This is a genomic window from Ensifer sp. GW823-FHT05D09, assembly GCF_058795755.1.
Genome location: NZ_JBXAIA010000015.1, coordinates 1 through 57,671 on the forward strand (window position 1 = coordinate 1; position 57,671 = coordinate 57,671).

Consider the following 57,671-nt stretch of genomic DNA (forward strand, 5'->3'; position numbering starts at 1 on the left):
TTGTTCCTTACGCCTTTTCGAACCGGGGAATGTCGATGTAGCCATCCGCCAGCAGGAAAGGCTTGATGCCCTGTCGCGCCACGGCGGCGAAAGTCTCATGGGTCAGGAAAACGAAGCCGCCCGACTGCTCCATCAGGTCCTGCATCTTTTGATACATCGTGTTGCGTTTGGCCTGGTCCGGCTCGGCCATTGCTTGCAGATAGAGGTTTTCGAAGTCCGGACTGTCAAACTGCGACCAGTTGAGCTGGCCGATCTGCGAGGGACGGAACCAGGCGAGGTTTTCCGCCGGATCGACACCACCTGCGAAATTCATCAGCACCATCTCAAGTGCGTTGCTGCCGTCCGGTGCCTTGTCGCCCAGCGTCCAGAAAACGGCGTCGTCGACGGCATTGATCTCCACATTCACCCCGATGACGCTGAGCAGTGCCTGCACGATCTGGCAGGTCAAGAGGCTCGTCTTGTCATTCAGCGCCGAAAGCGTGATGCTGAGATCGGAAACCCCAGCCTCCTCCAGAAGCGCCTGCGCCTTTTCCATATCCGGTGCGTAAAGGATCGCTTCGCGATGGCCGATCATGCCGGGCGGGACGACGCCGGTCGCCGGTTGGGCCAGATCGGAATAGGATCCGGCCATGATCTGGCTGACGTCGATTGCATGCTGGATCGCGCGGCGCACCCGCTCGTCGGCGAATTTCGGGTTTGTGAGGTTGAGGCTCAGCCAGATCAGCCGGCTGCCGTTCATTTCGATGAGGTCGCTTCCTTCCGGCAACCTGTCGCGGTAGGTCGCCAGCGTGTTGAGGCTGACCTTGGTGTAGGAGACCGCCTTCGCCTCGTAGGCGAGCGCTGCTGCCTCGTCGTCGAGCACGATTTCGAACTTCACCGCCGGGAATGCCGGCTGAGCGCCCTTCCAGGCCGGGTTGCGCGTGAGCAGCAGCGACTGCTTCGGCACCCATGCTTCGATCCGGTACGGGCCGGCGGTTGCCGGCGGTTCCGTTGTGAACTTGCCGCCAACCTTCTCGACGGCCTTCCGGCTGACGATATGGCCCATGTAATAGGGCAGCGTCGTCACCCAGAACGGGACGGACGGTGTCTTCAGCCGGATGATCCCCGTGCGCTCGCCCGTCACCTCGACCGTCTCCATCGTGTCGAAGGCATAGGCCCAGGGAGAATTGTTGGCGGGCGTCGCAACACGCTCGAAGGAATACTTCACGTCCTCGGCGGTCACTGGCCCGAAACCATCAGTCCATTCCAGCCAGTCGTGCAGCTCGAACTCGATTTCCGTCGGCGACTTCTGCACAAGGCTTTTGGCGGCATAAGCTTGCCAGCCGGGCGTCGCACGCACGTCGTTGAGGCGATTGAGCGAAGGGTAGATGCACCGGCCGATCTCCTCCTCCAGCGACCCGTTCTGGAAAGCGGGGTCGAGGATCTGGATATCCGTGCCGCCGCGCACGACAAGCGTGTCGCCATCGATGGCATAGGAAAGGCGTGGCCTGAGTATCAGCGCCCCTGCGGCGGCGGCCGATACTGTCAGGAATTGTCGTCTGTTCATGGACATCTGAATTCTCCCTTCTCAGATGGTGGCTCGATAGGGTCAGGCGATAGCGAGTGCTGGTTCGCCTACCGTCTCCCCGATCGGAAAATGACAGCGCACCCGCTGGCCGTTCGCTCCGGCGGTCTCCCGCGGAGCCTCGCTTCGGCACAGGCTCCGGGCAAAACGGCACCGCTCGTGGAATTCGCAACCGGCCGGGCGCGCAAAGATGCTCGGCACCTCGCCGATGACGGGCGGCTCGCTTCGCCGGTGCCTCGGATCCGGAACCGGTTCGCTGTCGAGCAGCGCCTTCGTGTAGGGGTGCTGGGGATTGCGGAAGATCTCCGCCGTCGGCCCGCTTTCGACGACACGCCCGAGATACATGATGACCAGTTCGTCGGAGATGTGCCGCGCCACGGCGAGGTTATGGGTGATGATCAGGAAGGCGGTTTCGTGTTTCTCGCGGATGTCCAGGAAGAGGTTCATCACCCCGCCCTGCACGGAAACGTCGAGACCGGCCGTCGGTTCGTCCGCAACGATCAGGCGCGGGACGACGGAGAGCGCCCGTGCAACCGCAGTGCGACGCGCCTGGCCGCCGGAAAGGGCATGGGGAAAGCGGGAAAGCAGAGAGGACGGCAATCCGGCAAGCTGCGCCAGGGAGGCAATGGCCTCGGACGTCCTTGCGCCCTCGCCGGAAATTCGACGGGGTTCGGCAATGATGTCGCCGATGCGTTGCCGCGGATTGAAGGAGGAGGCCGGGTCCTGAAAGAGCAGCGCAGTCTTGTCGCGGATCGGTCTGAAGCTGGCCTTTGAGAAGTCCTGAAGGGGGGCGCCGTCGAAACGGATTTCGCCTGTCGTCGGCGGCGTCAGACCGACAAGCGCCATGCCGAGCGTGGTCTTGCCCGAACCGCTTTCACCCACGACACAGACGATCTTGCCGGGCCGGAGCGACAGAGAAACATCCATGACAATGTCGAGTTTGCGCCCGGCGGAGAAGATGCCACCGCCCGTACCGACGGCGATGCCGAGGCCGCGCGCCTCGAGAATGGGTGTCTGTTTCGTCATGCCGTTTTCCTCTCGTCTGCGTGACGGCGCAGGGCCTCGTGGTCGATGACCGGCATACGGTTCACGCCGGGCGCGATCAGCGCCGGCTCGCACGCAAAGAGTGCCTTGGTGTAGGGGTGCGTCGGGTTCGCAAAAATGGCCTCGACCGGGCCCTGCTCGACCACGCGGCCGGCATACATGACGACCACACGATCGCAGATTTCGGCGATGACGCCGAGATGATGGGAAATCATCAGGACCGCGACACCCGCCTCGGCGCGCAGCTCCCGGATCAGGTGGAGGATCTGCGCCTCCATGGTGACGTCGAGGGCGGTCGTCGGTTCGTCGGCGATCAAAAGCGATGGCCGCATCATCAGCGCTGCGGCAATTGCAACACGCTGGAGCATGCCGCCGGAGAGTTCGAACGGGTAGTTCGACAACCGCCCGGCGGCGTTGGAAAGTCCGACTTGCTTGAAGACGGCGACGATGCGCTGCCGTTTCTCCTCCTTGGACAAAGCCGTCTCGCGCCACAGGAGGTCCGTGAGCTGATCGCCCAACCGGTGCAGCGGGCTGAAGGTGGTCATCGGGTTCTGGAAGACCATGGCGGCCCCCGGTCCGCGAACGGACCGGAACGCCGGCCCGTCGGCGCCGAGCAGATTCTTGCCGGCGAGCGACAGGGCCTTGCCGCTGACGGCGGCCGATGAGGGCAGAAGGCCGAGAATGGAATGGGCAAGTGTCGACTTGCCCGAGCCGCTCTCGCCGATGATGCCGACGATCTCGCCCGGCTGGATGGTGAGATTGACATTCGAGACCGCGGGCCTTCCGCCATAGGAGATCGACAGTTCGTCGATCTCAAGCACCGGGCGCGTCTGTTGTTGCTCGGTGCTCATGCCGATTTCTCCGTTGCGAGCTTGGGATCGAGCGCATCGCGTAGCGCCTCGCCGAAGAAGGTGAAACCGATCGTTGCAAGCACGATGGGTATGCTGCCGACGAGGACCGGCACCGGTGTGTTGCGGATCACCGAGAAGCCATCGGACAGGATGTTGCCCCAGCTCGGTACTTGCGGCTTGACGCCGAGGCCGAGGAACGACAGCCCGGCCTCGAGCGTGATCACCGTGGAGAGGTCGAGGCAGGCAAGAATGAGCAGCGGTCCGACGACGTTGGGCAGGAGATGGACGAAAAGGATGCGCAGGCTGGAGGCGTTCATCACCTGCTCTGCCCGGATGAAATCCCGCGCCTTGAGGCTGAGCGTCTGCGCACGCACAAGCCGTGCATAGGACGGGACGGAATAGGCGACGATGACCAGGATCACCGTGGAGACGCCGGGTCCGAGCAGCACGACGATTGCCAGGCCGAACATGATCATCGGCAACGAGCTAAGGCTGTCGAAGACGAGGACCAGCAGGCCATCCAGCCAGCGCGGGCCGTATCCGGCAATCAAGCCGAGTGGAATGGCGGCGGCAAGAGCGGCAGTGAGCGAAACCAGCGCGACCGTCATTGCCGTGCGCGTGCCGAGAATGACGCGGGTGAAGAGATCGCGGCCCAGCTGGTCGGTGCCCAGCCAATGGGCAGCCGACGGGCCGGCGAGACGCTCGGTCACGCTGATTGCGGTCGGCGAATAGGGGGCAATCCAGGGCGCCAGCGCCGCGACGAGCACGATCAGGGTGACAAGCACCACGCCGATGGCGCCCAGTGGCGTGGAAAGGATCTGGCGCAGCGTGCGTGCGATCCGCAACGATCGTCTCTGGTTGAAGCCGCTGGCGACATGCATGTTGGAGACTGCCTCGCTCATTGAAGGGCCCTCTTCACGCGCGGATCCAGCAGAGCCGCGAGGATATCGGCGCAGATCATGCAGGCGATATAGAGGGCGGCGGTCACCATGACGGTGCCCATGACCACAGGGAAATTTCGGGTGATGACGGCGTCATAGGTCATCTTGCCGAGACCCGGTCGCGAAAAGACGATCTCCGCGAAGACCGAGCCAGTCAGAAGGCCGCCAAAGCCGATGGCGATGACCGAGAGGACGGACAGCATGGACTGGCGAAGCGCGTAGCGCAGGACCACCCGGCGCTGCCCCACGCCGAAGGATTGCAGCGTGCGAACATAGGGCTCGTTCATCGCCTCGATCATCGCGGCGCGCACAATGCGCGAGACGTAGCCGACCCAGCCGAGGCCGATCGCGAAGGACGGCAAGATCAGGGCCTTGAGATAGCCGAGCGGATCGGACATCTCGCCGGCGCCAATTGCCGGCAGCCAGTTCAGCGTCACGGCGAAGAGCAGCAGCGTGTAAAGCGAGACGACGAAGGACGGCACGGCGACGAAGCCGATGGAGAGCAGGCCGATCAGCCAGTCCGGCCAGCGTCCGCGATAGAGCACCGCAAGACAGCCGAGGGCAACGCCGAGCGCGACGGCCCAGGCAAAGCTTGCAAGCGCGAGCGTGATCGTGTGCGGCATCACCTCGGCGATCATCGTCAGCACCGGTCGCCGGCTCCACACGTCCTCGCCGAGATCGCCGACGGAGAGCCTGCCGATAAACAGGCCAAGCTGTTCATAGAACGGACGGTCGAGGCCCATCATCTCGTGGAAGGCAAGGCGCATTTCCGGCGTCGAGCGAGCGCCCAGTGCCACGACCGCCGGATCGCCCGGGATCATGTGCATCAGGCTGAAGAGCATGAGCGCGACAACGAAGAGGATGGCGATGCCAAGCCCTACCCGCCGCAGAATGAAGAATGTCATGGTTCCCCCCTTTGTTTTGGTTGACCGGAGCTAGAGGTGGTCCCGGTCGATATCTCGTTCGCCCGCGCGTTCGAAGACGACCTCTCCCCGCTCCAGCGCCAGAAGGTGCCAATGCAGGCGAAACTGGGTTGCGGTCGACGTCAACGTGACTTTCGAACGGGTCTCGACGTCAGCGTCGCCGCTGGCGAAAGCCATCTGCCAGCCCGTCTCCAACGCGGCCGAAAGCGGGTCGCTGTCGGTCAGTTCCATGCGGTCGATCACACTGGCGGCGGTCACGATCGATCGGTCCGGTAGCCTGTACCTGCCAAAATCGCTTGTGAGCACGATCGCCTCGCGACCGGGGCCGACGTCACGATGGATTTCGCGGCGATGTTGCATCGGCGCGATCTCAATGACCTCAAGCGGCGGTGCGATCTCGACCGGGGCGAAGGTCGGCGTCGCCTCTCCCGCCATCGACTTCCGTACGGGAATGGAGAGCTTGGCTGCACCCGTTGCCAGCGAGATCGTTGGTCGCTCCGGTGACGGCCATAGGATCGGCCAGAGTTGTGTCGTCAACACCAGCCGGAGACGGTGACCGGCTGGGAAACGGCGGCCGATATGGCCAAGAGTGATGCGGGCGGTGAACATCTCGCCCGGCTGCAGAGCTTGCGGTTTCTCGTGACTGTTGCGGTGGGTGAGATTGAGGCAACCCCACGTGACCAGTGTCGAAGTACCGTCAGGCGCGACATCGCAGATCTTCGCGACGAGCTGGGCATTGGCGACATCGCAGGTGCCGCGGATCTCGAGTTCCGGCGCTCCGAGCATATCGAAGCCGGCAGCGAGCGGACAGGTGTCGAAGGCCAGGCCCAGACCATCTTCCCGCCGCTGATCGAGCGCCATGTCGGGTGCATCGTCGCCGTAGCCGCCAAAGCGGCCGAAATCCTGCATCGTCACGGTGGGTGTCGAGAGGACAAGCGCCTCGCCGGGAACGGGCTCGTCGGCCAGCCCCACTGCGTTCAGATGCAAGGTGCGGGTCTCAACGTTCGGCGACGGCCAGGCTTCTTCGCCGACCCAGCGACCGGGGTGATTAGCGTAGAAAGGCGCCGGTTGGTGCGGCTCGATGATCCAGGCCGTATAGGCCGGCTCCTCCATGATGCCGGTTTCGATGCCGCAGAGCCATTGCCGCCACCAGCGGATGGCCTCCTGCATGTAACCGATCGCCGGTCCCGGCTCGCCGAGAAAGGGGTAGGCATGCGACCACGGGCCGACGAGCCCCTTGCGTGGCCCCGGCAGGTTTTCCAGAAGCCGCGGCACTGCGTTGAAGTAGGTGTCGTCCCATCCGCTGATGGCGTAGACCGGGATGTCCACCTTGGAGAAATCTTCGCAGATCGAGCCGCGCTGCCAGTAGGCATCGCGCCGCTGGTGTTCCAGCCAAATGTCGGACCAGCAGCTGGAAGCCTCCAGCCGCTCCATCCACATTTCGCGCCAGCGCTCGCCGACCATCTGCGGATCCGGCGGCAGGGCGCCAAGTCCGAGGATGAAGGACGACCACATGGCATCCTCGGTGAGAAGACAGCCGCCGTTGTAGTGTACATCGTCGGCATAACGGTCATCGGAGCAGCAGAGTGCGATCACCGCCTTCAGTGCCGGTGGCCGACGGGCTGCAACCTGCAAGGCGTTGAAACCGCCCCAGGAAATGCCGGTCATGCCGACCGCGCCGGTGGACCAGGGCTGAGTGGCGAGCCACGCGATGACGTCCTCGGCATCGTCGAATTCCTGCTCGGTATATTCGTCGGTCAGAATGCCTTCACTGTCGCCAGAACCGCGAATGTCGACCCGGCAACAGGCAAAGCCGTGGCCGGCGACATAGGGGTGCATCTTGACGTCGCGGAACACCGTGCCATCGCGACGGCGATAGGGAATGAGTTCGAGGATCGCCGGCACCGGCGACACCTCGGCATCTTCAGGTAACCAGATCGTCGCCGCCAGGCGGCAACCGTCACGCATCGAGATGAAAACGGGATCAAGACAGCGCACGGCGCGTGGAAAGGAGGTGACAACGGACATCACGGCTTCTCGTTCTTCTCGGGGGACTGGTTGTCGGCGGCAGGCAGCCATTGGTAGACCTCGGGCGAGGTCTGTGGGTAGGTGACGAAATCCTTGCGCCGCTTCACGCCGGCCCGCCGCAGGCGGCGCCAAAGAGCAAACAAGGCGAAGGCGATGGAGAGCGCGCCGGCGTACCAGAAGAAGGCGTTCGCTCCGTAGTGCTCGATCCCGGTCGCGCCGATCATCGGACCGAGCGTGCCGCCGAAAGCCCAAATCAAAAGCAGATTCGACGAGAGTGGGACGAAATCGGCAGGCTCGGCGCGATCGTTGGCGTGCGCGACGCCTAGCGGATAGAAAATCTCGGAAATGCCGCCGAAGACTGAAAACAGGATCAGTAGCATCCAGAAGGGTGTTGCAACGCTGATTGTGAAGAACAACCCACACACGACGACGAGAACGACGGCGAGCGTCAGCATCATGTTGGTGCGGTCGAGTTTGTCGGACAGCGCGCCGAGCGGGAATTGCAGGAAGAGAGCGCCGAGCACGACCGCCGACATCAGGAGAGCGATGCGGTCCTGGGTGAAGCCGAGATCGAGCACGTAGAGCGAGCCGATATTGGCGAAGGTCGAGGATACGAGCCCTGTTAGAAGGCAGGCGAAGGCCCCGAGCGGAGAGGTGCGGAACGCCCGCAGGATGTGAATGCCGACTGGCGCGTGCAATTGCGGTTCACCCACCCAGATGGCGGTGACCGGCACCAGCGCCAGCACGTAAAAGGCGGCGGAAAACATCAGCATGTCGTTGCCACCGGGATCGATATCCCGCGCAAGCAGTTGCCCGAGCCCGTAGAAGAGACCGATGACCAGCACATAGAGTGTCAGCGCCCGCCCGCGCCCGCTGTTCGGCACCATGGCGTTCAGCCAGCTTTCGATGATGACTGTCTGGCCGGCGTTGACGAAGCCCATCACCGCCATCACCGCCATGAGCGCGGCGATGCCGGGATTGAACGCTATGGAAAGAAGAAGGACCGCCGCCAGCGCCGAAAAGGCCGCATAGGCGCGCACTTCACCGACTGAGCGAATGAGGCGTGTGGAGCCAACGCAGCCGACGAGAAACCCGGCGCTTTCGGCCATGACGGCAAGGCCGACGATGCTGGCGCCGTCGCCGGCCGAAACCAGCCGCAACGGCAACAGGGTATGAAACAGGCCCGACCCGGCCGCATGGAGCGCACCGCCGGCAAGCGGTGACGCGATCGACCAAACAGGCAAGCTTTGCACCTGACTCATGACACGGCTCCTTCCCTGCGGGAGCCGGCAAGCCTCCAACAGCGACCACTAAAGGCAAATTACGAATGTGCAGGCCTGCAGCCACAGGTGGAATTCACCTTGGCGTGCCAGGACCCTTTTTCGTCCGGCGCATCGTGGCCCGGACGGTGTTTTGTCGTGCATCAAATTACGCACAAACTGAAAATTGGCGCAAGAGAAATTATACGATCTTATAATTAATGCTGGAAGTAATTGATAACATGTAATTTATGGCATTTCATTCGATGTTCGAGCAACCAATCCAGCAATGCGCCTACACCTATGATCACCCATGAGACGGCACATCGATCTGTCGCACAAGCTGCTGTTTTTACGTCGTTTAACGTTGAGAATGGGAGCTTTCTCCAGGTCTGTGTTGGAGGGAGTCGCTCCAATCCAAAGGGGATCATGACGAAACGAAATGACCTCAAAACAATTTGCCATGCCGGAAATTATACGTTTGTATAGCAATGATCTTGCATGGTGAAGGCGCCGGGCTATGCTGGCCTTTCGGAACCGCAGCGGCCAGCGCTGTCCAAAGAACAATTCTATCCATGGTAGTGATGATGCCCAGAGACCCCCGCTTCGATATTCTCTTCGAACCCGTCAAGATCGGCCCGGTCACGGCGCGCAACCGCTTCTATCAGGTGCCGCACTGTTCCGGCATGGGCTACCGCTATCCGAATGCCGAGGCCCATCTGCGTGGCATGAAGGCCGAGGGCGGCTGGGCAGTCGTCTCCACCCAGGAGGCGGAAATCCACCCGACCTCGGATCTGACGCCGGCAAATGAGGCGCGCCTTTGGGACGAAGGTGACCTGCCGGCCCTTTCCGCCGTCACCGCGCGCATCCATGACCATGGCAGCCTCGCGGCCATCCAGCTGGTTCACAACGGCCTGCATGTCGCCAATCGGTTTAGCCGGATGATCCCGCTTGCCCCGTCCCATGCCGTCAGCGACAGCCTCGACCCTGTTCAGGCGCGCGCCATGGACAAGGCCGACATCGCCGATATGCGCCGCTGGTACCGCAATGCGGCATTGCGTGCCAGGAAAGCCGGATTCGATATCGTCTATCTTTATGCCGGCCATGACATGAGCGTGCTTCAACACTTCCTGTCGCGCCGCCACAACGACCGCAGCGACGAGTACGGCGGCTCCTTCGAAAACCGGTTGCGGCTGTTTCGCGAAATCATGGAGGATACACGGGAGGCGATCGGAGACACCTGTGCGCTCGCCGTGCGCCTGGCCGTCGACGAACTGATGGGACCCGCCGGGATTACCAGCGAGGGGGAAGGCAAGGACATCATCGCGGCGCTCGCCGAGCTTCCGGACCTCTGGGACGTCAACCTCTCCGATTGGTCGAACGACAGCCAGACCGCTCGCTTCTCCGAGGAAGGCTACCAGGAGCCCTACATCCGCTTCGTCAAATCCGTCACGACCAAGCCCGTGGTCGGCGTCGGGCGCTATACCTCGCCGGACAGCATGGTACGGGTAGTTCGCCAGGGTGTCCTCGACTTCATCGGTGCGGCACGCCCGTCGATCGCCGATCCCTATCTGCCGAAGAAGATCGAGGAAGGCCGCATCGACGACATTCGCGAATGCATCGGTTGCAACATCTGCGCTTCCGGCGACAATACCAATGTGCCCATGCGCTGTACGCAGAACCCGACGATCGGGGAGGAATGGCGCAAGGGCTGGCACCCAGAGATCATCGCATCAATGCCCGCACCCGAACCCGCGCTGATCATCGGCGGAGGACCCGCAGGCCTGGAGGCGGCACGCGCGCTTTCGCAGCGTGGGGTCGATGTCGTGCTCGCGGAAGGAAGCGGGGAATGGGGCGGACGGGTGGCGCGTGAATGCCGGTTGCCGGGACTTGCCACCTGGGGCCGGGTGCGCGATTGGCGCATCGGTCAGTTGAGCACCAAGGTCAATGCCGAGCTCTATCTTCATAGTCCGCTCAGCGCCGAGGATGTGCTGCAATATGGCATTCCTCATGTCGCGATTGCCACCGGCGCAAGCTGGCGATGCGATGGTGTCGGTCGCACCCACCGGCGGCCGCTCGAATTTCTTGCAGAGGGCGCGCTGGTTTCGCCTGATGCCCTCCTTGCCGAAGGCGCCCAGGCGGTTTCTGAGCGTAGCCCAGTCGTGGTCTTCGACGACGACAGCTTCTACATGGGCAGCGTGCTTGCGGAACTGCTGGCCAAGGCCGGCCGGCCGGTGACCTTTGTCACGCCCGAACCACAGGTTTCGCCCTGGAGCAAGAATACCTTGGAACAGGGACGCGTGCAGAAGCGTCTCATAGATCTTGGCGTCGAGATCATCCCCGCCATGAGCCTTGCCGGCCGAACCAAGGATCGGCTCGACCTCGCCTGCGTCTACAGCGGTAAGATCCGGTCGATCGACTGCGGCACACTCGTCCCGGTCACGGCGCGATTGCCTGACGAAACCCTCTGGCGAGACTTGAAAGCCCGGGAAGCGGATTGGGCCGATGCCGGCATCAAGACGGTTGTCCGGCTCGGCGACTGCCTGGCCCCCGGCCTGATCGCTGCCGCCGTCTACTCGGGTCACCAGTATGCCCGCACCTATCAGCAACAAGTCGATAGCGATCGCGTCCCCTTCCTTCGGGAGGACATCGCAACGCTCCAAGACCTCCCATCTTCATGAGGTAGCCTTTAGTCAGTGAAGGGGGGAGCGGCCTATTGGCATGGTCGCCACGGGCGCTATTCTGATCACCAGTTGCGGCCAGACGCTTCGGTTATGCGTAAGCACCTCGGCGTAAGCCTTCGACCCAGTTGCGGCAGAGCTGCATGCCTTCCTCAGGCTTGAAGGAGGCCGGGTTGAGGCACCAGGCGAGCCAGAGGCCATCGAGGAGTGCAGTAAAGGCGATGGCGCTCAGGCGAATGTCGGCGATCCCGAACCCCTCGTCGGCGGCGAGATCGCCGAGCAACCCTTCGATGGCACCGACATAGTTGGAATACTCGCCCTGCTGCGAGGCACTCATGCGCGGGGAATGGAGAACGAGTCCCCAGAACACCACCCAGACACCGAGCACGCCCCGATCGAACAGCATGGGAGAGAAGGACACGTTGATGAAGGCGTCCAGGCGCTTTTGCGGCGTCGGTTCGGCATCTGCGACGGCTTTCAACAGCGATTGCAGCAGGCCTTCGGACATGATGTCGAAAGCATAGGCGACGAGTTCGTTGATCTCGCCGAAATGGTGGGTGATCAAGCCCTGCGTCACACCCGCTTCCGCCGCGATCTGCCGGACGGAAACGCCGGCATTGCCATGTTTGACGATGCAGCGAAGCGCCGCTTCGCCAAGCTGCCGACGTCGGTCCTCGGGCGTTTCCCGGTGAAAACGCGCCCTGCCCTTTGCTACGACTTTTCTTGCCAATGCGCCCCTGCCTCTTGTCTGCCGAGCTGTGCGTGATGCCCCGCCCTTTACCAGAGGGGAGCTCAATCAGCCGGACAACCACTGTGTATCATCGACGAAAATATGCAATATCATATTGCGATAAAACGATATTTATACTTGTTATACGATCTTATAATTTCACTTGCGAAGTGACGTGCTCAGTGCCTATCCTGTCGCCAATGACCTGCCAGTACATGGCGGGCGGGGAACGAGGACTGGAAGCATGACGCGAGATGCTCGCTACGATGTGCTGTTCGAACCTGTGCGGATCGGCCCGGTCACGGCGCCAAACCGATTCTACCAAGTGCCGCATGCCAGCGGCATGACCAATGCCCTACCACGGGTGCGCGCCGCATTCCGTGAGACGAAGGCCGAGGGCGGGTGGGGCGTGATCTGTACGGGCGCCTGTTCCATCGACCCGAGTTCGGACGATACACCGCTGCCTTTCGCCACGCTCTGGGACCGTAACGACATTCGCGCACACGCCCTGATGACGGAGGCAGTCCATCGCCACGGCTCGCTTGCGGGCGTGGAGCTTTGGCACGGCGGCGCGGCGGTGATGAACCGGGCGAGCCGCCTGCCGCCACTGTCGCCCTCTGGTATCCCCTGGATGGCGACGCATGTCGGCTTCATGGGCAATCTGCGCCCGCGCGTCATGGACAAAACGGATATTCGCGACGTTCTGCGATGGCAGGCGGAAGGCGCTCGCAAGGCGCGCAGCGCCGGCTTCGACATCGTCTATGTCTATGCCGGCATGGGCTATCTCGGTTACGAGTTTCTGCTGCCCGAATACAATCATCGTTGCGACGAGTATGGCGGACCGATTGAAAACCGCATCCGCTTCGTGCGCGAACTGCTTGAGGTGACACGGGAGGCGGTCGGCATCGATTGTGGTGTGGCGCTGCGCGTCAGCCTGGAGGAATTGCGAGGCCGACCGGGCGTGCATCAGGAATCCGAGGCACATGAATTGATCTCGCTCCTCTCCGGCCATGCCGATCTCTTCGATGTGAAGATGGATTCAAGCCCGACAGACTGTTCCGCCTCGCGTTTCACCGGCGAAGGCAGCCATGAGCCGGTGATCGATTTCGTGAAGCGGATGACGGACAAGCCTGTCGTCGGCGTCGGCCGTTTCACGTCACCGGACACGATGGTCTCCCAGGTTCGTCGGGGCGTTCTCGACCTGATCGGCGGCGCCCGTCCCTCGATCGCCGATCCGTTCCTGCCGAACAAGATCAGGGAGGGCCGGATAGAGGAGATCCGTGAGTGTATCGGCTGCAACATCTGCATTTCGAGCTGGCATGACGGCGTCCCCGTTCGCTGCACGCAGAACCCAACCGCAGGCGAGGAATGGCGTCGCGGATGGCATCCGGAGCGGATTGCACCTGCCCGCAAGCGCGAGAAAGTCCTGATCGTTGGCGGAGGTCCCTCCGGTCTCGAATGCGCGCTCACCGCTGCGCGCCAGGGCCATGAGGTAACGCTTGCCGATGCCGGGACGAGCTGGGGTGGGCGACTGAGCTTTGAAAAGACGCTACCGGGCCTTGCGGCCTGGAACCGGGTCGTGGACTACCGCCTTGGCCGTCTCGCCGATCTTCCAAATGTGTCCATGTATCTGGAAAGCCCGCTTGGCGTCGACGATATCCTCGAGCTTGCCCCAGATCACCTCATTCTCGCAACGGGCGCCGCGTGGACCCGCATGCTCTATTCGACACTGGAAATCCCGGTCGGCCAATTGGAGCATCCTGCTGTCTATACACCCGATGACATCGCTGCGGGACGCTTGCCGGCAGGACCGGTGCTCGTCTTCGATTTCGACAACTATTATTACGGCGGCGTCCTGGCGGAGTATCTGGCCGCCAAGGGCCTTGAGGTCTCCTATGTAACCCCCGCCGGCCAGGCATCGGCCTGGACGATCATGACGAATGAACTGCCGCTGGTGCACCGCGCCCTGCTGCAGCGCCGGATCCCTGTTACAACTTTGCAGACGGTCACCGGTTTCGACGGCGAAATGGCCACGCTTGCCCATGTGTTCACCGGCGAGGAAACGGCAATGCATTGCCGCTCGATCCTGATCGTCGGCCTGCGCCGGCCGCGCAGCGCCCTCCGCGAGGCCCTGGATCTCCGACGGGCGGAGGTAGAGGCGGCCGGCATCGCCAGCGTCACGACAATTGGCGATGCTCTCGCACCCGGTGCGATCGCCCATGCGGTGCACAGCGGCCACAAGGCCGCCCGGGAGCTTGGCCAAAGGGACGGACACAGGCTGTATCTGCGCGACACGCCGATTACAGACTGTGAACCCGGCTTTGAGCAAGCAGACGCGGCGGAATGACGACACGGTCACGACCGCCTTTCGGCGCGCGCTCGATCCGCGCCGAAAGGCGACGCCGTTATGTCGCATCCAAACAGCGCCTCAGCAATTTCGTTGCGAATTCAATTTCATCCTCGGTCGATGCGGCGAAGCCGACCAGAAGGGCATTCCGCGGAGATGTCCGGTTTGCGTAGTAGTAGGACAGTTGTTCGACGCCGAGATTGTGGTGGCGGCAACGGATCAGCACGGCATCCTCATCCACCGACTGATCCCTGAAATAACAGAGATTGTAGAAGCCCGATGCGAACTCGGGCGGCTCGAAGATGTCGGCAAAATCGGAGCGCAGAATTTGTAGAAGGAAGTTCTGGCGCTTGGCGTAGATCCGGCGCATCCGATGTAGGTGGCGAACATAATGGCCGTCCTCGATAAGGCGGCCGACGATCTGTTCGGTGAATTGCGGCAACGCCCTGTAGCGAACCTGGATCAGCCGGCGGCATTTTTCCGCAAGCGCCCTTGGCATGATCATGTAACCGACGCGGAGGGATTGCAGCAGCGTCATGCTGAAGGCACCGACATAAATGACCTGGCCCGCCTGATCGAGCGCTTTCAGCGGTGGGATCGGTCCACCCCGATAGCGAAATTCGCTACCGAGATCGTCCTCGATGATAAGCGTCTCGCGGTCGGCCGCCCAGTGCAGCAGTTCCAGCTTTCGCTTCATCGGCATAGCGATCGTCATCGGCTGCTGCTTGGCAGCCGTGACGAAGGCGAGCTTGACGTCGCGGCTGGCAACCGTATGCGGGTCCGGCCCCGACGCATCGACATACATTGGCTCGATCTTGCAACCGGACGACTGGAAAATCGACCTGATTGCCGCCATCCCGGGTTCCTCGAAAGCAACGGTGTCGCCGGGGTCGAGCAGCAGCTCGGCCAAAAGCGTGACGGCATGATGCGCACCGAGCGTGGTCACCACTTCTTCCGGCTCGCATCGGATGCCGCGGCTGACGGCGATATGCCGGGCGATCTGCTCTTCGAGCAGGGAAGGACGCAGGATCTCCCGATAATTGACGATCCGGAAATCGCCTTGCGCATAGACCTCTTTCGTCAGCTGAGACCAGATTTGCACCGGAAACAGCCGGTGATCGGGGGTCGCCATGTGCAGAAGTTGCGACCCGTCATTGAGGGTCAGGGACGTGCGCCATGTCAGTGCCTGCCCACGCTTCGACAGCAGGTTTTCGAACCGGTCCGGCGTTGCGACGTCGCCTTCTGAAGGTGTTTTCGGACTGCCCTGTTGGCGTCGAGGAACCGTCTCCACATAGGTGCCGCTGCCGCGCGCAGAATTGAGATAACCTTCCGCGACAAGCTGGTCGAGTGCGGTCACCACCGTGAAGCGGGAAATGCCGAGACTTTCCGACAGGACGCGTGACGAAGGGATGCGCATCCCGCCGGGAAGCGCGCCCGACAGGATCATCTCCCGCAAGCCGTCGTAGAGCTGGAGGTACAGAGGTCGTGCGCTGTCGGCTTCGAGTATCAATCCGTCCAGGCTGGATCCGTCGATCGTGCGGGCGATGCTGCGCCTCCATGCGGTGTGTCCCAGCGATGACAAGTGGACTGGTCATTTTTGCCATTTCTGGACATGTATGCAGCATTCTTGGCGATTAATATCCATCGGGTCAAGCAAAGGCGCCGCTGGGCGAACCGCGGGCCAGGCCAGTTCGGCCGTATCGGGGGACTATCGATGGATGAACTCAAATATCATTCCGGCCTCGTTGCGAAGGGCCGGATGTCGCGCCGCGACTTTCTCGGGCGCAGTGCTGCGTTCGGGGTCAGCCTCGTTGCGGCGGGATCCTTGCTCTCGACAGCCGTCAGGGCCGAGGGGCCGGTGCGCGGCGGAACGATCAAGATCGGCATGCAGGGCGGCGCGTCGACCGACAGCCTCGATCCCGGCCTTGCCAACAATCAGGTCGCGGCGATGATCAATCATCTGTGGGGCGAGACCCTCGTCTGGCTGGCGCCGGATGGTTCGCCAATACCCGTTCTTGCCGAAGAATGGAGCGCCTCGTCCGACGCTAAAACCTGGACCTTCAAGATCCGCAAGGGCGTGCAGTTCCACGACGGCAAGACGCTGACACCCGAAGACGTGGTTGCGACGATCGAGCGGCATTCGGACGAAAGCGCAAAGTCAGGGGCGCTCGGTATTCTCAAGGGGATCGAGACCGTCAAGGCGGACGGAGAGACCGTCGTCTTCACGCTGAAGGAAGCCAACGCCGACATGCCGTTCCTGATGATCGACTATCATCTGGTGATCCAGCCAAATGGCGGCAAGGACAATCCCGAGGCGGCGATTGGCACCGGCCCCTACAAGCTGGCCGACCGAGAGGCGGGCGTGCGCTACAATGCGACCCGCTTTGAAGGCTATTGGGCCAGCGAAACGGTCGGCTTCGCCGAGCAGGTGGAAGTTGTCGTCATCAACGACGCGACGGCGCGCATCGCCGCCCTGCAGAGCGGCCAGGTGCACATGATCAACCGGATCGAGCCGAAAACCGTCGCGCTGCTCAAGACCATGCCGCGGGTGACCATCCGCAACGTGTCCGGCCGCGGCTTTTATCCCTTCAACATGTTCTGTGACACCGCCCCCTTTAACAACAAGGACCTGCGCCTCGCGCTCAAATATGCGATGGATCGGGAGACGATGATTGCGCGCATCCTGCACGGCTATGGCTCGGTCGGCAATGATGCGCCGATCAACAAGGCCTATCCGCTTTACGAGGAAATCGAGCAGCGGACCTACGACCCCGACAAAGCCGCGTTCCATTTCAAGAAGTCCGGACACGGCAGCGGCATCGTGCTGCGCACGTCGGACGTGGCGTTTCCCGGCGCGGTTGATGCCGCGGTGCTGTACCAGGAAAGTGCACGCAAGGCCGGTATCGATATCGAGGTCAAACGCGAGCCGGGCGACGGCTACTGGTCGAACGTCTGGAATGTCCAGCCCTTCGCGACGTCTTACTGGGGTGGCCGACCGACGCAGGATCAGATGTACTCGACCGGCTACATCTCGTCAGCGGACTGGAACGACACTCGGTTCAAGAACGAGACCTTCGATAAGCTGGTCGTCGCCGCGCGCGCGGAACTGGATGAGGCAAAGCGGCGGGCGATGTATCGCGACATGTCGGAAATGATGCGCGACGAAGGCGGCCTGATCGCGCCGATGTTCAATGACTTCATCGACGGCGTTGGCGAGAGCATCCAGGGCTGGGTGGACAATCCCGCCGGTGAGCTCATGAACGGCGACGCGCCGCTGCGCTGCTGGCTCAGCGCCTGAACGAGCACCCGGATCAAACGCGCCGCCCTGATGGCGGCGCGTCACGCCAAGGACACCGAAATGCCGCTTCGCAACAAACTTCTGCTGATCATCCTTGACGGCCAGCCTTGGCGCAACGCGCGCCGGCTGATGGGCAATCTGGAAGGCTGGGTAGAGGCCGGCGAGGCCCGCGTGTGGAAGATGCGCTCGGTTCTGCCCTCCACGTCCGCCTCCTGCTACGCTTCGATCCATACCGGTGTGCCACCGCAGGTCCATGGCGTTCTTTCGAATGAAACGCTGTTTCGCGTCGAGCAGCCCGACATTTTCTCCGAGGTGGCCAAGGCCGGTGGCAAGACGGGCGCCGTAACCCATTCCTTCTGGTCGACCTTCTTTCAGCGCGCGCCCTTCGACATGGTGCGCGACATCGAATATGACGATGCGCAAGGCCCCATTCATCATGGCCGCTTCCACACCATGGCGGGGTACAATCATCAGAACCAGATGACGCCCAGCGATCTCGACCTCTTCGCGACGCTAACCATGCTGACCGAGCGCCATGCGATAGACTACGGTATTCTGCACACCTGCACGCTCGACAGCATGGGGCATCGATTCGGCCACGATTGTTCGCAGATGGACCATGCTTGCTTCACCATTGACGCACAGCTCGCGGCATTCCTGCCCCGCTGGCGTGGGAAAGGCTACGAGGTCATCGTAACGGCCGATCACGGCCAGACCAACCGGGGACATCATGGCGGCGCCGATGAAGAAATGCAGGACTTCGCATTCTATTGGTTCGGTGGCGGCGAAGGTCCGCCGGCCGGCACGCTCCTGCACCAATTGCAACTCGCGCCGACAGTGCTGTCGCGCCTGGGGGTGGACCTCCCCGAGAGCATGAAGTCGAAGCCGTTTTTAGTATAGGCAGATCACTGTCTACCGAGTTTGGGCCTACGGAGTGAACGAGCCTGTGTCGCCGTGACGGTATCGTCGTTGCCGCGCGTCTGCTCGAAATGCCAGGACGGATTGTCCGTGCCAGTGCCGCGTTAATAACTGGTTGACAGCGTCGCGCATCTAGCCAGCTTTGACATTTGGCGCCAAAAGAGCGCATCCGCGTAGGCTGTCGCGTCGGGCGCAACCACGGTCAGGATAGCGTGACGAGACCACCACGCCGGAATTTCAAGCGAACGTGGCGCAAGCAAGGGCGAACGAATCGTTGAACCGATTGCGGCCGACAGCCGCCAAACGTTGCCTTTTCGGCAACGTCTGTTGCGAATATCTATGCTTCTTCGCCCGGAGAAACTCTGAAACATTGCGCTTGCAAGCAACTCATCAGAGGCAAGCAAGATGGCCTATGTCATTACGGAGCCCTGCATCGACGTGAAAGACGGCGACTGCACCGCGGCCTGTCCTGTCGACTGCATCTACGAGGGTGGACGCACCTACTACATCCATCCAGACGAATGCATAAACTGCGGGCTCTGCCTGTCGATCTGTCCCGTTGATGCCATTGTCTGGGACCAGGAAATCTCCGAGACACAGCGCCATTTCATCACCGTCAACAAGGAGTTTTTCGGCCCCGACGTTACGGGAATGGGGTCGCCTGGCGGATGGAGCAAGGAGTGCTCGACAGTGCTGGACCACCCCTTCGTGGCCGGCTTCGAGAAAGCCGCAACAGCAGCATAACAACACCTCAACGACAGGAACGAGACATGTCTGTGACCGAATTCGGTGGCGTCGTTGCCGCCGTGCCGACGCCGTTTGACGATCTGGGCCGGATCGATACCGCAGCCTTTGTCGAACATGCCAGCTGGTGCCTGAACAATGGCTGTGATGGCCTGAATGTGCTGGGGACGACCGGCGAAGCCAACTCGCTGTCTTTCGAGCAGCGCAGGGCCGTGATGGTGGCCGCTGCCGAGGCGCTCGATACGAAACGGCTGATGGTTGGCACCGGTACGCCAGACATCGAGACGACCGTCGCGCTCACAGCGCTTGCCCATCGCCTGGACTATGCGGCGGCGCTGGTCTTGCCGCCCTATTACTACAAGCCGGCCCCCGACGACGGGCTCTTTTCGTGGTTTGCGCGGCTCGTCCAGGCCACTGCGAAAAATCCGATCCCGATCTATCTCTACAACTTTCCGCAAATGACCGGCATCACGTTTACCCCGGCCTTCGCCGCGAGACTTGCCGAAGCGTTTCCGGACCGCGTCAAGGGTGCCAAGGACAGCTCCGGCGATCTCGGCTATGCCCGTCAGCTGGCGGAGATCCCGAACTTCGCCGTTTTCCCGAGCAACGAGGCGACGCTTGCCGATGCCAATGCTGACAACTATGCCGGCACGATTTCCGCGACCGTCAATATCGCCCCGGTCCTATCGGCCAAGCTTTGGAAGAGCCAGGGCGATGCTCCCTTGCAGGATCGCGTGCTCCGGCTGCGCCATGCGATATCCGCCAACCCGCTGATCCCGGCCGTCAAATACCTGGTCGCCAAGCGAACCGGAAATCCGGTCTGGTTGAATGCCGCCCCGCCACAGCCTTCGCTTGGCGGCGCGCACCGAGAAAAACTCGACCTTCTCGCAACCCAGGTTCACCAGCCGGAGTAATAGGCCCGCGTGGCGGCGGCGAGCTTAGTCACGCGTTGACGCTCGCCGGTCAGCCGCGGAAGATCGGCGCGTGCCTGCTGCAGCAGTTCGGCCCGGGCGCCCTCACAGTCGATCCGGGTCAGCTTTCCATCACGCATGATCTCCTGTCCGCCGACGTAGAGACCCTTCGCGTGGGCCGCCGTCATCCGCGCAAGCAGAACCTCCGCCTCGTCCAGATCGTCAGTCAGACTGTCGGCGATCAACGCGCCGTAGTCTACGAGCACCAGGTCTTCATTCACCGGCGCATTCAGGATCTTGGCGCCGACATGGATCGCTGCGTCGAACACCTGCTTCGCTGTAAACGCCCGCATCAGGTCTTGGCCGCCATGCAGCAGATGCGCAAGGCGCAGTTCCCGCCAGAGATCCTGATCATCGTCAAAACCTGTCCCGTCGAGGCCGAAAGCGAAAGCGGGTCCATGCACGGACATATCGGCAATCGGCGCCACGCCCGAACGCAGGCGCAAGTTTGCCGATGGATTGGAAACGAGTTGCACACCGCGTGCCGCCAGAAGCTCCAGTTCATCCGTTCGCAACTGAACGCCGTGGGCAACCGCGAGGCGCGGCGAGAGGAAGCCGATATCGTCGAGGTATCGCACGACCCCTTGCGGGAAGCGCCGATCCAGCCATTGCCGCTGCCGCGGGCTTTCAAGCAGATGCATATGAATCCGCCTGCCCGTTGCCGCTGATGCCTCTGCGATGCTTTCGAGCAAAGCGTTGGAACACCATTGCGGCCCGATCGGGCCGTACTGGACATCGATCAGCGGGCTGGTGTTTGCGGCACCCACAGCATCTGCCGCGGCAATCTGGACCGAGGGCGGCGCATATTTCGGGATCGAAGCGCTGAGCTCTTCCCAGTCTGCCGGCGCGAGTAACGGTCGCAGCCGTTGCGGCCCGCCATCATAGGCCCAAGAGTCGTGGTCCAGCAGGGGACAGGAGAGCGCAAGTCGTATGCCTACATCGCGCGCGGCGCGCATCACGGCGCCAGCCTCTTCCACCAGCCGGTCGATGTTCAGCGAGTTGTGGCAATGCATGGTCGCACCGACACCCGTCAGCGCCAGCCGTGAAAACGCCACGAGCGCTTCGAGGTAAGGGTCGGTTCGGGGCCGCAGCCGAAGGCCCGGGATCCAGACTTCCAGGGCATCGTCAATGTTGCCGAAATCGAGGGTGCGGATGCCATAGCCGTGGTCATGGGCGTTGACGGGCGGCGGCATGAGGAGTGCATTGGCCGGGATCGCTGGCGGTGAAACGCTCTCCGGCAGATGCCGCAAGAGATCCGTCTCTCGCCGTGCAGCCTCATGACCGGGACGCAAGAGAAGTCGTCCGGGGCTCGCTCCTGCGGTCACGTGCGGATGGCCTCCATGATCTGATCGCTGAACTTCTGCAGTTCCGCGCCGACGAACTCGATGACCGCCTCGGCCGCGTGCGTACGCTGGCGACGCCGCTGCACGAGGATTCCGACGTGCAGGTTTTGAAGACGCGACCCGGAAAGCGGTATGGCCACGAGGTCGCCCGCCTTGATCTCCGCCAGGAAACCGATCGGCGTGAAGAAGGCCACGCCCTTGCCGGAGATCATGAAGGGCTTGAGCATCATCTGGCTGTTCGACGACACAAAAGGTCGCCCTGTCCGCTCGAAGACGGACAGTTCGATTTCGATGAGCGAGCGGATTGGCTGGGTGTCGAGTTGCAGCAGAAGATCGTACTGAGCGCACTCGGCGAGCGAAACCTGCCGCTGCCTGGCTAGTGGATGGCCGCGCCCGACGAACGCCATTAGCGGCATCGGCACGCGAAAAAGCATCTCCGTGTCATCGGGTCTGGCCAGATCGAAGGTCAACCCCATGTCGACGTCGCCTTCCGCGACCAGGCTGCTGATATTGCCGTGGCCGGCGGTGTGGATATGGAAGCTCACTCCGGGATGGACGCTGTGGAAGGCGTTGACCATGTCCGGGAGAAACTGGATCGCCAGGCTGTCGAGGCAGGACATCTGCACGCGGCCGGTCTTCTTCCCCTGCAAGGCGCCGAGGTCACTGCGCAGAAGGTCGAAATTCTCAAGCGTGGCGCGGGCGTGGCGCAGCACGTTTTCGCCGGCAACGGTCAGCTTCAGGCCGTTCGAGAGCCGCTCGAACAGTGCGATGCCCAATTCGTCCTCCAGTTTCTTGATCTGGCGGCTGACCGCCGACGACGCAACGTGAAGCTCCTCGGAGGCCTTGCGAATGGAGCCGGACCGTGCGACCGCGACAAAGTATTTCAAGATGCTGGCGTGCATTCGATTGGAACCTTCCCTCCCCCTGGGCACCGACCTATAGCACGCTCACCGCCCCCTCCAAACGGGCGCACGCTTCTGCTGGAACGCGCTGACACCTTCCAGAGCGTCCTCGCTTTTCAGCGCCCTTACAAGCGCGGGCGTACGTAGCGCTTGAGCCTCGGCGGGCGAAAGATGCCCGGTGCGATTGACCGTCTGTTTGATCGCCCTGAGCGAAAGGGGCGCACAGGCGACGATTTCATCTGTCCAGCGCGCGACGGCGGCGTCGAGTTCTCCCGGTTCGGCGACCTCGTTGACGATGCCAAACCCTTGCATCTCGGCAGCGGAGAACCGCCGGCCCGTCAGCAGCACGCCCATCGCGAGATTGTGCGGGATCCGCCGTTGCAACAGGACCATGCCCCCGTCGAGCGGCAGGCGCCCGACGCGGGCCTCCGGTAGGCCGAAGGCTGCCGTCGTCGAGGCGACGACGATATCGCAGCCGAGGACCATCTCGAAGCCGCCGCCGAGCGCATAGCCGTTGACCCTGGCGATAACGGGAACATCGAGCGAGCGGCGAAAGGCAAGCCCGCCAAAACCGTTCGGTCGGCTCTCGCTCCAGTAGTCGAGGCCGGTCGTTTCGGCCCCTTTCAGATCTGCCCCGGCGCAGAAGGCCCGCTCGCCGGCACCCGTCAGCACAACGCAACTGATGTCGTCGTGCGCTTCAATCTCCTGCCAGATCGCCTCCAGATCGCGTTCGGTCGCCGCGTCCACCGCATTCATCCGTTCCGGACGGCAGAGCGTGACGCGCGCGACGCGATCCTCCACGACAAACGCGACGCTCATGCCGCATCTCCCTGACGGACGGCAAGCGCCGAGAGGATATCGTCGTTGTGTTCGCCGAGCCTGGGCGGGGCGATGCGCACGGCCACGGTTGCGGCGGACATGGCAATCGGCGAGCCGACTAGGCGCACGGGACCAGCCTTGGTTTCGCCCGCCTCCAGGATCATGCCGTTGATTGCCGTCTGCTCGTCGGCAAGCGCTTCGGGAAGCGAGCGCACCGGCGCGCAGAGAATGTCGACCTCTTCGAGCCGGGCAAGCCAATGCGCGCTGCTGTTGGTTGCGAAGGCCTCGCGAAAGATCCGCTGCAGCTCCGGGCGACGCTTCATCTGGGCGTCGAAATCGGCAAACTGCGGCTGTAGGGACAGGTCCTCGATCTCCAGGGCGACGCAGATGTCCCTGAGCGGGTTCGGCTTGAAGGCGCCGACCATGACGATGGCACCGTCCGTGGTTTCAAACACGCCCGTCAGCGGAAAGGCGCCCCAGTTCAGTTCCTTCTCCCGCATCATGTGCGTGGTGCCCTCCTGCATCTGCATGGCTAGCATGGAACTGTAAAGACTGACCGCAACCTGTTGGCCTTGCCCGGTTTTCTCTCGGTGCAGCAATGCTAGCAGGATACCCTGAACCAGATGCATTCCGGCCGAATAGTCGGCAAGCGGCGTCGCATAGATCGACAAGGGATGGCTCGCGTCCGACTTCCGTCGCATGACGCCGGAAAGCGCCTGCGCGAGAATGTCCTGTCCCCCCTTGTGCCGATAGGGACCCTCCAGACCGAATCCAGTGCCGACGGCATAGATCAACCGCGGGTTCGTTCTCTTCAGCTCTTCGTAGCCAAAGCCCATGCGCTCCATGACATCGGGGCGAAAGTTGTTGACGACCACGTCGGCCGTGTCGATCAGGGCGCGCACTGCGGCACGCGCCTCGTCCTGCTTGAGGTCGAGCGCCAGGCTCTTCTTGTTGCGGTTGAGCGACGAGAAGACCGGATTGTTGAGGCCATCCGGATCCGATCCGAGCGACCAGCGAGAGAGATCGCCGATCTTGGCCTTCTCGACCTTGATGACTTCGGCTCCATAGTCGGCCAGCATTTGCGTGCAGCAGGGGCCAAGCATGACCTGGGTGAAATCGACAACGCGGATACCGTCGAGGGGAAGAGACGTCATTCTGCGGCCTCCAGATAGGTTGCATTTTCGGATGGCACGTCGCCGGGGTCGGCACCCTGGGCGCGCAGTTGTTTCTGGATCGCTCTTACGTCGGCGTCCCGCACCTTCACCCCGGCGTTGAGCGCAACGGTGGCCGCGACGCCGGCCGCCTCGCCCATGGCCATGCACGGCGGGATCTCTCGGCTCGACTTCTGCGCCTGGATCGTCGCGGAATAGTGCCTGCCAGCCACGATCAGCTGATCGATCTCCTTCGGCAGCATGGCCCGGTACGGCGTGTAATAGTCCCGGCCACGGCAGACGGTGTCACTGAAGTGACGGCGGTTCGTCACGTCGTCCTTGGTGACGACATATTCGCCCTGAAGCAGCCGCGACTGGCGCACGCCCGTCTGCGGCGCGAAGTCGATGACATGTGCGTTTTCGAAGCCCGGCAGATTTGCGCGGGCGAAATCGAGCAGGCGGGCGATCCGGCTGCGCCCTTCGAGTTCCGCATAGGTCAGATCTTCGACGCTGAGGCCGGAAAGCTTCGGCATGTGCGGGCAATTCAGCCAGATGACACCGGGCAGCGGCGTCTTCAGCCACCAGAACGACCAGCAACCGCCGATCAGGCGCTTGGCCTCGTGGTCGAGTGCCTTGAACCGTTCCGGCTCCTCGAACTCGAAACGTTCGGCAGCCTCCGTGTCGATGCCGCCCCAACGGGAAACGGTCGTCAGGATGAAGTTGCCATCCGTATGCTGGGCGCCGGCGTCGGCCGCGACGTCGAGATCGCCGGATGCGTCGATCACCACGTCACCCATGATGGCTTCGCGCCCGGCCTTGGTCTGGCAGACCACGCCCTTGATCGTGCCATCCTCGACAATCGCCGACGAAAACCAGCTGTGTGTTCTGAGCTTGACGCCGGATTCGCGCAGGACATCATAGGAGACGCGCTTGAAGGCATCCGGATCGAACGCCGCCGCGTAGCAGATAGGATGTGGCGCCGATGGCGTGTGGAAGTCGAACAGTCCCCAGCGTGCCCAGCGGCGCCATGCTTCCGGCGTGTCGCGAAGATCGAGTTGACGGTCGCCGTCCGTCGGGGTGACGCAGAGGCCGAGCGTCTTCATCCGCTCGATCATCTCCATGCAGATGCCGCGAACGGTGATTTCAACGCTGTTGACCATGTCGTCGAGCACCAGAACCATGCCGCCTGCGGCAAGGCCACCTACATAGGGATAGCGCTCGATGAGGGTGACGCTGGCGCCGGTGCGCGCCGCCGAGACGGCGGCGGAAATGCCGGCCGGGCCACCGCCGACCACGACCACATCCGAGCGGTCGACGATTCTGGCGTTGCGCAAGGGTTCCCTTATTGTTTCCATTGTCTTTCCTCCATAGGGGGCGTGTCCGGCGAAATGCGAGCGAGCTCACAGCCAGCGGCGTCATCGGTTGGCCGGACCGGGTAAGCGGTCCGGCAAGGAAGGGGTTTGGGGTCAGTGGTCCGTCGTCGGCTTCCAGCGGACGATCTTCGATTCCGCGAATGAGACCGCGAAGAAGAGAACCACGGCAAGCGAGGCGGCGATCACGACGGTCGCATAGAGCAGCGGAGAGCGGAAATTATAGGTCGCCTCGATGATCAGGGCGCCAAGGCCATAGCTGGATCCGATCCACTCCGCGACGATCGCTCCCATCACGCTGCTCGTCGCCGCAATCTTCAAGGCGGCAAAGAGGAACGGCAGCGAGCTTGGAAGACGAACCTTCCAGAAGATCTCGGAATTGCTGGCTGACAGGATGCGCATGAGATCGAGCATCGCGGGGCTCGCCGACTTTAGCCCCTGCACCATGTTGACGAGCGTCGGGAAGAAGCAGATCAGGCCGGCGATGATGATCTTGGGCGCAATGCCATTACCAACGAGCAGCACCAGGATCGGTGCCAGCGCGATGATTGGGATCGACTTGATGATAACAGCGATCGGATAGAACGCGCGCTCTGCGAGCGGGCTGTAGACAAACCAGACGGCCAGCAGGACGGCAACGACGTTGCCGAACACGAAACCGAGAACCGCCTCCAACAGCGTCGGCAGGAAATTCGACCACAGCACGCCCGCGTTTTCGCCGAAGGCCTGGATCACGTCGATGGGACCAGGCGCCATGAACGTTGGCACCGAAAAACCCCAGACGACAAGCTGCCACAACAGGATGCAGCCGAGGATCGCGAGCGTTGCCGGCAGGTGACGCAGGGCAGTAGCCGCGACGGCGTCGAGCATCTTGAACCTGTTGCCGTCGACCAAGGCGCGGCCTTCCGCTTGCGAAGGAAGGGCATTAGCCATCAACATTCTCCCAAAAGTGTACGCAGGTGGGCGGTGACGCGAATGAATTCGACCGTGTCACGCATCTTAAGCGTTCGCGGATAGGGCAGATCGACCTTCATGAACTCCTTGACGCGACCGGGATGGGCTGCAAGCATCAGGACGTGCTGACCGAGAAACACCGCCTCCGGGATCGAGTGGGTGACGAACAGGATCGTGGTGCCTGTTTCCTGCCAGAGGCGCAGCAGTTCCTCGTTCAGTTTGTCGCGGGTGATCTCGTCGAGCGCGCCGAACGGTTCGTCCATCAACAGGATGCGCGGACGGGTGACCAGTGCGCGGGCGATCGCAACGCGCTGGCGTTGACCGCCAGACAATTCGTGCGGCATCGCCTTTTCGCGTCCCTTGAGCCCTACGAGAGCGATGAGTTCCTCCGGGTCGGCATAGGTAGCACCCGCCTCGCGCTTTCCCACCAGCAGCGGCAGGCGCACGTTGTCGATCACGTTGCGCCAGGGCAACAAGGTTGCTTCCTGGAAGACGAAGGCAAAATCGCGCCCTTCGCGTGCCTTGCGCGGCGTCTGGCCGTGCACGGACACCGAACCGTCGCTGATATGCACGAGGTCTGCGACCGTGCGCAACAACGTCGACTTGCCGCAGCCGGACGGACCGAGCATGGTCACCAGAGAACCGGCCGGTATTTCGACCGAAACATCCGACAGCGCGGTGAAGCTGGAATCATCCGCGCCGAAACGGATATGAAGGTTCTGCACCGATACCGCCGAACCGCCGACTGCCCCGGCCGACACCTGCTTGGGTCTGTTAAGCGTTTCCAGCATCGCCTCATCCTACGCTCTTGCGGACGTCGGCAGTGGCATCGAGGATGGCCATCGTGTAGACGTCCTCGGCCTTCGGAACCGGACCGGTGAACTGGCCGAGGTCAGCATAGGTCTTGATCTGTTCTTCCCAGTTTGCCCGCTCCATGCCGCCCCAGCCGACATTCGCCGTGGTCTCGTTGAACACGAACTTCATCAGCGGCCCGATGGCCTCGAGTTCACTGGCCTTGTCCAGGTTCGGATAGGACTCGAGCAGGATGTCGACCGCCTCCTCCTGGTGTTCGCGCGCATATTTCCATCCGCGTGCCGCGCCCGACACGAAGGCCGAGAGATGATCGGCGTGGTTTTCCAGCTGGTCGTCGGTCGTGTAGTAGACGTTGGCGTAAAGACGGATGCCACCGTCCCAGAGTGTCAGGTCGACGCGGTCGTCGCCCAGGACCTTCAGCGCATTGACGTTGGTCAGCCACCCACAGACGGCATCGGCCTGGCCGGTCACCAACTGGTTCATGTCGGAGCCCATGTTGACGATCTTGACCTGATCTTCCGAGATGCCGTTCTTGGCGAGAAGTGCGCGCAGCAGGATGACCGAGGTCGGGATCGCGGCAATCGTCTTGCCGATCATATCCTGCGGCTTGGCGATCGGGTTGGCCTTGCGGGAGAAATAGGCAAAAGGATGCTTCTGATAACCGGCCGCGAATGCCTTGATCGGCGCACCGGCCGAACGGGCGAGCATGACAGACGGGCTGGAGGAAATCTGACCGATCGTCGACTGACCGACGGCAACGCCGGCGACACCGTCGACATTCGGTCCGCCGGGTACGATTTCCAGCTCCACGCCGCTCTCGGCGTAGTAACCCTTCTTGCGTGCGACCAGCTCTCCGAGAAGCCCGTTGGAGGGCAGCCAGCCAAGCTGCATCCGGATAGTGGCCGGATCGGCAGCTCTCCCTGGCGAGACGTTGATCAGGCTGTGGGTCGCGGCGATCGCGCCGACTGCGGCGGTTTTGGAAAGGAAACCCCGGCGGTTCATCATGAAATGAGACATATCGTTCCCCTAGCTTGTTATGGGAGCGATGATGATGAAATTCGGCATCTCATAAAGCACAATTTTTCGCGGTAAGCGTTGCCGATACGGCAACACACAGACTTCTCGCGCCTTTGCCTTTTCGGCAACGACTGGCTCGAAAGATTGTTCTTTGTTTGAGCCCCGTGCCCGTCGGATAAGCGAACGGACATTTCAAGCGGTCACCGTCGTGGAGGACAGATATGATGCACAGCAACCTGATTGATGGGGAATGGATCGACGGTAACGACATGGTTCGTAACATCAATCCGTCCGACACCAACGACGTGATCGGGGAGTACGCCCGCGCCTCGGCCGAGGATGCGAAGGCCGCGATTGCCGCGGCGAAAGCTGCGTTTCCGGCCTGGTCGCGCTCCGGCATTCTCGAGCGCCACGCCATCCTTCGAAAGACCGCCGACGAGATCCTGGCGCGCAAGGACGAACTCGGGCGGCTGCTGTCGCGCGAAGAGGGCAAGACGCTGGCCGAAGGCATCGGCGAGACCGTGCGCGCCGGCCAGATCTTCGACTTCTTCGCCGGCGAGGCGCTGAGGCTGGCCGGCGAGGTCATCCCCTCGGTGCGACCAAACATCGGCGTCGAAATCACCCGCGAACCGGTCGGCGTCGTCGGCATCATCACGCCCTGGAACTTCCCGATCGCCATTCCCGCCTGGAAGATCGCGCCGGCGCTCTGCTACGGCAACACCATCGTCTTCAAGCCGGCCGAACTGGTGCCCGGCTGCTCATGGGCAATCGTCGACATCCTCGTGCGCGCCGGCCTGCCGAAGGGCGTCTTGAACCTGGTCATGGGCAAGGGCTCCGTCGTCGGCCAGACGATGCTCGACAGCCCAGACGTCCAGGCGATCACCTTCACCGGCTCGACCGGCACCGGCAAACGCGTCGCGCTCGCCTCGGTCGAGCACAATCGCAAGTACCAGCTGGAGATGGGCGGCAAGAACCCCTTCGTGGTGCTCGACGATGCCGATCTCAATGTTGCCGTCGAGGCTGCCGTCAACTCCGCCTTCTTCTCCACCGGCCAGCGCTGCACCGCGTCGTCGCGGGTGATCGTGACGGAAGGCATTCACGACCACTTCGTTCAGGCGATGGGTGAGCGCATGAAGGGTCTGGTTATCGACGACGCCTTGAAGGCCGGCACGCATATCGGCCCGGTGGTCGACCAGAGCCAGCTCAACCAGGACACCGACTATATCGCCATCGGCAAACAGGAAGGCGCGAAACTCGCCTTCGGCGGCGAGCTTCTGAAGCGCGACACGCCTGGCTTCTACCTGCAGCCGGCGCTGTTTACCGAGGCGACCAACCAGATGCGCATCAGCCAAGAAGAGATCTTCGGACCGGTCGCTTCGGTGATCCGGGTGAAGGACTATGACGAGGCGCTTGCCGTTGCCAACGACACACCGTTCGGCCTGTCGTCGGGCATCGCCACCACCAGCCTGAAACATGCGACGCATTTCAAGCGCAACGCCGAAGCCGGCATGGTGATGGTCAACCTGCCGACCGCCGGCGTCGATTTCCACGTGCCCTTCGGCGGCCGCAAGGGCTCCTCCCATGGCTCGCGCGAGCAAGGGCGCTATGCCGCCGAATTCTACACAACCGTCAAGACGGCATACACATTGACGTAACGGCAGGTCACTCCCGCTGCGTCAGTTGACTGACGTCCAGAGTCTTGCGGCCGAGCTTCAACCCAGGAAGTAGGCGGGCTGATCGAGATCGGCGATCAGCCCCGGACCGCGCGGCTGCCAGCCGAGAAGCGATCGGTGGTGGCGCCGGGCGCCGCCATGTTTGCCGCTGCAGAGTTGGTGGATGAGCCGAAGCGCTCTTGCAGCCGAAGCAATGCCGGGAGGCCGAGCTGGCGCCCCGTCACATCAGCGATTTCCTTGAACGGAACGGCTTCGACGGCAATGCCAAGATGCGCATCGCTGCGCCCGGGCATTGGCAAAGATCTTGTGCTGTTCACAGGGTCGACAGCCACTCTCGCCTGAATGGAACTCGCTCCCGCTGCAGTTGCGGAGAAACCAAGACGAGCTCTCGTTCGGTCACGGATATGTCCATCACTTCAGTCCACCCCTCGGGCAACGGTATCGCTCCGAACGCGAAATCAACAACGGTGTCGCCATGGGGGTTCAACGTGATCGCCGTCTTGTATCCACGGTCGTTGAGCCAATTCCTGCGAGTGGAGGGACCATTTCCGGCGCCAAAGAACGTGCATCCTTCTTCCAGGCCGATGACGCCCTTATGCCTGCCTGAGAAAGGTGGATACTTTCGTCCGCCATTGCTCATCCAGAGCATGGTGAACGGGAGCACGTTTGGGTCACGTACGGCGAAGTAGATATACCCTGCAGTTGGAAGTACGGCAGCAGTCCAACCCAGCTTTGAGCCCTTCTCCTCAGCAAGGATCAGAAAATCCTCCGCATTCGGAGGACCAGGCTGGACGGTTAGATCCTGGCGCCCTCCCCCCAGAAGCTCGACGCTCGACAGGCAGTCGAATTCCTGAGGGTATCTTAGAGCGGAGAATCCGCGTGAAGCGTCAGTCTCGACGGCATTTTCTGGCGTGGCGCCAAAGGCTTTTTTCGAGAAAGTCAGCTTCGCGCCTTCTGAGATGCGGAGCATGGGGTGGTGCGCTACGGACAGGGCACCACAGCCACCGATGAACCTGTGTCGTTGATAGACGACCGGATGACCCGGCCGAAGGGTAATCTGCTTGAACAATTTCGCGCCGAGTATCGGCTCTCTCAACCTGAAGATGGCGGTCACTCCCCCATCTTCATGGTTGATCCCTTGCTCGTATAGCCAGATCCCGTTTGCTGGAAGACCATGTTCCGGCGTGTCGGTAATGTCGTCCGCGCCAAACGGTGCGCAGAAAAAGTCGCCTGAGAGGTTTTGAAGCGTCGGCGCTACCCCAGCGTCAAAAACCTCCGGAATGCCTCCGTTGTCTTCGCCGGTGCGCCATGGAGCGCGGTGCAAGGGCTGCATGACGCGTCCACCTGCGCTGATTGAGACGTCTTCCAAGTGACCACCCTGAGGGTTAACCACGACCTTCATTCCGGAACACATCACTGTAAACATCTCGTCCCACCCTTTTTGTCCGTTCGGCATCAAGCCCATGCCTCCTATAGCCCTGGTCACCAGTTTTCACAATAAAGAAAAACAATGGTTTTGTTTTATTGACATTCAATCGGTTTCGGCTATCGTCGACACCGTTGAACTCGCTCGAAAAGGGAGAACTGCGATGCGATCTATTGGTCGGACAGAGTTGCGCGAGATGTTTCCCGAACCGGAGGCGCTTGTCGTCAATAAGCAACTAACGTGGCTCGACAAGCACTGCCTTCATTTCATTTCGCTCTCGCCATTCCTCCTCATGGGAACTCAGGGTTCGCACGGTGCGGATGTGTCTCCGCGGGGTGACCCCAAAGGCTTCGTAAAAGTAATCGACCCCACGACCCTTCTCATTCCAGACCGACCCGGAAACAACCGGCTCGATACGATGGAGAACATTTTGAACAACCCGAAGGTGGGTTGTCTTTTCCTCGCGCCGGGCCTGGGGGAAATCTTACGGATAAACGGCGAGGCTGATCTGGTTGTCGGCGAAGAACTCGAGCTCTTGGCGATACAGGGCAGGACGCCGCAAGTCGCGATCCGACTTCATGTGAAGGAAGTGTTCTTCCACTGCTCGAAAGCGGTCATCCGGTCGAAAATTTGGAACCCGGCAACGTTCGCGACGAGACAGGATTTTCCGCCACTCGGCGCAATTCTTGCCGATCAAATCGCGGGTCTGAACAAGGACGAAATGATCGAAAGGATCCGTGTCGGTGATCAGAAAACGCTCTACTGAGGAAATGATATGATAGAGATCACGTTTGTTGAGGCCGGTGGCAAAGAACGAACGGTAACGGCTCCGGCCGCTGGTGACCTCATGCACGCTGGCCGGAATGCTGACATTGTCGGCATGCTCGGAGAGTGCGGCGGCACTTGCGGCTGCGGAACCTGCCACGTCTACATTGAACAACATTGGCTCGACCGACTTCCTCCGCCGGCCGACGACGAGGCGGATATGCTCTCCCTGTCGGACAATTTGCTGCCGGAAAGCCGCCTGGCTTGCCAGATCGTACTTAGGGCAGAGCTTGACGGGCTTCGCGTTCAAATGCCGGAAGTGCAGGGCTAATCGCCGTGAGGAAACGGTGTGCGCGCATCAGCCGTTCATCAAGAGCTCGGAGTAATCCAATGGAAAATAGACTTGTGATCGTCGGCGCAGGGCAGTCGGGTTTCGCTGTTGCTGCAAAACTAAGGGCGCAGGGTGATACCCGCCCAATTACCATAATTGGCTCTGAGAGCGTTCCGCCGTATCAGCGACCTCCCCTGTCGAAAAAATACCTGGTCGGTGATGTCGCTTTCGAGGCGCTGCTATTTCGGCACGAAGACTGGTTCAGGGAAAATCACATCGACCTTTGCCTCGGCAGCTCGGTTGAAGAAATCGACCGACGCGAGAAGTGCATTGTTCTCCAAAATGGCAGCAGAATTGCCTACGATAGTCTGGTGTTGACCACCGGGGCGTCGCCTCGGTCCCTACCCTCTGCCGTTGGCGGCGACCTGCAAGGCGTTTATCTCGTAAGGGATAAACGCGATTGCGACCTTCTTCGAGCGGAGATGCGCCCGGAACGCAGTGTGCTCATCATCGGCGGAGGTTATGTGGGCCTCGAGGCGGCGGCGGTCGCCCGCTCCTTGGGCCTAAGGGTCATTCTGGTCGAATTGGGCACGCGGATTCTGCAGCGTGTTGCCGCTAGCGACACGTCAGACATCGTGCGTGCTGCGCATGTTGCGAAAGGGGTTGAGTTTCGGGAAAATACTGGGCTCGTGACCCTCATTTCCGACCAAGGCCATGTGACAGGCGCGGAACTTTCAGATGGTTCCAAGATCTCGGCGGACTTTGTCATCATCGGCATTGGCGTGGTTCCAAACGATCAGCTGGCCAGGGCAAGCGGACTTTCGGTTGGAAATGGCATATCGGTCGATGAGTATGGCTGTACCTCCGATCCCTCGATTTATGCTGCCGGCGACTGCACGGAGTTTTCATACAAGGGCCGGTCGGTGCGATTGGAATCCGTTCAAAATGCAGTGGACCAAGCCGAGACGGTTGCGACATCAATCATGGGAGGTCGTGTTCGGTATGAACCGCAGCCTTGGTTCTGGTCCGATCAGTTCGATCTGAAGCTGCAGATCGCTGGCTACAATGTCGGATATGACAGAACGCTCGTTCGCAATGGGTCACGTCCCGGTGCAAAGTCGGTGTGGTATTTCCAGCAGGGACAATTCATCGCGGTCGATGCGATCAACGATCCAAAGGCGTTTGTTAGCGGCAGGCGAATGCTTTCGCTCGGCATCAACCCGCCGGCGGCGGTTTTGGAAGACGAAGGCTTGGATCTCGTTGCGTATATACGCTCGATAACCGCGTCGGCTGCATGAAGCGCTTTCCGCCTCTTGGAGCCGACAAGTCGGAAAAGCGCCCGCCCAATCGGTGACTTCAAAGCTGTCGGCCCAAATCGGCAATCGTTGTCCGACGTGCTATAGCCGCAGCCGCCAGAGGAGACCTCGCACGCAAGGGTTCTATCCGCCCGCCGTAGTGAGTGCTATCAACAAAGAAAAACACTGTTTTTACTTTTGACCGGACGGCGGCTTGCCTGGGGGGCTTGATGAGAACTGGAAATTCAGCAGCCCTGACGAGGCAGTACAACAGAGCCGTTGTCATGGATGCCCTGCGCAGAAACGGTAGTTTGTCGCGGGTTGAGATTGCGCGTTTGAGTGGCTTAACGCCCCAGGCAATCCGCAACATCGTGGATGATCTCCTGCAGACCAATTTGATAAGGGAGACAGGTCGGAGAAAAGGCTTCCGCGGCCAGCCCCAGATCAATATCGAAATCAATCCCGACGGTGGCTACTCACTAGGTTTCCATGCCGAAGCGGGCATCCTGCATCATGTTGCCGCCAATCTCGGGGGGCAGATTGTTTATGAGGGCAAGTCTCGACCCATCCCCCGCTCCAAGGCCGAAATGCTTGAAACGATTGCTGAGATCGATGCAAAGAGCCAGCACGAGTTGAAGGGTCTCATGCGCCTCGGCGTCGGCGCGGTCTTCTCACGCCCGGCTTCCTCGAAATGGTTCATGCACGAACAGAGCCCAGAGGAATTTGCGGCACAATCTCAGGCCTTGGCCGGGTATTTCGACGAGGAGATCGTCTTCGAAAATGACGCGAATGCTGCGGCGCTCGCGGAAAGCATGTTCGGTCTTGTGCGTGCCGGTGGAAACTTTGTCTATATCTTCGTTGGTGAGGGCGTTGGCGGAGGAATTGTCGATGCTGGCGAGCCAGTCCGCGGCGTTCGGGGGAACGCAGGCGAGTTCGGACATATCCTGATCGATCCCAATGGTGAAAAATGCCATTGTGGCAACAACGGTTGCCTTCACGGATATTTGTCCATTGGCGGGCTGCGGCGAAAATACAAGGACGTTTCGTTGGAGCCCTCATCCGTCCCGGACGAATGGATTAATTCGGCTGCCTCGGCACTCGGCCGCGCACTTGTGAGCCTGGAGAATATCCTGGACCCGGAACGGGTGATCGTCGGAGGCACCGCCCCGGAATGGCTTTTGGCTGAGATCGTATCGCGTCTGGCGAGACAGGATTTTCCTTCCGTACGATCCGAACTGGCAGAGCAGCGGCTCGAGATTTCTAAACTTGGCAGCCGATCTGCCCTTTTGGGTGCAGCGGCGCTATCGCTGCTCAACGTTACCAACCCCAGTCTCGCGAAGTTGACGAAGCAGTCGTTTTCGCTGGACGATATTGTCGCCACTCCTCGTGTCAACGCGAACGTTAAGTCGTCGTGACATGGCGAAGCGCGCGGGTGCGGTCTTCGCTGCACGTCATGACCTCAATAGGCTTGGCCAAGCGATAGGCACGGTCACAGCGACAACACCCACCGCAATCAACGTCATTCCGATCAAGGTCGATGTATCGAAGTTTTCGTCGAGAAAAATGATGCCGAGCGCAACGGCGAATCCGGCCCGGAGATAACCTCCGCTCGTGGTCCCGAGAGGACCCAAGGTCTGTACCAGGCGGAAATAGATCACCATGGCCAGCGCCGTGCAAATGACGGCGAGAACCATCACGGCGGCGATAGCGTCAGTGCTGGGCATCAGCGTCCACGGACGCTCGATCACGATTGCCGCAGGGACGATCATGATCGCTGCGGTTGTCATGGCGCCCGTGGCCGTGACGATGGCTGGAAGCTTGGCAAATCTCCGCCCCAAAATGGAGGCCAGCGCGTAGCAAAGACTGGCACTAAGCACTGCTGCCTGTGCCCAACCCGCCGATGTTTGGATGTCGCCAAGTGACTGGATGCCGATGATCACGACGACACCGAGGAGGCCCAGGCAAACTCCGACGATCTTCTGGCCGGTGACATGCTGGGCTCCATATCCCGTGACGAACGCGATCAGCAGGACGAACATTGGAGGCGTCGCATTCAGCACGCCGGTAAGGCCACTTGGAATGTACTTTGAACCCCATCCGAGAAGCGTGAACGGCAAGGCGCTCTGCAATAATCCCTGGACGAAGAGCTCCCGCCAGACCACGTGGTCCCGCGGAAGGGCATAGCCCCTCCACCGTGCCAACGCGGCCAGGAACACAGCGGCGACCGACACCCGTATAGCCGTTATGGTCAAGGGAGGTATCGTGGTTACGGCGACCTTGATCCAGGTGAATGAACTGCCCCAGATCAGGGACAGGAGAACCAAAAGACCGATCTCAATCCCAAGGCGGGAATTCATTTTTGTCGTCGGCAAATGCATTGGACTTTTTAAAAGGTGGGGTTTCGGGGGAGTTTCATTGCGCCGTGTCGTGAGGCGGGTTTCGTTAGGATGTTTCGCGCTTATGAGCACTCCTCCCTGTCCGGTCTGGCTCGGTCGACACTTGCGACCATGAACAGGTTGCCGTCGATGTCCTTGAGCGTGAAGAACGCTTCGTCGCGGATTGGCTCAAGCGCCGGCGCCTCAATCTTCCAGCAATGATCGTGGGCCGCCTGCAGGTCGTTCGCCCTGAAATAGAAGATCGGTTTGGCGTCGTGCGGGGCTGTGAAATCCTTGCTGTCGAGAATGAGCTTTGTTTCCCCGGTCATCGGCACGACCCATAAATGGTCGAAGAGGATGTCGCCTTCCGGGGAAACGCCGAGTAGGCGCGCATACCACGCCCGCGCTGTTCTGATTTCGCGAACGGGAATGAAAACAGCACCGATAGTCCCGCTTATCATACCTGCCTCCGGTATCCTGGGTCCCTGATTCTCAATTTGGGAACCGTGCGTTGAGAAACCGACCGCTCTCCGGAGCCCGGTATCGATCGTCATTGACTCTAAAAGAGGAACAGGATGACGGCTGCGAGCATCGCAACGACCAGGAAAGCCACGCCCAAAACAGTCAATTGAATCTGCGATCGACGCTCGGACGCCTCCGCAGAGGCCAACTGTATCGCCATCTCGACTTTTCCCGGTGACGCCATCAGCAGGAAAGCTGCGGCCACGTTGTGAATTCCCATGAACCAAAGCACATTCACCCCAAGTGATCGTGCGATTTCGGCCTGTGTCGAGGCGAACATAGCGTTGGCCCCACTGTTGGATCCAGTCACGAACCCACCCAAAGCGGCAACGAAGGGGGCCACCACCAGATAGGCGGTCCCGACACCGGACAAGGTCTGCGCCAGGAACGCAGCGATACCCGACATAGCCATCAAAACGCCCAGGACAATGAACAATCCCGTCACCGGTGCAACTTGGATCCAGAAAGCCCATGTGCGTTGCAAGGGCAGCGCCCGGAGGGATCCGCGTGCGAACCACAGTGCAGCAAGGAACAGCCAGAGCGCGGGCGAAGATACGTAGCGCCAGCTTTCGGACAGATCGGCCGCGTGCACGGCCCAACCGGAAACCAAGACTCCACCGAGAAGGATGGCGTAAGTCCAGAGGGTGGCTCGGCCACCGCTCTCCAGTGGCGTGCTGTTTTGAAGCCGCGTACCACGCAAAATATGCAAGGCGATCACGACCAGCGCACCCATTGCGCCTGCACTCGGGGTACCAAACGCCACGTTGGCTGCGGTAACGGAAACCGTCAGCACTATTCCCGAAAGCGCACCCTGTAGGATGGCGAGGCCTCGGCCTTCTCCAGATGCGGCCAACCACGCGGCAACGCATCCCGTGACTGTGAACGGAATGACACTCACAATCGCGGACGTAACCCCAAGATCATAAAAGGACAGACCCGACATGTTAGCGGCAATAAGCGTTCCCGGCCCCATCGATCCCCACGGAACCGCACACAGACCCAACAATCCTATGATCGCCACCTTGCGCACTGGTAGTCCGAAATTCGCGAGGAGTGGCACGCCGATGGTTATGCCGATGCCGAAACCCGTCAATGATTCCGCGAAAGGTGTAATGCCATGAACGACCAGAAGAACAGCCCGGACATCTTGACCGATGTGAGTGCGGACCCAGGTTGCAAGCGCGGCCTGTCCACCCGCTTGGCGTACGACTTCGGATAGCAGCAGTCCACCCGCAACAATCATCAGAACTTCGACGAGGACTGGAAGCCAGCGCGACGCCATCGTGACAAAGCTTTCCGGCGGTATCGGAAACGCAAGCACGATTGCCAATGCTGCTGAACTCACGCCAAGCAGTGCGGCGTGTAGAGATCGTGCGCCAAAAATGAGGGCCAGGATGGTCGAGAGTATCGGGAGCGCGCTAAGAAGGACAATCATGGTAAAGTACCGTTGCATTGCATATGCGCAATAAATATTGCCGATACGCAAGAGTCAAGGCCCGAGGTGTGATTTGGAAACGGACCAACAAGAACAGGATTCCCGCTTTGGAAATGCCGTGCGAACACGTCGTACTCAGCTGGGTGTAACGCTCGATCAGCTTGCCGGTACAAGCGGCGTCTCGGCTGCTGCATTGTCGCGCGTGGAGCGCGGTCTCCTCAGCCCGTCGCTGCGCAATGCCATCGCCATTGCACGCGGGCTGGGATGCGACCTTTCAGAGTTGGTCGAACCGGAAACAGCAGAGATTATTCGTGCCGGCGAAAACCTGCGCTTCTTCGACCAGGCCACCGGGATCGAGCGGTTGGCGCTGGCTCGTCCTAGCCCGGACGTCGAGCTTCTGTCGTACACCGTGCCTCCAGGCGCAACCTCCAGCCGTTTCGCTGCGCACAAGCCAGGAACCCGCGAGATATTTCATGTATTTGCGGGTCAGCTGGAGGTCTGCACAGTGCAGGAAACGGTTGTCTTGAACGCCGGCGATACGGCCACGCTGCGGGTGGACATGGAACATTGGTTCACCAGCACCGGAAAGGAACCGGCACGGCTCTTTCTCACGGTTCTCGGGCCCTGAGCCCTTTTGGTGTGGAGGACGGCCACTTCGATTGGGTTGGTGGCAGCAATCTGCGGTGCGCGGTCCAAGGCACCCCCCCACCCCCTCACCTTCCTGAGCTGAAGGTGACGAATGGGCAAAGCTAACGCATTCCGGCACAGTGCCGATGCCGAAGCCGGACGGGGAGTGATGGCGTGTGTCAATTCGGGGGCAAGCAGAGCGGACAGTCCATCGATAGACGGTGGGTTTCGCAAAGTGAGAGTTGACCGTTTTCGATGGCGAGGCGACACTTGCAACCGAAAGCAAGGCAGGAGGAAAAATGATGGCCGAGCCAGACCCCTGGCGTCACATGGCAAGCGCGCCGAAAAACGGCAGTCGGATCCTCGTCACGATCCGCCCGTCCGAACAGGGGGCGGCAGAAGTTGATCTTGCCTATTGGTCGAATGGCGACCAGTTCGGCGCAGAAGGCTGGCGCGCCTCTGATTCCTCGCCCGGCCGCATAATCGAATACGCCGAGCCCGAATTGAAGTGCTGGATGCCGATGCCTTCGGCCAATCTCACTCGCACCTCGATGCCCTCCCCCTGGGAAGGCGATGACGAGCGAGAGCTCGACGGGTCAGGAATTTAAGAACGCGCGCTGCCGATCATCTGAGTTGACCGTAGCGAACACAACCTGTCTGCCGTCCTCCGTGACCGTCTGGCAGTGGCACTCAAGATAGAGTGTGAGAATTCCTCGCAGTGCTGCTACCGTCAGCGCCATGGACGACGGCCGGAAACCAAATCAGGAGCTACAGTCGTCTCCGCGTTTGCCGACGGACCGAGTACTGGGATGGCAGCATGCAAGTACGCAGAGGCCACCTATGTGCACCAGAAGGGAACGGCGTGACGATCGATCATGACGCGCAACAGATCGGCTCGCTGATCATTGCAAGCTTTCGCCAGGTGACAGGTCGCAGCCTGATTGAGCCAGCGGCGGACAGCAGATGGCTCTATGCGTCCGCTCCATTTGCCGTGCTCGCGCACGATCGATCCGATGATCCGCGCTTCATCTACGCAAACAAAACCGCCCAGGACTGTTTCGGGTATAGTTGGGACGAGTTTGTCGGGATGCCGTCGCGCCTTTCCGCACAGGCCCCTGAGCGTGAAGAAAGGCAGCGCTTTCTAGACAGCGTTTCTGCCCAGGGTTTCATTGATGACTATCGCGGCCTTCGCATCGCGAAATCCGGGCGCCGGTTCTGGATCGAACACGCCACCGTCTGGCAGCTTGCGCGCTCCGACGGCGAGTATCTCGGTCAAGCCGCCGTCTTTCATAGCTGGAAAGATCTGTAATCCGCCCATCCAACCAGCTTTCGGCGACCGGCGGAACGTATCAGGCGGCTTGCAGGATGCTCACGGAGCTCCGGTTGCGCTCCATCGCCGTGCGTGGGCCGGCCAAGATCATCTTCCACCCGTGCCTCCCTATTATTTTGTGGCCGCCTTTAGCACGTCTTCCTGCAAGTCCGCCGCATCGGCGAGAATGGCGGCGGTCTCGTTCAGCAGGACGTCTTTCGCATTCTTGCGGGCGTTCTCAAGCGCAATATCGGCACTCAGGCTGCGCTCGTTGGCATAGAGACCATCATCTTCACCGGCATTTCCGCCGTCACCGTCCTGCGCTCGATCTTTCAACCGCTTTTCTCTGTCAGCCATCTCTCTGCGACGTTCGGCTTCGTTAAGGGAGATAACCCCTTTCTCGCGCTGCGCCTTCACGTCTGCAATGTCCTTCAGCAGGCGCTGGAAATCCGGATTGCCCTCAACCCGTGCATCGTGGCGGCCTTGGAGTGTCGGCAGCACTGTCATGACAGTGTCGGCGGGCGCATAGTTCGCGGGCTTGATCTGTGCCCACGGCAGGGCATTGTCATAACTGGTTTCGCCAAAGCTCGTCGGATCGGAAAGTCCCGGCAAGCTGATATCAGGCGTCACGCCGCGCAGCTGCGTCGTGCCGCCGTTGATCCGGAAAAACTGTGCAATCGTCACTTTCAGCTCGCCGAACTCCGGCTTGTTGTTGCGCGCCATATCGTCGAGATTGACGACAGTTTGAACCGTGCCCTTGCCGAAACTGGGCTCGCCAACGATCACGCCCCGACCGTAATCCTGAATAGCTGCGGCAAAAATCTCCGACGCCGATGCCGACCCGCGATTGATCAGCACACCCACAGGGCCTGTCCAGACGGGTTCTGGCAAATCAGCGTTTCTTATCGCGACCTTACCGTCGCTATCGCGTTGCTGAACGACAGGTCCCGTGCCGATGAACAGGCCGGTCAAGTCAATCGCCTCGTCCAGGGAGCCGCCGCCATTGTTGCGCAGGTCAATGAGAACGCTGTCGACTTTCTCCTGCTTCAGTTCGTCGAGGAGTTTTCTGACGTCGCGACTGGCACTTCGATAGTCCTTGTCTCCCTTGCGTCGGGCCTCAAAGTCCTCATAGAACGCCGGCAGAGTAATCACTCCGACTTTGCGCGTGGCATCGCCCACTTTCACAGACAACACGGCCTTCTGGGCAGCCTGCTTTTCGAGACTGATCTTGTCGCGCACCAGGCTGACGACCCTATGCGTGGCATCTGTTCCCGCATCCGCCGGCAAGATGTCCAAGCGTACGACGGACCCCTTTTTTCCTCGAATCAATTGCACGACTTCATCAAGGCGCGTGCCAACGACTTCCTTTATCGCCCCATCTTTGCCTTGGCCCACGCCGGTAATGCGGTCTCCGACCGCGAGCTTGCCAGACAACTGCGCCGGCCCACCCGGCACGAGCTCACGGATCGTCGTGTAATCGTCGCGCTCCTGCAGCACGGCACCGATACCAACCAGCGAAAGCTTCATCGCGATATCGAAAGCGGCCGAGGCGTTCGCGCCGAAATAATCCGTGTGCGGATCGACCGACGTCGTGTAGGCGTTCATGAACGACTGGAAAACGTCGTCGCTCTTATACTTGTAGGCGCGCTCGAGTGCGTTGGCATATCGCTTGTCGAGCGTTTCGCGAATAGCCGCATCGCTCTTGCCGCCCAGTTTTAACCGCAACCAGTCGCTTTTAACGCGTTTGCGCCAAAGCTCGTTGCTCTCGGCCTCCGACTGCGGCCAAGGCGCTTTGTCGCGCAGCACGGAGTAGTCTTCCTTCGCGCCGAAATCGAAGTCCTGCTTAATCAACTGGCGCGCGTAGTCCATACGGTCGACAACGCGCTTGCCATAGACGTTGAAGATGTCGAACGGAATCTTCAGGTCTTTCCGTTCGATGGCGTCGTCGATCTCGCTGCGGTCCGCCATGAACCTGTCAACGTCTGCTTGCAGGAAAAGCGCGCGGTCCGGATCAAGCGACTCGATGAACCGATCCATGATCCTTGCCGACAAGGCGTCATCGAGCGGAACGGGCTTGTAGCTGAAGCGCGTCAGAAATTTTGCACTCAACTGGGCAGCTTTTGCCTGTTGCTTAACCGGCTCCAATACGGGCGGTGAGGCGACGTCAGCATATGCGGGCTGTACGACAGCCAGAAGCGCGCCAAGGAAGACGTGTGAAATGCGCATTCAGCGTTGATCCAATTCTTAATGCCGAGTGTCGATCTGCAATCTAGGTGGCGCAATTATGGTTTTTTGGCAACCGAGTCGATCATGCGGCACATCCAAAGGTCCTTCGGCTCGAGGAGATTGATGCAAAACTGCGGGCGGCTGAGGCGTGCAAGATGACCGATGCAGGCCTTCACAGGCGCCACTCGGCAGGGCGGCGATGCCGTCGTTTCCAAAATAAGCCCGCGGGCGTAAGGCCGAATTTACTCGAAAATTCAAGCTCCTGCCTGCTTTTGTTTCCGAGTTGGATAGCCGGAATTCCCGCGGCGAGTTCACGCTTTGAAATGAACCGTCACGTAAAATGACTTCCTATTCCGGGTCAGTGCGGTCATGTGATGATTGAAGTTCGTCTGAGCCATTGCTCGACGACCAACGGACCAAAGAGCAGACAGCATGGAAAACCCGATCGCATTGAATCGCATCGCCGAAAACAACGTCTTCCGTAAGGGGGATGTTTTCGTCCTTTTCGGCGAACTGTTCGGTCGCGGATATGCGACTGGCCTGCTCGATGAAGCCCGGCGGGCTGGAATGGAGATCGTGGGCATCACGGTCGGGCGGCGCGACGAGAATAACACGCTGCGGCCCCTGAACGCCGAGGAGCTCGCTGCCGCCGAGGACCGATTGGGCGGGCGGATCATCAACATACCTCTGATGGCTGGCTTCGATCTCGACGCGCCGGCGGGTGGCCCCACTCCCACGGATCTTCTCGCGACCATGACGCTCGAGAGCTGGGAACAGGACGCAATCGACTGGGATTACATCGCGCAGTGCCGGGAGATCGCTACCGCCCGATTTACGAATTCGCTTGCGCAGGTCATGGCCGTTCTCGATGGAATGATCGCCGACGGACGCAATGTCTTCTTCGCGCATACGATGGCCGGAGGCATCCCGAAGGCGAAGGTGTTCCTGGTCGTTGCCAATCGAATCTACAAGGGTCGTGGTGCCCGCCACATGTCGTCGCAAGCCCTGCTCGACAGCGATATGGGCAAGCTGATCCTGCAGAACTTCGACGAAGTCTCCGCAATCACCTTTCAACATCTCATCGACTTCAGCGCGGCGATCCGTAAGCGCGTGGAGGCATCGGGTGCTCAGGTCCGGTACACGGCCTACGGCTATCACGGAACAGCGGTCCTGATCGACGGAAGCTATCGTTGGCAGACCTACACCAACTACACCCAGGGTTATGCCAAGATGCGGCTCGAAGGCATCGCGAAGGATGCGTGGGCAGCCGGTATCAAGGCAACCGTTTATAATTGCCCTGAAATCCGGACCAATTCGTCGGATGTCTTCACGGGGATCGAGCTTCCCCTGATACCGCTGCTGCTTGCCTTGAAGAAAGAGAACGGCGGCCAATGGGCTGAAGAGCAATGGCAGGCATGCCAGCAGCTTCTGGCAGACGGTTTCACGATGAACGATGTGATTCGCAAAATCACTGACATGCAGGCCAATGAGGTCATGCGTCCGTTCTACGACTTCTCGGCGTGGCCGATGGCAAACAGCCAGGCACAATCCGATCTGACGATCGGCACGTCCAACGAGATCACGCAGATGCACCGGGACGGCAAGGCGATGATCAGCGACCTCTTGAGTGCGCTCGTCGTTGAGGCGACCGGCCAGCTCATTTTTGCCGAATCCTCAGCCCCCACCGGCCCCGTCCAGTGGCTCAACCACGACATCGTGGCACGGCGACTGAACGCTTCCCACCTGAAGGCCGAGTCTCTCGCACCTACGATCGCGCAAGGGACGACAGGCTCTAACCTTGAGGTGGCCTGACAGCTTCCCAATCCAGGGCATCCCGCCTTCAAGCGGGATGACTGAAGGTCCCGCCGACATCATTTACGAGCAGTAAGGGCGTTGCCGTCAATCCCGGAGCCGCTGCGGGGCCAGCGCCATTGTCTGGGCATAAGCGAGTGGCGACCGGTTGCCTGGAAGGTTTTCGTCCAGTACCAGCGTTTTCAGATCGTCGGCACGAATGTCGAGAGATATAGCACGCTCGAGCTTGTCGATCGACCAGACCGCATAGCCGAATGCCGGGTCAAACCCACAATCGCAGCCGCAATCGCCCTTAGCGATTTTCGACGGTCTTTCGGATAGGCACATGATCTGTGGCTTTGGTAGCTTGTAGCAATGCCCCTCATACGCATAACCATAAATCACGCCAATGCTATTAATGTAATTCTTCGGAACGTTCATGCTAACAGGGAGGAAGCTGTAATACTCCCCGTCAAAGACAGCGATTGTTACGCCATCACCGACCACTCCTGAACTCTTCATTATGTAGTCGATAATATCTCCTATGCGCTTCAGAAGCTCGTCGGCAATTTCGGCGTTTCCGAGGCTTTTCAATCTTTTTTCGAGGTCGGATATAGCTTCCCTGATCGCCTCGTCTTTCTTCTCTCTTTCATAGAACTGGGCTGGTCTTCCATATAACCTAACGTCGCCCGGGCGATAATATCGATAGTCAATGATATCTTTCAGATTTTGCACGGTTCCAACAACGGGATTAACACAGCAATCACTCATCTTTCCCTCCTTTGGCTTACCTTGAAGCGATGATTTCACGCCAAGCGAAATTCTCTTCGAGCAGTTCGGCTGCCGTACCTTGCGCCGCGGCAGTGACGGCATTTGCCGCTTCCTCAAGACGCAGTGTGTTCGGATCAAGCGTTTTCAATGCAGTCGCAAGTGCCGCGCCCACCGCGTCGCGTGCGGCGGTCAGTGCAAGCTTGAAATACAATGGCTTGGTACTGAACGCCTCTGCTGTTGCCTGGCGAAACGTGTCGAATTCGTCCTGCGCCAGTTCGCGCAGATCGACATCCAGAAGCCGTCTGTCGGCGCAACCATTTGCGACCAGATCGCGATGATAGAGCGCGACGATGCTGTCGAAAATGGCGCCAACGAACGGCAGCGCGCGGTCGTGCACCTCACGGGTAACCGCGGACATTCGCCGGAAATTGGTCGCCAGGCGGATCTGCGTCTCAGGGCTTGTCTCCGCAAAGCGATTCAGCTCGTTGTAGAGCAGCAGATTGCCTCTCGTTCGCCGCAAGAGCCGGTCGATGGCGGAATCGAAATGCAGGAACGAGATCAGTGAAACACAATCCGAAAAAGCTTCGGAGAACGAAAAGAAGTCGCCATCAGGCGATGTCACGGTTGGAATGCCCGTCTCCGAGAGCATGACCAGATGCCCGACCTCGTGCGCGATCGTGTCGAAGTTCAACGCATAGGGTCTCAGTATGCCATCGACGTCGGAACGCCCCAGTTCAAGAAAGCCGTAGCCCGCTTGTGCATTGTCCCAATCGACAAATGGAACGATTTCAAGCCTTGGAAAGGTTTGATCGAAGAACCAATGGACCCGCTGCCCCAAATAGCTCTGCCAGATATCGAGTACGAAACGGACGCAGGCGTAGGCGTGGACAGCAAGAAAGGGGCGCGAGGTTGGATCGATGTTGTCGAAGTGACGGTCCGGCCCCGGCCTCACCGGCGCGCGCTTTGCTCCGCCGAATGGCGGCAAGTTCGCGAAGCCATAAGGTTGCTTGTCATAGAGCGGATCGGCGACATACATGGAGAGGTCGCTGGGGCCCTCGCCTATTTCGTCGCGTGGGATCGACAACCACACGCGATCGGGCTGTTCGTATCCTGGAATAAATGGTGGCTGGGGATAAATCCAAAAGCGCGTGCCGACGCGCGCATTGCCGGAGTCGGGGGCCTCGTCTCGAATCAGACGCATCGCACAGTTGCCCCCACGATGGAAAATCCGACAATTAAGGATTCAATTTATAAGTGTTAACTAATTCTGAGTCAATGCCGCTCGCCTCGAGATCCCGGACAAAGGTGTTCGTTGCGACCCAGGCATCGCTCACGCGATGCCCTGCATTTCCCTGACGCAGGAGGGTTTGAGCGCTCCGCAGCGCCAGGAGAGCATCGAGCTTTTTTTGCCCCACGATGTCCTTTCGCAATTCCTTGATATCCTCCTTCCGCCACCCTGCGGTGTGCAAAATCGCTTCGAGCCGGCGCTCTCGAAAATTCGTGTTTCGCGCCATTGTTGTGAGCAAGTCGCGTTCGGCGTCCGTCAGCAAATTCCGGCGCGCCAGACTGGCAAACGTCCTTTGGAGATCGACCTGTGCGTCTGTCAAAGGGAGAAAACCAAGCTCCGGCGGCCCCGAAAGGACGGCGACCGCATCATCGGGTGCAAGCCGCCAGCGCCGATACCACCTGTAGATCACGCCGACACCGATCATGCCGAATTCATTAAGTTCCGCTGCCCTGAGGGCGCCCATGCTTGCCGCGCCGATCACGACGATGCCCTGCGCCAGCGCCCATAGGATTTCCTTGTGTCGGACAGCCGGTCTGTCCTCGAATTGACCGTCGATCAGGATCATCGCCCGCGGACGGAATGCGTGGGCGGCAAGCAGAATGTCGCCTTGCGCGGCGGGCTGCAGGTAGATGGCGTCGAGAACCGGCGCCGCCTCGGCCAACCGAAGCGTCGGACCAAGAAACACCAGGATCGGACCATTTTCGCTCGCATCGGTCATGTGAGCACTCACCGCGGGATCGAAAAGGGACTGGCGCCGGGAAGGATGGTTCGCACGCACTCAACGCCTGCTTCGACGTCCGTTCCCACCGGCACAGCCAATATGGGCCCAATGCCGGCGGAAAGGACCCTGTCGATGAGCGAGCCGAAATCCGAAACGACGCCCGCTTCGAGTGCCGGGGGAGGCAATCCGGATGTATCGACAAGTATCAGTTGGCGGGCCTTGGCGACGATCCGGTCGGTGCTGCGCCTGTAGTGCTCCCGCGTTTGATCGTCTCGCGCGCCTGATATCGCCCCGGCCCGCGCGGACAAGGCTTCGAGCATCGCGCTTTCAGCCGCCGCAGCGACGCTTGGCCCTGCCGCATAGCCTTCGGTCGGAAGCGCAAGGATCGGTTCGCCGGGACCCGTCTCGATCGTCTGGCACCAGACCACCGGAACATTTGCTGGCGAAGGTGCGAGCCAAAGGCCGAAGGAAATGTGATGCTCGCCCGCAACGGACAGTATGTGATCGACGCCTTCACCCAGCCCGAGGGGGGACATGCGCATTCGATCGAAGAAGCCGTGGGTGGCGAAGGCACGAGCGATAGCGTCGCGCTCGATACATTCGAACAGCCCATGCAGGAACGCATCGAAGACGGTCCGATGGCAGGCGAGACCCGTGGTCGTGCGCAGGAACAGGCCATCATGGGCGGGTGGCGGATCCGTGTAGCAGGTGTGAACAAGTTCCAGGGGGACCGGTTGCGGGAGGCCAGCCGCGATATCGATGCCGGTGATCCAGGGTATCGTCCTTTGGCGCCAGTTCCGCTGGCGATCGTGCGTCAGCAAATTTTCAAACAGACCGCCAGCGATCTGGAGTTCGTCCGCCGTCGCGGAAAACACCCGCTCCGGCGGAATGGCTTCGGCGTAGAACCGCTCAAGCGATTCCATGATCGCCCCCACTGCCGCTCCCGCCTTGGTAAGCCCGCGCCCGAGCGACGAGACTTCGGAAAGGGCGGCGGGTCGAACGGCCTGAACGACCGGCAGGCCGATCCGGTCAAGTCCGGTCAGATCACCGATCCGGGTTATGAGAGCACGACGGCAGAGCGGGAGAATTGAACGCAGGCATTGCTCAGAATCGTGCGGACCTGCGGAGTGCGAAAAGGGGGTGCGAAGGCCCGTAATGACGGCGTCGCGAAAGGTTGCGAGCCTGCCGTCAAGACTTGACGGATCGTTCGGTGGCGGGCCTGCTGGTTCAACGTTGAACGGCAACGCCAAGCTCCTGGATTGAATGCCTGGCGCGCTTTAGAAGCGCCTTTGCTCCTTGGCTCTCGGCAATTTCCACGGCTGAGGTAAGGTCGGCGATGATCGCCCCCCTGGCGGCGTTGCCCCGCGCGTTGAGAACGGCGCGTCGACGGTAAAGCTCGGCGAGCCAGTAAGCATGCCCGGTCTCCCTGGATTTTTCGATCGCGTCGTTCGTAACCTCAACGGCCGATTCATATTTTCCCGCACGCCCGAGCAATGTGGCGTGCATGGAGAGATAGATCGGGAGATCGGCGACAGCGCCGAGGCTTCGCAAGAGTGACAGCCCTTCGAGAAACATCGCATGCCCGCTTGTGAGACTTTCCCCATGCGCGCGGGCCCACCCGGCGAAGAGCAACGACAGGCCGGACAGCGACTGCATCTCATGCAACTTCGCGAAGTCTGCCATTCTGTTGGAAATTTCGGCGAGACGCGCATAATCGTCCCGGTAAAATGCGGAAACCGCTTCCGTATCAAGCGAATGCGCCGTACTCGGCGCGTGTGATATCCGGTCAACGAAGGCAACCATCTTCGACAGAGCCGTATCGGATGCTTTCGATTGTCCCGTCAGCCATAGCGAAAGTGCCAGTTGCCCTAGACCGCACACCTTGGCGTCATGGCCGCCGAATAACGTTCGGCTGGTCTTGGCCGCTTGCTCGTCATAAAGCGCCAGTCCAGCCTTGATCGCATCCTGGGCCTCCTGATGGTGCCCGAGGTTGAAATCAATGGCCCAGATGCAATGATTGACCTGGAGCTTGATCTCAGAATCTTCCGCCCCGGCCAGCATCGCTCGCACTTGCAGAGCGCGATCGTGCATAATGCGAAAATCCGTTCCTGTGAGCCACCATCCCCAATAGATCGGAAACCATCTGGATTGATCTGCCATCGGCTGCCGACGGGCGATGGCCACGCCATCTTCATAGAGCTTGCGTGCCGGAGGTGAGTTCAGTCCGACAAGACCGGTCAGGATTGGACCGAGCGAAGTCAGTGCGGTCAGCTGTAGTGGCTCGATCGCATGTCCCTCGCCCAATTGGTCGCAAACCGCCAAGGCGTGCTCCAGATAGTTGCGCGCCTCCACCATCGCCGATCGGCTCGAACTTTCCTTGCCCGCCGCAGTGTACAGTTCGATCGCGCTTTCGATGTGTCCTGCGCGTTCCGCATGTTCGGCAAGTCTTCCGGTGTCGATCCAGGCGGCCAATTGGCGGTTCTGACTGACGGCCAGGAACAGCCGCCGGTGCAATGCCTGCCGCTGCCTGCGCAAGAGCGCGTTGTAGATCGTTTCCTGAATCAAAGCGTGACGGAAACCGTAGGCGGCATGTCCCCGCGCCCTGATCCGCACCAGGAACCCTGAATCGCTGAGGGTCTCTGCCGCCCTGGCCAAAGACGTCTTGCCAACGCCTGGCAGCAGCGCGCGAAGCAACGACAACGTGAATCGGGTGCCCGCGACCGCTCCCGCGCGCGCCACCTCTCTGGCTGTACCCAGGTGATTGAGCCGTGCGTCCAAGATCTCCTCGAACGCGGACACATGGCTGGGCTTAACGTTGTCTGACAGGCTCATAGTGTCCGCGGCAACATTCTCGGAGATCCATTGGCATATCTGCTCGATGAAGAGTGGAACGCCACCGGATATCCTCTCCATGACGTCGTAGAGCCCAGGGAGCATTGCCTGCCTCTGTTCCGGCCATCTTGCCTCTATCGCCTGTCGTGTTTCGTCACGATCAAGCGGGGCGAGCGTCAGACGCGTGACGTTGGCCGCATCCAGCCAGTCCGCCGCAAATCCAGGACGTGAGGTCGCGACGAGAAGAATCGGAAGCTGGCGCGCAACCCGAGCCGCCTCCGCCAGCAAATCCTGGGAGGTCGGATCGATCCAGTGGATGTCTTCGACGGCGAGCACGATCGGGCCATTGGCACACAACCCCGCGAGTGCGTGAAACACAGCGCGAAAAGCTTTTTCCCGGATGGCTTTGGGGTCGTTATCAGCGAGTTGCTGATTTCGCCCCATTGCGCCCAGCAAATAGGCAAATGTTTCAATCGTTTCCGCGTCGCGAATGCCGTTCCGTTCAAATGGCGTTGCCACAGCGTGTGCTGACAGGCCCAGTTGATCGTCCTGTCCAGACGCAGCAGCCATTATGCTGTTCAACAGGGGATGCAGCGTCGAGCGATGCCCGCCCGGCAAACACTGAAAGAAGAAGAGCCCTGATCGCCGGTCACGCGTCATCTTGCGGATTTCCCGCAGGAGTCGCGACTTCCCGATGCCTGCGTCTCCCTCAAGCAGGAGTATCTCGCCACCCGTCGCGGCGACCCTTTCCCAACAGGCGGCGATCGTTTTCAACTCGCTTTCGCGGCCAATGAAGCGTCCACCAAGGCTACCGAATGCGTAGAACCTGTCGACCTCGATCTTGTGTCCGAGTGCACGCCACACTTTTTCCGGTGCCGTGAAGCCCTTCAGCGTCTTCACGCCTTCGAACACGAAAGCATGTGACCTGCCGGCCAGGTCGCGTGTGTCGCCTGAAACAAACACGGTGTCTGGTGTCGCGATCTCTTCCAGGCGGGTGGCTATGGCAAGTGCGGCACCCGTAACCGGTTCGCCTTTTTCATCCGGCGTCTCTTGAATGAGCGCGACGGATGTCGCGATACCGACGCGCACGTGCAGGTCGTCACGCCCCGCTTCCCGGCCAACGCGCGCGCAGCCTTCGACGATCCCGAGACCCGCGCGAATGGCGAGCGATGCTGCATCCTTCGCACCGATCTCGATCGGGAAGAGCGCCACGCCGCCGTCACCGGCCTCATGCTGCACGACGCCGGAATGGGAGGCTATCGACTGTTTCGCCGCATTCTGAAATGCAGCCATCAGTTCCTGATAGTCTTCTATGTCGAGCAGGTGGAGAAGTCGCGTCGACCCGACGAGATCATAACAGAGGGCGGTGACGATCCGCCGCTCGCCTCCATATTCGGAGAGGCGTCCCTTGCGCCCCGAAGATTTCGTCGGTTGTCGTGGTTTGCTGACCCGACTTTCGAGCATCTGCCGCCCCTAAGCTCGCGTGTACGCTGGCTCCACAGTTCCCCTTAAATATATAGCATAGGCGATTGGCGTTCGCTTGTCGTCTGCATCGCCAAGCTCTTCTATCGTCATCGCCGCCGTCTCTTCGCGGCCATGCATATTTCGGCGCGCAGAGTGCGGTGGGCGGTCGGTTCACTGCCCTTCGAACCGGCAAGAACGACCACGTCGCCCACTGCGCACTTCCAGGCTCGCCACATTAACCCCGGCGTGCCGAAGCGACCTCGGCGCCGGTCGGATTTCGTCCGTATCCCATCAACTGGCGTGTGTACTCCTCGGCGGGTGCAGTCGATATCTGCTCGGTTGAGCCGGCTTCGATAATGCGACCGCCGCGCATGACGACGAGCGTATCGGAGACATGCCGCACGACCTTGAGATTGTGGGTGACGAACAACATCGACAGCCCCAACTCTCGCTTGAGATCTTCCAGAAGGTTCAGGATCTGGGCCTGAACGGAGATATCGAGTGCCGAAGTGGGTTCATCGAGAATGAGCAGCTTGGGTTGGAGGACCAACGCTCGCGCGATAGCGACGCGCTGTGCCTGTCCACCCGAAAGCTCCCGCGCCCGACGGCTGAGAAATGTGCCAGGCAGCCCGCAACGCTCGAGCATCTCGGCTGCGCGCAGGCGCAGCTCCTCGGCAGGGACACGGCCTTGTGCCGTCATCGGCTCAGCCAGAATTTCCGCAATGGTCAGCCGCGGACTGAGGGAGAGGAATGGGTTTTGCGCAACGACGCCGATCGCGCGGCGCCGCTCGCGCAGACGCTGCTCCGGCAACGCCAGCCAATCGTCGCCGTCGAGGCGGATGGTGCCGCTTTCGACCGGAACAAGCCGCAGGATCGCCCGTAGCAGGCTGCTCTTGCCCGAGCCCGATTCACCGACAAGGCCGAGCGTGCTGCCGGTCGCCAGTTCCAGGCTGACCGCATTGACCGCCGGCGGCGGCGGCGCGGAGAAAAGACCCGTCCGACGGTAACGAACCACGAGATCGCGGATCTGCAGCAGTGGCTCATCCATGGTGCGGCTCCAGGTGACATGTCCAGCAATGGTTCCCATCGTCTCGTTCCGGCGGCTTCGCCTCGCGACAGACCGCCATGGCGCTCGCGCAGCGCGGCGCGAAAGGACAGCCCTCGATCACGGCAAAGGGGGATGGAATGTGGCCCTCGATCGACGCCAGCCTCTCGCCCTTGGCCACCGCATCGGGCAGAGCGGCGAGCAGCGCCTGTGTGTAAGGGTGGCGCGGCGCGGCCAGAAGTTCATCGGTGCGCCCCGCTTCCACCGTATGGCCGGCATAAAGCACTGTCGCGCTGTCGCAGCATTCGGCAACCACGTCCATGTCGTGCGTGATCATCAGCACCGTCAGGGCACGTTCCTGGACAAGGCGTTTCAGCAGTGCCAGCACCTGTGCGCCAACCGTAACGTCGAGTGCAGTCGTCGGCTCGTCGGCAATGATGAAGTCGGCCCCCGTCGCGAGCGCTTGCGCAATGACCACGCGCTGCTGCATGCCGCCCGAAAGCTGATGCGGGTAACTCTTCAGCACCCGGCGTGGATCCGCAAGACCGGTTGCAGCCAGCAGTTCCTCGGCGGCGGCGCATCGCTGGAAGCGCGGCAGGCCGCTATGGCTCTTGAGCACGTCGTCCATCTGCCGGCCGATCCGCAGCACAGGATTGAGGGCAGCGGCCGGGTCCTGCGATATCATGGCAATGCGCCGGCCGCGCAGACTTTTCGCAACATCGAGAAGGTTCAGCCCGTCGAAGCGAAAGGCGTCAGCCGAGACGCGCGCGCTTTGTGGCAACAGGCCGAGCAGCGCCATGCCGGAAATGGTCTTGCCGCAGCCGGATTCCCCGATCAGACCGTGGATCGTGCCGCGTTCGATCGACAGGTCGACGTGACGAACGGCGTGGATGGGATTGTGGAGGCTGCCGAAGCGGATAGCCAGCCCCTTGATTTCAACGAGCGACATCGCCCTGCCCTCCATCGTCGCCGCGCAACGCATCTCCCAACACCGAAAAAGCCAGCGCCAACACGAAAATGGTCATGCCCGGGGCGGCCGCATACCACCAGCGCAACGGGAAGAAGGCGCGGCCGGCGTTGACCATCTGCCCCCAGTCGGCCGTCGGCGGCAGGATGCCAAGTCCGAGAAACGATAGTGCCGATGCCGTGAGCAGTGCCGGGCCGAAATCGATCGCTGCCTGTACAGCAAGGGGCCTGCTGGTGCTCGGCAGAATGTGCCTGAGAATGATTGTGCCGTGCGAGACCCCCATCACCCTTGCCGCCTCGATATAAGGCTGGCCGCGCAGGACGAGGACCTCGGCGCGCGCCAGCCGCGCATACCAAGGCCACCAGGTGACGGCGACTGCAACGGTGGCGTTGACCATGCCCGGCCCCATTGCCGCGGCCATCAGCACCGCCAACAGAAGCGCCGGGAACGCGAGGAAGACGTCAGTGACGCGCATCAGCGCATCGTCGATCCATCCGCCGAAATAGCCCGCCAGCAAGCCAATCGGCAGGCCGATCACCAGCGAAAGCGCGACGATCAACAGGCCGGTGGTCAAGGAGACCCGTGCGCCGTAGATAACGCGGCTGACCATGTCGCGGCCGAGATGATCGGTTCCCAGCCAATACTCCGTCGACGGCGGCGTTAGCTTGTCGGCGATGTTGGGCGCACCCAACCCCTGCGCCGGGAAAGGCGCGACCACAGGCGCGAAGATCGCCAGCAACGCGACGAAGATGATGAAGAAGAGGCTGATGGAACCGGCCCAGCCCAGCCGCTTGAGCAGATCGCGCATCACAGGGCCACCCTCGGGTCAAAGATCGCCTGTGCAAGGTCGATCAGGAGGTTCATCGCGACATAACAGATCGTCACCACCAGGGTTGCCGCGGCAATCACCGGGAAGTCCTTTGACAAGATCGCCTCGGAGACGTAGCGGCCGAGGCCTGGCCAGGCGAAAATGATCTCGACCAGCACGGCGCCGGTCAGCGCATAGGCAAAACTCAGGCCGACCACGGTGAGCGCGGGACCAATGGCGTTCGGCAGTGCATGTCCGAAGAGGATGCGAGAGCCCGAAAGGCCGAGCGCACGAGCGGCAACGATGTGCCGACGCTGCAGGATCTCGATCATCGCCGATCGGGTGAGCCGCATGGCGACACCCGCGGGATAGCTGGCGAGCGTTAACGCCGGCAACACGAGATGCGACAAGGTGTCGAAGAAGGCCGCAGGGCGCCCGGCCAAGAGCGAATCCACCAGGTTGAAGCCGGTGACGGACGGTAACGGCGCAAGCACCGCGAACTCCTTGGACAGCCTGCCGGAGAGCGGTAGGATGCCAAGCCACTGGGCAAAGAAGGCTTGCAGCAGCATGGCCAGGAAAAACGTCGGCATCGCTACGGCGGCAATCGAACCCAGGCTGCCTAGTCGATCGAGCAACCCGCCCCGCCCGGCTGCCGTCAGTACCCCGGCAGGCACGCCGATCAGCAAAGCCAGCACGGTGGAGAAGACGGCGAGTTCCAATGTTGCCGGCAGAAAGACGGACAGGTCATCGGCGATTAGCCGCCGCGTCTTGTAGGAAACGCCGAATTCTCCAGTCGCCATTCGCGCGGCAAAGGAGAAGAAGCGCTCATGCAGCGGCGCGTCGAGCGCCAGAACCTTGCGCGCTGTCTCGATCTGTTCCGCCGTCGGGCGAGGCCCGGCATAAAGTGCGGCCGGATCTGACGGCACCACCTGAGCCACCACGAAGACCAACAGAGTGACCCCCAGCACCACAAAGACCGAAAGTACCAGGCGTCGTAACAAATAGCGCATCAGGTGCATGACGCTTCGCTCCCTGCCCTAGCGGCTCAGTTCGTGCACGAAGGTCACGTGGCCATAGGCCGGGTTGTCGGCGTAGTTCTTGATATCTGCGCGGATAATGTGGACGTTGGGCTTGTCGACGACAAACACCGCTGCCGCCTCGTCGATCAAGATGCGCTGCGCCTTCTTGAACGAGACCTCCGCCGCATGTCTGTCGGTCGCCGACAGCGTGTTCGCCTCGTCAATCAGCTTGTCGAATTCCGGATTGGCGTAATAGCCGAGGTTGAAATTCGGTGCGGTCTCGGAATGGAACAGGTTGAACAGGTAATCGTAGGGCGTGACGAAGGTTGGCCACCAGTACATCAGGAAGATGTCCTGCCCTGCGGCAGGGTCGGCCTTGGCCAGTTGCCACTGCGCCTCCCAGGCCATCGGCTGCAGCGTCAGCGTAATACCCAACTGTTCGAGATTGGCCTTCCACAGTTCGCCAGCCAGCGCTTCGAGCGCGTCGCCCGTCGCATAGGTGAGCGTCAGTTCCAGTCCGCCTTCGGCAATACCGGCCTCCGCCAGCAAGGCTCGGGCCTTGTCGAGATCCGTTGCCGGGATCGGCGCCTCCGCATCGTGTCCCCAGATACCTGGCGGGATGACACCCCTGGCGCGCGCGCCGAGACCGGCGGTTCCGGCAGAGATGACATCGTCATAGGGAAAGGCGATCGAGAGTGCCTGACGCACCTTGGCGTTGTCGAGGGGCGCACGGCGCGTGTTATACATGCCGACAAGCGTTTCGAAGGACGGGTTTGAAACAACGCTCAGCTCGGGATGCTCTTTCAGACTTTCGAGATTGTCGTAGGGGATGCCGAAGGTCCAGTCGGCCTCGCCGCTTTCGAGCTTGCTCTGGGCCAGCACCACATCTTCGATGATCTCGAAGACCACCTTGTCGAAGGCACCCTCGGACCAGCCGCCCCAATAGCTGTCGTTGCGGGTGAGGATCGCGCGCTGGCCGGGCTCGTAGGATTCGATCCTGTAGGGGCCGGTGCCTGCGCTGTTGCCGGCATTGAACCAGGCGTTGTCCTTGTCGATCGAGGCGGGACTGTAGATCCACGCCGCAAAACCGGCGGCTGCGGTGATATCCATCGGCTGCGCGGTCTTGAGGCGCATGATCACGGTTGCTGTGTCCGGCGTCTCGATTGTCTCGACCGGCGCCCAGATGAAGGAAGCGCCGCCGCCGATCTTCTTGGTCCGCTCGATCGAGGCTTTCACCGCCTGTGCCGTCAAATCCGCTCCATCGTGGAACTTGACGCCTGGCCGCAGGCGAAAGGTCCAGGTCAGGCCGTCCGGCGAAGCCAGCCAGCTTTCGGCCAGCAATGGCTCCACCTTGGCCTCCGCACCATCGCGCGCCGGAATGTAGCGCGTCAGCGTCTCATAGGTATTTGCAAGCACGGCGCCGTCGTTCGAAAACGAGGTGGCGGGATCGAGATCGGGAAATCCCGCGGGATAGGCGAGCGTGAAGATGGACGTTCCATCAGCGGCGATCGCCTGTCGCCCGCGCAGGACGGGCACTCCGGCACCCAGGGCAAGAGCAGCAAAACCAACAGTTTTCAGCAGATCGCGACGCTTCATCACAGTGCTCCCACGGGAGCCGAAAGGGTTTCGCGCTCCATCTGTTTGTCGTTGACATAGGCATGCACGGGTTCAGCCGCGTTCGGCTCACCCAACGGCTCGAAATCGAACGCGTAGCCGAAAGCGCGTGGCCCGACGGATGCAAGCGCCCGCTCGGTCCGCAACAGCCCCGGCGACGGTATCGCGATGACGCTGACCCGCAAGCCGTAACGCTGCTCCTCCGTTGCGATCGGCCGGCCCGTTTCGCTATCGACCATGCAGATCAGGTCGGGGACCATCGCCAGGGTGCGGCCGGCCTCGCGCGCCACCAGATATTCGTTCTGGATATCGACTTCGACCGAGCGACCCGAGAATGCGCCAAGCCCGGCGACCGTCATCCGCCCGCGCACGAAGCCCCCTTCGATCTTGCGAGCGATATCGACGACCTTGCCCTGCAGCAGCAGCGTCCCGCCTTCGAGATTCAACACGGCTGCCACCGGATCCGTCTTGGCTGCACGTGCGGCAAGCACAGCGTCACCAAGCCGCCAGGCTTGGCTTACCGTGTGGGGAACGCCGAACCGGCGCACGAAATCGCCGCTCATCGGCGCCGTGCACATATGCGCCGTGCACCCCATCGCGATCGTCCCGGCGCGCATCAGCTTTTCCAGCATTTCCGGGCTGGTCGCGTCCGTGACGACAAGGACATTTCCGGACGCGTCGGCCAGCGCAGAAGGTGCG

General features: G+C 61.2%; 49 protein-coding genes (1 of these 49 running past the window's edge). 15 read left to right on the forward strand and 34 right to left on the reverse strand.

The genetic code is table 11. The features are described 5' to 3' along the window. Positions 1-7: 7 nt before the first annotated feature. Genes AC1Q80_RS28650 through AC1Q80_RS28680 form a run of 7 tightly spaced genes read right to left on the reverse strand, consistent with a single transcriptional unit; the run spans position 8 to position 8,613 of the window. Positions 8-1,552: an ABC transporter substrate-binding protein gene (locus AC1Q80_RS28650; RefSeq protein WP_492362651.1), complete on the reverse strand. Its 1,545-nt coding sequence runs from the start codon at positions 1,550-1,552 to the stop codon at positions 8-10. 36 nt (positions 1,553-1,588) lie between these two features. Beyond that, complete coding sequence (locus AC1Q80_RS28655) at positions 1,589-2,590, reverse strand: ABC transporter ATP-binding protein (protein ID WP_492362652.1); 1,002 nt, start codon at positions 2,588-2,590, stop codon at positions 1,589-1,591. Beyond that, the gene (locus AC1Q80_RS28660; RefSeq protein ID WP_492362653.1) at positions 2,587-3,459 is read right to left on the reverse strand and encodes an ABC transporter ATP-binding protein; all 873 of its coding nucleotides are present in this window, start codon (positions 3,457-3,459) and stop codon (positions 2,587-2,589) included. The genes AC1Q80_RS28655 and AC1Q80_RS28660 overlap by 4 nt, the downstream gene beginning before the upstream one ends. Next, complete coding sequence (locus AC1Q80_RS28665; RefSeq protein WP_492362654.1) at positions 3,456-4,361, reverse strand: ABC transporter permease; 906 nt, start codon at positions 4,359-4,361, stop codon at positions 3,456-3,458. Before AC1Q80_RS28665 ends, AC1Q80_RS28660 begins: the two co-directional genes overlap by 4 nt. Further along, a complete protein-coding gene (locus tag AC1Q80_RS28670) occupies positions 4,358-5,305 on the reverse strand; it encodes an ABC transporter permease (RefSeq protein ID WP_173424048.1) in 948 nt (315 codons plus the stop codon). Before AC1Q80_RS28670 ends, AC1Q80_RS28665 begins: the two co-directional genes overlap by 4 nt. A gap of 30 nt (positions 5,306-5,335) precedes the next feature. After that, positions 5,336-7,351 carry a CocE/NonD family hydrolase gene (locus AC1Q80_RS28675; RefSeq protein WP_492362655.1) on the reverse strand — a complete coding sequence of 672 codons (2,016 nt, stop codon included), beginning with the start codon at positions 7,349-7,351 and terminating at the stop codon, positions 5,336-5,338. Then, positions 7,351-8,613: an MFS transporter gene (locus tag AC1Q80_RS28680; protein WP_492362656.1), complete on the reverse strand. Its 1,263-nt coding sequence runs from the start codon at positions 8,611-8,613 to the stop codon at positions 7,351-7,353. Before AC1Q80_RS28680 ends, AC1Q80_RS28675 begins: the two co-directional genes overlap by 1 nt. A gap of 584 nt (positions 8,614-9,197) precedes the next feature. Here AC1Q80_RS28680 and AC1Q80_RS28685 point away from each other — a divergent pair. Continuing rightward, positions 9,198-11,291, forward strand: coding sequence for an oxidoreductase (locus tag AC1Q80_RS28685; protein ID WP_492362715.1), 2,094 nt, complete (start codon positions 9,198-9,200; stop codon positions 11,289-11,291). A 91-nt stretch (positions 11,292-11,382) separates the two neighbouring features. Here AC1Q80_RS28685 and AC1Q80_RS28690 read toward each other — a convergent pair whose 3' ends face one another. Continuing rightward, complete coding sequence (locus AC1Q80_RS28690) at positions 11,383-12,021, reverse strand: TetR/AcrR family transcriptional regulator (RefSeq protein ID WP_173424052.1); 639 nt, start codon at positions 12,019-12,021, stop codon at positions 11,383-11,385. A 244-nt stretch (positions 12,022-12,265) separates the two neighbouring features. Here AC1Q80_RS28690 and AC1Q80_RS28695 point away from each other — a divergent pair, with 244 nt between their 5' ends. Then, a complete protein-coding gene (locus AC1Q80_RS28695; RefSeq protein WP_492362657.1) occupies positions 12,266-14,368 on the forward strand; it encodes an oxidoreductase in 2,103 nt (700 codons plus the stop codon). A gap of 58 nt (positions 14,369-14,426) precedes the next feature. Here AC1Q80_RS28695 and pdxR read toward each other — a convergent pair whose 3' ends face one another. Continuing rightward, on the reverse strand, positions 14,427-15,950 hold the full coding sequence (gene pdxR / locus AC1Q80_RS28700; protein WP_492362658.1) for a MocR-like pyridoxine biosynthesis transcription factor PdxR: 1,524 nt from the start codon (positions 15,948-15,950) through the stop codon (positions 14,427-14,429). A gap of 132 nt (positions 15,951-16,082) precedes the next feature. Between pdxR and AC1Q80_RS28705 the strand changes: the two genes are divergently transcribed. The 4 genes from AC1Q80_RS28705 (at position 16,083) to AC1Q80_RS28720 (ending at position 20,242) form a co-directional block, all read left to right on the forward strand. Further along, on the forward strand, positions 16,083-17,666 hold the full coding sequence (locus AC1Q80_RS28705; RefSeq protein WP_492362659.1) for an ABC transporter substrate-binding protein: 1,584 nt from the start codon (positions 16,083-16,085) through the stop codon (positions 17,664-17,666). A 60-nt stretch (positions 17,667-17,726) separates the two neighbouring features. Then, positions 17,727-18,566 carry an alkaline phosphatase family protein gene (locus AC1Q80_RS28710; protein ID WP_492362660.1) on the forward strand — a complete coding sequence of 280 codons (840 nt, stop codon included), beginning with the start codon at positions 17,727-17,729 and terminating at the stop codon, positions 18,564-18,566. A gap of 423 nt (positions 18,567-18,989) precedes the next feature. Continuing rightward, positions 18,990-19,328, forward strand: coding sequence for a ferredoxin (gene fdxA, locus AC1Q80_RS28715; protein WP_173424057.1), 339 nt, complete (start codon positions 18,990-18,992; stop codon positions 19,326-19,328). Between the two features lie 26 nt (positions 19,329-19,354). After that, complete coding sequence (locus AC1Q80_RS28720) at positions 19,355-20,242, forward strand: dihydrodipicolinate synthase family protein (protein WP_492362661.1); 888 nt, start codon at positions 19,355-19,357, stop codon at positions 20,240-20,242. On the opposite strand, the gene AC1Q80_RS28725 is transcribed toward AC1Q80_RS28720, so the two are convergent. The 8 genes from AC1Q80_RS28725 to AC1Q80_RS28760 all read right to left on the reverse strand — a co-directional run bounded on the left by AC1Q80_RS28725 (position 20,227) and on the right by AC1Q80_RS28760 (position 28,668). Next, entirely contained in the window at positions 20,227-21,549 is a 1,323-nt protein-coding gene (locus AC1Q80_RS28725; protein WP_492362716.1) for an amidohydrolase family protein, read from the reverse strand. The genes AC1Q80_RS28720 and AC1Q80_RS28725 overlap by 16 nt on opposite strands. Positions 21,550-21,620: 71 nt before the next feature. Next, the gene (locus AC1Q80_RS28730; protein WP_492362662.1) at positions 21,621-22,544 is read right to left on the reverse strand and encodes a LysR family transcriptional regulator; all 924 of its coding nucleotides are present in this window, start codon (positions 22,542-22,544) and stop codon (positions 21,621-21,623) included. A gap of 45 nt (positions 22,545-22,589) precedes the next feature. Continuing rightward, positions 22,590-23,363, reverse strand: coding sequence for an enoyl-CoA hydratase-related protein (locus AC1Q80_RS28735; RefSeq protein WP_492362663.1), 774 nt, complete (start codon positions 23,361-23,363; stop codon positions 22,590-22,592). Next, the gene (locus AC1Q80_RS28740) at positions 23,360-24,517 is read right to left on the reverse strand and encodes a CaiB/BaiF CoA transferase family protein (RefSeq protein WP_492362664.1); all 1,158 of its coding nucleotides are present in this window, start codon (positions 24,515-24,517) and stop codon (positions 23,360-23,362) included. The genes AC1Q80_RS28735 and AC1Q80_RS28740 overlap by 4 nt, the downstream gene beginning before the upstream one ends. Then, on the reverse strand, positions 24,514-25,869 hold the full coding sequence (locus AC1Q80_RS28745) for an FAD-dependent oxidoreductase (RefSeq protein WP_492362665.1): 1,356 nt from the start codon (positions 25,867-25,869) through the stop codon (positions 24,514-24,516). Before AC1Q80_RS28745 ends, AC1Q80_RS28740 begins: the two co-directional genes overlap by 4 nt. Positions 25,870-25,980: 111 nt before the next feature. Continuing rightward, complete coding sequence (locus AC1Q80_RS28750; RefSeq protein ID WP_492362717.1) at positions 25,981-26,754, reverse strand: ABC transporter permease; 774 nt, start codon at positions 26,752-26,754, stop codon at positions 25,981-25,983. A 62-nt stretch (positions 26,755-26,816) separates the two neighbouring features. Next, the gene (locus AC1Q80_RS28755) at positions 26,817-27,629 is read right to left on the reverse strand and encodes an ABC transporter ATP-binding protein (protein WP_492362666.1); all 813 of its coding nucleotides are present in this window, start codon (positions 27,627-27,629) and stop codon (positions 26,817-26,819) included. Between the two features lie 4 nt (positions 27,630-27,633). Next, on the reverse strand, positions 27,634-28,668 hold the full coding sequence (locus AC1Q80_RS28760) for an ABC transporter substrate-binding protein (RefSeq protein ID WP_492362667.1): 1,035 nt from the start codon (positions 28,666-28,668) through the stop codon (positions 27,634-27,636). A gap of 221 nt (positions 28,669-28,889) precedes the next feature. On the opposite strand from AC1Q80_RS28760, the gene AC1Q80_RS28765 reads away from it, so the two are divergent. Further along, on the forward strand, positions 28,890-30,323 hold the full coding sequence (locus AC1Q80_RS28765; protein WP_492362668.1) for an aldehyde dehydrogenase family protein: 1,434 nt from the start codon (positions 28,890-28,892) through the stop codon (positions 30,321-30,323). 95 nt (positions 30,324-30,418) lie between these two features. On the opposite strand, the gene AC1Q80_RS28770 is transcribed toward AC1Q80_RS28765, so the two are convergent. Then, positions 30,419-30,634, reverse strand: a complete 216-nt coding sequence (locus AC1Q80_RS28770; protein WP_492362669.1) for a hypothetical protein — start codon at positions 30,632-30,634, stop codon at positions 30,419-30,421. Between the two features lie 20 nt (positions 30,635-30,654). After that, entirely contained in the window at positions 30,655-31,800 is a 1,146-nt protein-coding gene (locus AC1Q80_RS28775) for a hypothetical protein (RefSeq protein WP_492362670.1), read from the reverse strand. 4 nt (positions 31,801-31,804) lie between these two features. Between AC1Q80_RS28775 and AC1Q80_RS28780 the strand changes: the two genes are divergently transcribed. From AC1Q80_RS28780 to AC1Q80_RS28795, 4 genes are all read left to right on the forward strand, one after another. Next, on the forward strand, positions 31,805-32,533 hold the full coding sequence (locus AC1Q80_RS28780) for an MSMEG_1061 family FMN-dependent PPOX-type flavoprotein (RefSeq protein ID WP_492362671.1): 729 nt from the start codon (positions 31,805-31,807) through the stop codon (positions 32,531-32,533). Between the two features lie 9 nt (positions 32,534-32,542). Continuing rightward, positions 32,543-32,863, forward strand: a complete 321-nt coding sequence (locus AC1Q80_RS28785) for a 2Fe-2S iron-sulfur cluster-binding protein (RefSeq protein WP_492362672.1) — start codon at positions 32,543-32,545, stop codon at positions 32,861-32,863. Positions 32,864-32,922: 59 nt separating this feature from the next. Further along, the gene (locus tag AC1Q80_RS28790) at positions 32,923-34,161 is read left to right on the forward strand and encodes an NAD(P)/FAD-dependent oxidoreductase (protein ID WP_492362673.1); all 1,239 of its coding nucleotides are present in this window, start codon (positions 32,923-32,925) and stop codon (positions 34,159-34,161) included. A 281-nt stretch (positions 34,162-34,442) separates the two neighbouring features. Beyond that, a complete protein-coding gene (locus tag AC1Q80_RS28795; protein ID WP_492362674.1) occupies positions 34,443-35,573 on the forward strand; it encodes an ROK family protein in 1,131 nt (376 codons plus the stop codon). Positions 35,574-35,609: 36 nt separating this feature from the next. Here the strand turns inward: AC1Q80_RS28795 and AC1Q80_RS28800 are convergent, their stop codons facing one another. The 3 genes from AC1Q80_RS28800 to AC1Q80_RS28810 form a co-directional block, all read right to left on the reverse strand. Further along, the gene (locus AC1Q80_RS28800) at positions 35,610-36,536 is read right to left on the reverse strand and encodes a DMT family transporter (protein WP_492362675.1); all 927 of its coding nucleotides are present in this window, start codon (positions 36,534-36,536) and stop codon (positions 35,610-35,612) included. 80 nt (positions 36,537-36,616) lie between these two features. Continuing rightward, positions 36,617-36,994 (reverse strand): VOC family protein, encoded by a 378-nt coding sequence (locus AC1Q80_RS28805; protein ID WP_492362676.1) that lies wholly within the window; start codon positions 36,992-36,994, stop codon positions 36,617-36,619. Positions 36,995-37,092: 98 nt separating this feature from the next. Beyond that, a complete protein-coding gene (locus AC1Q80_RS28810) occupies positions 37,093-38,490 on the reverse strand; it encodes an L-lactate permease (protein ID WP_492362677.1) in 1,398 nt (465 codons plus the stop codon). A 73-nt stretch (positions 38,491-38,563) separates the two neighbouring features. Here AC1Q80_RS28810 and AC1Q80_RS28815 point away from each other — a divergent pair, with 73 nt between their 5' ends. From AC1Q80_RS28815 to AC1Q80_RS28825, 3 genes are all read left to right on the forward strand, one after another. Further along, a complete protein-coding gene (locus AC1Q80_RS28815) occupies positions 38,564-39,118 on the forward strand; it encodes a helix-turn-helix domain-containing protein (protein WP_492362678.1) in 555 nt (184 codons plus the stop codon). A gap of 301 nt (positions 39,119-39,419) precedes the next feature. After that, positions 39,420-39,725 (forward strand): hypothetical protein, encoded by a 306-nt coding sequence (locus AC1Q80_RS28820; RefSeq protein ID WP_173424031.1) that lies wholly within the window; start codon positions 39,420-39,422, stop codon positions 39,723-39,725. Positions 39,726-39,979: 254 nt separating this feature from the next. Then, the gene (locus tag AC1Q80_RS28825; RefSeq protein ID WP_492362679.1) at positions 39,980-40,426 is read left to right on the forward strand and encodes an MEKHLA domain-containing protein; all 447 of its coding nucleotides are present in this window, start codon (positions 39,980-39,982) and stop codon (positions 40,424-40,426) included. A gap of 132 nt (positions 40,427-40,558) precedes the next feature. Here AC1Q80_RS28825 and AC1Q80_RS28830 read toward each other — a convergent pair whose 3' ends face one another. After that, the gene (locus AC1Q80_RS28830; protein ID WP_492362680.1) at positions 40,559-42,652 is read right to left on the reverse strand and encodes a carboxy terminal-processing peptidase; all 2,094 of its coding nucleotides are present in this window, start codon (positions 42,650-42,652) and stop codon (positions 40,559-40,561) included. 432 nt (positions 42,653-43,084) lie between these two features. On the opposite strand from AC1Q80_RS28830, the gene AC1Q80_RS28835 reads away from it, so the two are divergent. Next, complete coding sequence (locus AC1Q80_RS28835) at positions 43,085-44,464, forward strand: enoyl ACP reductase FabMG family protein (protein ID WP_492362681.1); 1,380 nt, start codon at positions 43,085-43,087, stop codon at positions 44,462-44,464. 87 nt (positions 44,465-44,551) lie between these two features. On the opposite strand, the gene AC1Q80_RS28840 is transcribed toward AC1Q80_RS28835, so the two are convergent. From AC1Q80_RS28840 to AC1Q80_RS28890, 11 genes are all read right to left on the reverse strand, one after another. Beyond that, positions 44,552-45,214, reverse strand: coding sequence for a hypothetical protein (locus AC1Q80_RS28840; RefSeq protein ID WP_492362682.1), 663 nt, complete (start codon positions 45,212-45,214; stop codon positions 44,552-44,554). A 16-nt stretch (positions 45,215-45,230) separates the two neighbouring features. Continuing rightward, on the reverse strand, positions 45,231-46,415 hold the full coding sequence (locus AC1Q80_RS28845; protein WP_492362683.1) for a gluzincin family metallopeptidase: 1,185 nt from the start codon (positions 46,413-46,415) through the stop codon (positions 45,231-45,233). 34 nt (positions 46,416-46,449) lie between these two features. Beyond that, positions 46,450-47,220 carry a TfuA-like protein gene (locus tag AC1Q80_RS28850; protein WP_492362684.1) on the reverse strand — a complete coding sequence of 257 codons (771 nt, stop codon included), beginning with the start codon at positions 47,218-47,220 and terminating at the stop codon, positions 46,450-46,452. A gap of 8 nt (positions 47,221-47,228) precedes the next feature. Next, positions 47,229-48,467 (reverse strand): YcaO-like family protein, encoded by a 1,239-nt coding sequence (locus AC1Q80_RS28855; RefSeq protein ID WP_492362685.1) that lies wholly within the window; start codon positions 48,465-48,467, stop codon positions 47,229-47,231. Next, positions 48,451-51,519 carry an ATP-binding protein gene (locus tag AC1Q80_RS28860; RefSeq protein ID WP_492362686.1) on the reverse strand — a complete coding sequence of 1,023 codons (3,069 nt, stop codon included), beginning with the start codon at positions 51,517-51,519 and terminating at the stop codon, positions 48,451-48,453. Before AC1Q80_RS28860 ends, AC1Q80_RS28855 begins: the two co-directional genes overlap by 17 nt. 235 nt (positions 51,520-51,754) lie before the next feature. Further along, positions 51,755-52,567, reverse strand: coding sequence for an ABC transporter ATP-binding protein (locus AC1Q80_RS28865; protein ID WP_492362687.1), 813 nt, complete (start codon positions 52,565-52,567; stop codon positions 51,755-51,757). After that, on the reverse strand, positions 52,560-53,513 hold the full coding sequence (locus tag AC1Q80_RS28870; RefSeq protein ID WP_492362688.1) for an ABC transporter ATP-binding protein: 954 nt from the start codon (positions 53,511-53,513) through the stop codon (positions 52,560-52,562). The genes AC1Q80_RS28865 and AC1Q80_RS28870 overlap by 8 nt, the downstream gene beginning before the upstream one ends. Further along, complete coding sequence (locus AC1Q80_RS28875; protein WP_492362689.1) at positions 53,500-54,339, reverse strand: ABC transporter permease; 840 nt, start codon at positions 54,337-54,339, stop codon at positions 53,500-53,502. The genes AC1Q80_RS28870 and AC1Q80_RS28875 overlap by 14 nt, the downstream gene beginning before the upstream one ends. Next, on the reverse strand, positions 54,339-55,358 hold the full coding sequence (locus AC1Q80_RS28880; protein WP_209789800.1) for an ABC transporter permease: 1,020 nt from the start codon (positions 55,356-55,358) through the stop codon (positions 54,339-54,341). Before AC1Q80_RS28880 ends, AC1Q80_RS28875 begins: the two co-directional genes overlap by 1 nt. A gap of 18 nt (positions 55,359-55,376) precedes the next feature. After that, complete coding sequence (locus tag AC1Q80_RS28885; RefSeq protein WP_492362690.1) at positions 55,377-56,954, reverse strand: ABC transporter substrate-binding protein; 1,578 nt, start codon at positions 56,952-56,954, stop codon at positions 55,377-55,379. Further along, positions 56,954-57,671, reverse strand: partial view of a DUF917 domain-containing protein gene (locus tag AC1Q80_RS28890; RefSeq protein ID WP_492362691.1) — the 3' portion only. 446 nt of this gene lie beyond the right edge of the window; only the last 718 of its 1,164 coding nucleotides appear in the window; the start codon falls outside the window, past its right edge; the stop codon is at positions 56,954-56,956. The genes AC1Q80_RS28885 and AC1Q80_RS28890 overlap by 1 nt, the downstream gene beginning before the upstream one ends.

Excerpts from the sequence above, each read along its gene's own strand:
- AC1Q80_RS28650 (WP_492362651.1), bottom strand. The coding sequence starts at position 1,552 with ATGTCCATGAACAGACGACAATTCCTGACAGTATCGGCCGCCGCCGCA.
- AC1Q80_RS28655 (WP_492362652.1), bottom strand. The coding sequence starts at position 2,590 with ATGACGAAACAGACACCCATTCTCGAGGCGCGCGGCCTCGGCATCGCC.
- AC1Q80_RS28660 (WP_492362653.1), bottom strand. The coding sequence starts at position 3,459 with ATGAGCACCGAGCAACAACAGACGCGCCCGGTGCTTGAGATCGACGAA.
- AC1Q80_RS28665 (WP_492362654.1), bottom strand. The coding sequence starts at position 4,361 with ATGAGCGAGGCAGTCTCCAACATGCATGTCGCCAGCGGCTTCAACCAG.
- AC1Q80_RS28670 (WP_173424048.1), bottom strand. The coding sequence starts at position 5,305 with ATGACATTCTTCATTCTGCGGCGGGTAGGGCTTGGCATCGCCATCCTC.
- AC1Q80_RS28675 (WP_492362655.1), bottom strand. The coding sequence starts at position 7,351 with ATGTCCGTTGTCACCTCCTTTCCACGCGCCGTGCGCTGTCTTGATCCC.
- AC1Q80_RS28680 (WP_492362656.1), bottom strand. The coding sequence starts at position 8,613 with ATGAGTCAGGTGCAAAGCTTGCCTGTTTGGTCGATCGCGTCACCGCTT.
- AC1Q80_RS28685 (WP_492362715.1), top strand. The coding sequence starts at position 9,198 with ATGCCCAGAGACCCCCGCTTCGATATTCTCTTCGAACCCGTCAAGATC.
- AC1Q80_RS28695 (WP_492362657.1), top strand. The coding sequence starts at position 12,266 with ATGACGCGAGATGCTCGCTACGATGTGCTGTTCGAACCTGTGCGGATC.
- AC1Q80_RS28705 (WP_492362659.1), top strand. The coding sequence starts at position 16,083 with ATGGATGAACTCAAATATCATTCCGGCCTCGTTGCGAAGGGCCGGATG.
- AC1Q80_RS28710 (WP_492362660.1), top strand. The coding sequence starts at position 17,727 with ATGCCGCTTCGCAACAAACTTCTGCTGATCATCCTTGACGGCCAGCCT.
- fdxA (WP_173424057.1), top strand. The coding sequence starts at position 18,990 with ATGGCCTATGTCATTACGGAGCCCTGCATCGACGTGAAAGACGGCGAC.
- AC1Q80_RS28720 (WP_492362661.1), top strand. The coding sequence starts at position 19,355 with ATGTCTGTGACCGAATTCGGTGGCGTCGTTGCCGCCGTGCCGACGCCG.
- AC1Q80_RS28730 (WP_492362662.1), bottom strand. The coding sequence starts at position 22,544 with ATGCACGCCAGCATCTTGAAATACTTTGTCGCGGTCGCACGGTCCGGC.
- AC1Q80_RS28735 (WP_492362663.1), bottom strand. The coding sequence starts at position 23,363 with ATGAGCGTCGCGTTTGTCGTGGAGGATCGCGTCGCGCGCGTCACGCTC.
- AC1Q80_RS28740 (WP_492362664.1), bottom strand. The coding sequence starts at position 24,517 with ATGACGTCTCTTCCCCTCGACGGTATCCGCGTTGTCGATTTCACCCAG.
- AC1Q80_RS28745 (WP_492362665.1), bottom strand. The coding sequence starts at position 25,869 with ATGGAAACAATAAGGGAACCCTTGCGCAACGCCAGAATCGTCGACCGC.
- AC1Q80_RS28750 (WP_492362717.1), bottom strand. The coding sequence starts at position 26,754 with ATGCTCGACGCCGTCGCGGCTACTGCCCTGCGTCACCTGCCGGCAACG.
- AC1Q80_RS28755 (WP_492362666.1), bottom strand. The coding sequence starts at position 27,629 with ATGCTGGAAACGCTTAACAGACCCAAGCAGGTGTCGGCCGGGGCAGTC.
- AC1Q80_RS28760 (WP_492362667.1), bottom strand. The coding sequence starts at position 28,668 with ATGTCTCATTTCATGATGAACCGCCGGGGTTTCCTTTCCAAAACCGCC.
- AC1Q80_RS28765 (WP_492362668.1), top strand. The coding sequence starts at position 28,890 with ATGATGCACAGCAACCTGATTGATGGGGAATGGATCGACGGTAACGAC.
- AC1Q80_RS28770 (WP_492362669.1), bottom strand. The coding sequence starts at position 30,634 with ATGCCCGGGCGCAGCGATGCGCATCTTGGCATTGCCGTCGAAGCCGTT.
- AC1Q80_RS28780 (WP_492362671.1), top strand. The coding sequence starts at position 31,805 with ATGCCTCCTATAGCCCTGGTCACCAGTTTTCACAATAAAGAAAAACAA.
- AC1Q80_RS28785 (WP_492362672.1), top strand. The coding sequence starts at position 32,543 with ATGATAGAGATCACGTTTGTTGAGGCCGGTGGCAAAGAACGAACGGTA.
- AC1Q80_RS28790 (WP_492362673.1), top strand. The coding sequence starts at position 32,923 with ATGGAAAATAGACTTGTGATCGTCGGCGCAGGGCAGTCGGGTTTCGCT.
- AC1Q80_RS28795 (WP_492362674.1), top strand. The coding sequence starts at position 34,443 with ATGGATGCCCTGCGCAGAAACGGTAGTTTGTCGCGGGTTGAGATTGCG.
- AC1Q80_RS28800 (WP_492362675.1), bottom strand. The coding sequence starts at position 36,536 with ATGCATTTGCCGACGACAAAAATGAATTCCCGCCTTGGGATTGAGATC.
- AC1Q80_RS28805 (WP_492362676.1), bottom strand. The coding sequence starts at position 36,994 with ATGATAAGCGGGACTATCGGTGCTGTTTTCATTCCCGTTCGCGAAATC.
- AC1Q80_RS28810 (WP_492362677.1), bottom strand. The coding sequence starts at position 38,490 with ATGATTGTCCTTCTTAGCGCGCTCCCGATACTCTCGACCATCCTGGCC.
- AC1Q80_RS28820 (WP_173424031.1), top strand. The coding sequence starts at position 39,420 with ATGGCCGAGCCAGACCCCTGGCGTCACATGGCAAGCGCGCCGAAAAAC.
- AC1Q80_RS28830 (WP_492362680.1), bottom strand. The coding sequence starts at position 42,652 with ATGCGCATTTCACACGTCTTCCTTGGCGCGCTTCTGGCTGTCGTACAG.
- AC1Q80_RS28835 (WP_492362681.1), top strand. The coding sequence starts at position 43,085 with ATGGAAAACCCGATCGCATTGAATCGCATCGCCGAAAACAACGTCTTC.
- AC1Q80_RS28840 (WP_492362682.1), bottom strand. The coding sequence starts at position 45,214 with ATGAGTGATTGCTGTGTTAATCCCGTTGTTGGAACCGTGCAAAATCTG.
- AC1Q80_RS28845 (WP_492362683.1), bottom strand. The coding sequence starts at position 46,415 with ATGCGTCTGATTCGAGACGAGGCCCCCGACTCCGGCAATGCGCGCGTC.
- AC1Q80_RS28850 (WP_492362684.1), bottom strand. The coding sequence starts at position 47,220 with ATGACCGATGCGAGCGAAAATGGTCCGATCCTGGTGTTTCTTGGTCCG.
- AC1Q80_RS28860 (WP_492362686.1), bottom strand. The coding sequence starts at position 51,519 with ATGCTCGAAAGTCGGGTCAGCAAACCACGACAACCGACGAAATCTTCG.
- AC1Q80_RS28865 (WP_492362687.1), bottom strand. The coding sequence starts at position 52,567 with ATGGATGAGCCACTGCTGCAGATCCGCGATCTCGTGGTTCGTTACCGT.
- AC1Q80_RS28870 (WP_492362688.1), bottom strand. The coding sequence starts at position 53,513 with ATGTCGCTCGTTGAAATCAAGGGGCTGGCTATCCGCTTCGGCAGCCTC.
- AC1Q80_RS28875 (WP_492362689.1), bottom strand. The coding sequence starts at position 54,339 with ATGCGCGATCTGCTCAAGCGGCTGGGCTGGGCCGGTTCCATCAGCCTC.
- AC1Q80_RS28880 (WP_209789800.1), bottom strand. The coding sequence starts at position 55,358 with ATGCACCTGATGCGCTATTTGTTACGACGCCTGGTACTTTCGGTCTTT.
- AC1Q80_RS28885 (WP_492362690.1), bottom strand. The coding sequence starts at position 56,954 with ATGAAGCGTCGCGATCTGCTGAAAACTGTTGGTTTTGCTGCTCTTGCC.